Source organism: Ochrobactrum sp. Q0168, from assembly GCF_016427605.1.
Lineage (GTDB): Bacteria > Pseudomonadota > Alphaproteobacteria > Rhizobiales > Rhizobiaceae > Brucella.
Genome location: NZ_JAELXQ010000003.1, coordinates 115344 through 173014 on the forward strand (window position 1 = coordinate 115344; position 57671 = coordinate 173014).

Sequence of the window (57671 nt, forward strand, 5' to 3'; positions counted from 1 at the left end):
GAACGGCAGGTCCTTTGCGCGGGCCGGGTCCATGAAGACCAGCGCTTCCGCGCACCAACAGCCATTCTTGGTGCCGCCGAAGGAAACGATATCGACACCTTGCTTCCATGTCATCTCGGCTGGTGTCAGGCCGAGCGTAACCAGAGCATTGGCAAAACGTGCACCATCCATATGCAACGGCAGACCGGCATCGCGGCAGATTTTGGAAATGGTGGCGATTTGTTGCGGTTGATAGAGCGTACCGACTTCCGTAGCCTGCGTGATGCTGACAGCCATTGGCTGCCCGGCATGGACGAAGGCCGGGTTGAAGCGCATCAGTTCCCGCTTGAGAAGCTCGGGGTCGATACGACCCAGTGCGCCGTCGATCGGATGCAATCGTGCGCCGCCGGTGAAATATTCAGGCGCGCCGCATTCATCCTCGATGACATGCGCTTCGCGGTGCACCAGCGAAACGCCGCCCGGACGGTTGACGCTGGCCAGCGCCAGCGAGTTGGCGGCCGTTCCGGTGCCGACGAAGAAGACGGCCACTTCACGCTCGAACACTTCGTTGAAGCGCTGCTCGACGCGCTTGTCGAGTTCGCTTGCGCCATAGGCGGCGGCAAAACCGGCTGCATGCAGCGAAAGGCTTTCGGCGATTTTCGGATGGGCGCCCGCCCAGTTGTCTGAAGCAAAATGCACGGTTGTCTCCACTCGCAACGATTCCAGTGTGTCAGCGACAGCTGTTGCCGACTTTCTATAACGGGACTTGAGAAAGGCGATAATACCGAAAATGATGAAAAAACGGACGCGGCCTGTCACTTTTCCATGCTTTGGGCGTTGACCTTGAGCCGCGCCAAACTGACGCAATCCGCCTGATACGTAATTAAAAGTCATAATGATGGACACATGCGACATTTTATTACGGAAGCGCCTGAGAAAAATTGCGTTTCCATCTTGTGAGGCAATTTGAATTCTGTCATACGTAATTAGGACAGCAATACTGTCCAATTAAAAGCTGAGGCAGACGGAGAACATGGGTTGAACCCCGCGCCGCCGGTTTCAGAAATGAAAGCGCTGTGCTGGCAGGTCATTGGCCTGACGGTCACCGGCGCTCCGACTGTGACAGGGGAGATTCGAGTGCGCCATTATCTGGCGGGCTGGATGTCGTCTGTCCGAGCCTGATGAGAATAAGGCGCTAAACATCGTTCCTCGCACCGGCTTTGCCCGCTTGGCTCTGCCATTTGCCCGGAACCTCGTCCAACGCCTTGTCGATAAGGCTTTCCATAGAATGAATACACCAGCGAGATGGTTGTCACTATCTCGGTATATACTGATCGCGCGCCTCATGAAGAGGGCCAAACGGAGGGAATGACGATGACGCATTTGACGCCATCTGTATCGAATGTGGTTTCTCACAACGTACAGAACGAAAACGTCAAAGCTGCGACGACCGCTTCCACCCGAACGACGCGAAAAACTAAGGCGGCGGGTGTCCCGCCAGCGCAAGGTCTTTACGATCCGCGCAACGAGCACGATGCGTGCGGCGTTGGCTTCATTGCCCATATGAAGGGCAAGAAGTCGCATGAGGTCGTGGAAAACGGCCTCAAGATGCTGGAAAACCTCACCCACCGCGGCGCCGTGGGCGCTGATCCGCTGATGGGCGACGGCGCAGGCATTCTCGTACAGATTCCAGATCGCTTTTTCCGTGAGGAAATGGCGCGACAGGGCATCGACCTGCCGCAGCCGGGCCATTATGGCGTCGGCTATCTGTTCATGCCGCGCGACGCTGAGCTGCGTGCCCATGCCGAAGAAATCGTCAAGGAAGTGATTGCTGCCGAAGGCCAGCAGTTCATTGGCTTCCGTGAAGTGCCGGTCGATAATTCGTCGCTGTCGAAGGCGCCGGATATTGCCGCGACCGAGCCTTTCCATGTTCAGGTCTTCATTGGTCGCAACCCGATGCTGGAAACCGACGACGAGTTCGAACGTCGCCTGTTCGTGCTGCGCAAGGTCATTTCCAACCGCATCTATCAGGAAAACGATGGCGACGATAACGGCTTCTACGTCGTTTCCATGTCGGCGCGCACGGTCGTCTATAAGGGCATGTTCCTGGCTTATCAGGTGGGCAGCTATTATCAGGATCTGCGCGATCCCCGCTTCGAAAGCGCGGTGGCGCTGGTTCACCAGCGTTTCTCGACCAACACTTTCCCGTCCTGGCGTCTGGCTCACCCCTATCGCATGGTCGCGCATAACGGCGAAATCAACACGCTGCGCGGCAATGTGAACTGGATGGCGGCGCGTCAGGCTTCGGTCGATAGCGAATTGTTCGGTAACGACATTTCCAAGCTCTGGCCAATTTCCTACGAGGGCCAGTCGGATACGGCCTGCTTCGACAATGCGTTGGAGTTCCTGTATCAGGGCGGCTACAGCCTCGCCCATGCCATGATGATGCTGATCCCTGAAGCTTGGTCCGGCAACAAGCTGATGTCGGATGACCGCCGCGCCTTCTACGAATATCATGCGGCCCTGATGGAGCCATGGGACGGCCCTGCTGCCGTGGCCTTCACCGATGGTCGTCAGATCGGCGCGACGCTCGACCGTAACGGCCTGCGTCCGGCCCGCTACATCGTGACCGATGACGATTTCGTCATTCTGGCTTCGGAAGCGGGCGTTCTGCCGGTGGACGAAAAGAAGGTCGTCAAGAAGTGGCGTCTTCAGCCGGGGCGCATGCTGCTCATCGATATGGAAGAAGGCCGCATCGTTTCCGACGACGAAATCAAGTCGCAGATCGCGCAGAAGCATCCCTACAAGCAGTGGCTTGGCAACACGCAGCTCATTCTGGAAGACCTCAACCCGGTCGAACCGCGGGCGCTGCGCAAGGATGTGAGCCTGCTCGACCGCCAGCAAGCCTTCGGCTACAGTCAGGAAGATACCAAGATTCTGATGGCGCCGATGGCCACCACCGGTCAGGAAGCTATCGGTTCGATGGGCACTGATACGCCGATTTCGGCCATGTCCGACAAGTCGAAGTTACTGTTCACCTATTTCAAGCAGAACTTCGCGCAGGTCACCAACCCGCCGATCGATCCGATCCGCGAAGAACTGGTGATGAGCCTTGTTTCCTTCATCGGTCCGCGCCCGAATATTTTCGACCTGATCGGCAATTCACGCCGCAAGCGTCTGGAAGTGCGCCAGCCGATCCTGACCAATGGCGATCTGGAAAAGATCCGCTCCATTGGCCATACGGAAGACCGTTTCGACACCAAAACGCTCGACATCACCTATAATACGGGTGAGGGCGCAGCCGGCATGCATGGCGCCATCGAGCGTCTGTGCGACCGTGCCGAAGCGGCGGTTCATGGCGGCTACAACATCGTTATTCTGTCCGACCGTCAGGTTGGCCCGGACCGGATTCCGATCCCGGCCCTGCTGGCGACGGCTGCCGTGCATCACCATCTGATCCGCAAGGGGCTGCGGACGTCGGTCGGCCTCGTGGTCGAATCGGGTGAGCCGCGCGAAGTGCACCATTTCGCCTGCCTGGCAGGCTATGGGGCGGAGGCGATCAACCCGTATCTCGCCTTCGACACCCTGCTCGACATGCATCGCCGCCGCGAATTTCCGCCGGAAGTTGACGAGTATGAAGTGGTCAAGCGCTACATCAAGTCGATCGGCAAGGGCATTCTCAAGGTCATGTCCAAGATGGGCATCTCGACCTACCAGTCCTATTGCGGCGCGCAGATTTTCGATGCTGTCGGCTTGCAGTCGAGCTTCGTCGACAAGTTCTTCTTCGGCACGGCCACCAGCATCGAAGGTGTTGGCCTGGACGAAATCGCGGAAGAAACCGTGCGCCGTCACACCGATGCATTCGGCAACGACCCGGTTCTGCTGACCGCGCTCGAAGTCGGCGGCGAATATGCCTACCGCATGCGTGGTGAAGCACATCTGTGGTCGCCGGACGCGGTCGCCAAGCTGCAACATGCAGTGCGCACCTCGAACCCGGATACGTTCACTGAATATACGAGCATGCTCGACTCCAAGTCGGCGCAGGCCAAGACCATTCGCGGCCTGTTCGATATTCGCTTTGCCGAAGATCGCGGTCTCAAGCCGGTTTCCATCGATGAGGTTGAACCGGCGGTCGATATCGTCAAGCGCTTCTCGACCGGGGCCATGTCCTTCGGTTCGATCTCCAGAGAGGCGCATACCACGCTGGCGCGGGCGATGAACGCCATTGGCGGCAAGTCGAACACGGGCGAAGGCGGCGAAGAGCCGGATCGGTTCTATCCGCTGCCGGATGGCACGCCGAACCCGGAACGTTCCGCTATCAAGCAGGTTGCATCGGGCCGTTTCGGCGTCACGACCGAATATCTGGTGAACTCCGACCTGATCCAGATCAAGGTTGCGCAGGGTGCAAAGCCCGGCGAAGGCGGCCAGCTGCCGGGTCACAAGGTGGATGCGACCATCGCCAAGACCCGTCACTCGACGCCGGGCGTTGGTCTCATTTCGCCGCCGCCGCACCATGACATCTACTCGATCGAAGATCTGGCGCAGCTGATCTACGACCTGAAGAACGTCAATCCGGCTGCCGATATTTCGGTCAAGCTGGTGTCGGAAGTGGGCGTCGGCACGGTTGCCGCCGGTGTTGCTAAGGCACGCGCCGACCACATTACCGTGTCGGGTTATGACGGCGGCACGGGCGCTTCGCCGCTCACCTCGCTGAAACATGCCGGTAGCCCATGGGAAATCGGCCTTGCCGAAACCCACCAGACACTGGTGCTGAACGGGCTTCGCTCCCGCGTGGCCTTGCAGGTCGATGGTGGTCTGCGGACTGGTCGCGACGTGGTCATCGGCGCGCTGCTGGGGGCCGACGAGTTCGGTTTCTCGACGGCTCCGCTGATTGCTGCTGGCTGCATCATGATGCGCAAGTGCCATCTGAATACCTGTCCGGTCGGCGTGGCGACGCAGGACCCGGTTCTGCGCAAGCGCTTCAAGGGCACGCCGGAACACGTCATCAACTTCTTCTTCTATCTGGCGGAAGAAGTGCGTGCGCTGCTGGCTTCAATGGGCTTCACCAAGCTGGAACAGATCATCGGCGAGACCGAGCTTCTGGAAAAGCAGGCGATGATCGACCATTGGAAGGCCAAGGGTCTCGATTTCAGCCGCATCTTCTACAAGCCTGAGGCTGAGAAGCACGAGATCTACTGGACCGAGCGTCAGCATCATCCGATTGAGGACGTTCTGGACCGCAAGCTGATCGCCGAGGCCATGCCTGCGCTCGAAGAACGCAAGCCGGTCAAGATCGACATCGGCATCAAGAACGTCGACCGTTCTGCTGGTGCTATGCTGTCGGGCGAAGTTGCCAAGCGGTTCCGCCACAAGGGCCTGCCGGATGACACCATCGCCGTCACGCTTCGCGGTACGGCCGGCCAGTCCTTCGGCGCGTTCCTCGCACGCGGCATCTCGTTCGAGCTGATCGGCGATGGCAACGACTATGTCGGCAAGGGTCTCTCGGGTGGCCGCATCGTTATCCGCCCGCCGGAAGATACGCGGATCGTCGCTGAAGATTCCATCATCGTCGGCAATACGGTGCTCTACGGCGCGCTTGAAGGCGAGTGCTATTTCCGCGGCGTTGCAGGCGAGCGTTTCGCCGTCCGTAACTCCGGCGCGGTCACGGTTGTCGAAGGCGTGGGCGATCACGGTTGCGAATATATGACCGGCGGCGTCGTCGTGGTTATCGGTCAGACGGGTCGCAATTTCGCGGCGGGCATGTCGGGCGGTGTCGCCTATGTGCTTGACGAGGAAGGCGATTTCGCCCAGCGCTGCAACATGGCGATGGTCGAGCTGGAGCCGGTTCCGGAAGAAGACGACATCCTCGAAAAGCTGCATCACCATGGCGGTGACCTCATGCATAAGGGCCGTGTGGACGTTTCGGCCAATATGACCCATCATGACGAGGAACGTCTGGTGCAGCTGATCGCCAACCACCTGCATTACACAGGCTCGACACGGGCGAAGGACATTCTCGACAATTGGGAGAGCTATCGTCCCAAATTCGTGAAGGTCATGCCGGTCGAATACCGTCGCGCTCTGGAAGAGATGGAGCGCATGCAGATCGGTGTCGCGGCTGAGTGATCCTGACAAGTGGAGCCCGACCTTCGGGTCGGGCGCCCTTCGCCACATGAAGAGATAACAACGCTCTGACATGCCTGCGCGTTCAAGAATGGCGCGGCGGACAGGGCAACTTCCGGCAAAGCAGATCATGCGCTGGTCTCAGGCCGAGGGGAGTAGAAGAATGGGTAAGGTAACTGGTTTTCTAGAGATCGACCGTCAGGTGGCAAAGTACCAGCCGGCGTCGGATCGTATCCGCCACTTCCGCGAGTTCACCATTCCGATGACGGATGGTGAAGTGCAGAAGCAGGCCGCGCGCTGCATGGATTGCGGCATTCCGTTCTGCCATGGGCCGACGGGCTGCCCGGTGCACAACCAGATCCCGGACTGGAACGATCTGGTCTATAACGACAATTGGGATCAAGCGATCCGCAACCTGCATCTGACCAATAATTTCCCGGAATTCACCGGTCGCGTTTGCCCCGCACCTTGCGAGGAAGCCTGCACGCTGAATCTCGAAGATACACCGGTTGCAATCAAGACGGTCGAGCAGGCGCTGGGTGATAAGGCCTATGAGCTGGGCTATATCGTGCCGCAGCCTGCCGCCAACAAGACCGGCAAGTCGGTCGCGATCATCGGTTCTGGCCCGGCTGGCCTTGCGGCTGCGCAGCAGCTGGCGCGTGCCGGTCACATGGTCGACGTCTATGAGCGCGAAAGCCGCCCCGGCGGACTGCTGCGTTACGGCATTCCGGATTTCAAGATGGAAAAGCACCTCATCGACCGCCGCGTGGCGCAGATGGAAGGTGAGGGCGTGCGGTTCCTGTGTGGCGTGAATATCGGCGTCGACAAGCCGCTCCGTGGTCTTCTCGATACCTATGATGCCGTGCTTTACAGCGGCGGCTCCGAAACTCCGCGCCCGGCTGGCATTCCCGGCGCAGATCTGGAAGGCGTTTTCGACGCCATGCCTTATCTGGTGCAGCAGAACCGCCGCGTGGGTCGCGAAAACATCGAATCCGTCGCATGGGCTTCGGCTCCGATCCTCGCGGGCGGCAAGCATGTCGTCGTGGTTGGCGGCGGCGATACCGCATCGGACTGTGTGGGAACAGCTTTCCGTCAGGGCGCGGTCAATGTCACGCAGCTCGACATTCGCCCGCAGCCGCCGGAAAAGGAAGACAAGCTGAGCGTATGGCCTTATTGGGCGACCAAGATGCGCACCTCTTCCAGCCAGGCTGAGGGCGCTTCGCGTGAATTTCAGGTCGCAACGCTGGAATTCATCGGCGAAGAAGGTCGCCTGACCCATGTGAAGTGCTGTCAGGTCGACGAGAAGCGCAAGCCGATTGCCGGTTCGGAATTCTTCATCAAGGCTGACCTCGCATTCATCGCCATCGGCTTTGCCGGTCCGGGCGAGGACAGCGTGGTCAAGGAATTGGGCGATAAGCTTGATGTGGCAACCGATCGCCGCGGCTCCAAGTCGGTCAAGGCCAATGAGCGCGACTATCGCACGAATGTCGACAAGCTCTATGCCGCGGGCGATGTGCGCCGTGGTCAGTCGCTGGTTGTCTGGGCGATTCGCGAAGGGCGTCAGGCCGCACACGCCATCGATGCTGACCTGATGGGTAGCTCGGTTTTGCCGCGTTAGCCGTGAGTTGTCAGAAGGGTGTCCACTCGGACTGAATCTAAGAAAACTGGGAACAAAAGCCGCATGCAAATGCGGTTTTTGTTAGAGACATAAACGGTTCTAGCTCACACGCTCCCCTCTTTAAATTCCTTGCCAATCTGGTTGGTCGGTGCGATTTTCAGGCCGAGCCTCGATCAGACCCGCGCTCTTATGGTAATGAAGCAGAACGGCAAAAACTCGGTTACGATCAATGGCGAGAGGCGCACTTTTATCGAAGACGGTGACGAGATCAGCCTTTATGCGGAAGCCAGAGAAAATGGTTGTCGCATCGGCTTCGGGCTTGTGTCGGCAAAATCATTCCGGCACAGCAATGATGGCATGCCTGCCGCGGGTCTCTATCTAACCAGCTAAGGCTGCGCTGAGCAAAAGTGCGCCGGTAAGTGCGATAAAGAGGGCGGCGCAGACTTCCACTGCTGCCTTCAGCCTGCCTGACATGGCGTTGCTACCCGCAAAACGCAAAGCAACATTCTTGGCCGTGACGGCGAGCGTGGCGAGCACAGCCACGGTGATAAAAGTCCCGAAGGCCATGGCGAAGACCGAGAGCAGTCCGCCCATCATCAAGCCGTTGAGCAGCGCAAAGGTCAGCACGATCAGCGCGCCGGAACATGGGCGAAGGCCGACCGAGAAAATGGCCGACCAGGCTGTCGTCCAGTTGAAGTCGTCGCCAAGCGTCGATGGATCGGCGATATGCGCATTGCCGCAGGCGGCGCAGACATCGTTGTCGCCAATGAAGACGTGGTCTGCCACCGCCGCCGCCGCTGTGGCGGGCTTGTAATTGAGCTTGACCGTACTGCCGCCCGCCGCCGCGCGCGTCGTCTGCGAAATGCTGCCCTGCCATGCCGGGCCGCTCGCCATGGCGGGTTGCGGTGCGCTCGCAAAAAGTGCTGCTGCGGGGCTCGCTTCGACTGCGCCTGTTTTGGACTTGCGGAACAGAAGCGGCAGCTTGCGGGCCAGAAGCCACAGGCCGAAGAACAGCACCAGCGCAAAGCTCGCAATCTCCATATAGCGGGCGGTCTGGTTCATCGAAATGCCGGTGCCGCGCAGCACCAGCCATGCGAGGCCGACCACGACAATCGCCATGATGGCCTGCAGCAGCGACGAGATGAAGGACAGGAAAATACCGCGCCGCAGCGCCGTTTCGTTGGCGATCATATAGGACGAGATTACCGCCTTGCCGTGGCCGGGACCGGCAGCATGGAATATGCCATAGATGAATGAAAGGCCGATGAGAATGGAAGCCTGCCACGGGTCTTCGCGCATGGCTTTCAGCGCGGTGGTCATGGCCAGATAGAACGAGCGCTGCTGTTCATTCATCCAGAGAATGATATGCGCAAACGGTCCGGTTGGCTTCATGGCCACTTCATTTGCACCGATGCCCAGAGACGATTGCGCTAGCGCCTGCGCAGCAATGATCATGAGGCAAGAGGTAAGTATGAGCGTGGCCGTTCTCTTCATCGGCAAGTCTATCCTTTCGCTGCGCAGTCGATTTCAAGGCGGGTGGCAAAAATCTTCGACATATTGGTGCCTGCCGGATCGTTGAAGAAGGCTTCGGTCAGCGTTGCCTGATTTTGCGCGATAGCCTGATCGGGATCGGGGCGCACCACGGTCGATTTGCAACCCTTGGGCAATCCTTTGACGACCAGATCCTTGTCGCTTACGTAATCGATCGCGGTATAGAATGTCGGGTCATAGACGCCGAAACTCACCTTATGGCCGGGTTGCAGCTTGAGCGGCTTGGCGGGCTTGCTGGTGAAGACGATAAGCAGGCGGTTCTCGGTGAAGTCGGCGGCAAGATCGTTTGGCCTTACCATCGCGACGTCCTTGCCGTCTTCCAGAACGGTCTGGAAATATTTGAATTCAGCAATGGATTCATTGATGACGTGGCCGAGGTCGATCAACTCTTTCTGGTCGAGCTTGAGATCGCCATTCTTGTCGAATTCCATCAGCACGGTGGAGGAAAACACATCGTCGAAGCGCCAGACATGGGCGAGCTGTTGAACCGTGCCGTCCGGCGCGATGGTGAGTTCCAGACGCGCTTCGGCAAAGACATGCGGGTGAGCAAGCGCCACCGTCGGCACAAAACAGACAGCCAAAAGTGCTGTTGCCGTGGTACGGGCGAAGTGTGCTTTAAACCGTGATGACGAAGCCTGCATATCGTCTTTCCGTGAGAATTATCTAATGCTCAAAGTCGAAGACGGCGAAAGTGGGACGCTGACCCAAAACGCCTATAGTTTTATGAAGTCTGAGCCTTTGTGGAAGCAGACTGTTCGCGGTCCTTGAACCATTGGGTCAGAAAATCCACGAGCGCGCGGATTTTCGCCGGCAGATAGCGGCGATGCGGATAGACCGCGTAAATGCCGCCATCCCTGACGATGAACTCATCGAGACAGGCGACCAGCCTGCCGCGCTCGATTTCCTCTTCTGCAATGAAGACCGGCAGCATGCTGAAGCCAAGGCCCGCCAGTGCCGCATTCTTGGTGGCGACCGGGCTGTTGACCTCGATGGGACCATTGACCGGCACAGTCATCATCGATCCGTCCGTGTTGCGGAAGTGCCAGTTGTTGCGTGAGCGGGCGTTGGTGTCGATGATGCAGGGGCGTTCGGTCAGATCTTCCGGGCGTTCGGGCTTGCCGACGCGGGCAATCAATTCCGGCGCGCCGCACAGGATGGAATGGAAGGGCGACAGCCTCTTTGCAATGAGGGAGGAGTCCTGCAAACGCGTGATGCGGATGGCGAGGTCGAAACCTTCCTCGACCAAATCCACGAAACGGTCGTCCAGCCGCACGTCGAGCACGATTTCCGGATGGGCGAGGCAGAAATCGATCAGCGACTGGCCAATTACCGCATCGGCAAAGGTGCGCGGCGCGGACAGTTTTATTCGCCCGCGCGCGTCAGAGCTGGTTTCGCTGACGGCATCCTGAAGCGCGTCGATCTCGCGGATGATTTCCACGGCGCGGTGATAATAGGTGTGCCCCGCCTCGGTCAGCGAGAACTGGCGGGTGGTGCGGTTGAGGAGGCGCGCGCCCAGCTCGTCTTCCAGCTCGCGCACATATTTGGACAGAAGCGCCTTGGAACGCCCGATTTTTCGCGCTGCGGCGGAAAATCCTTCCGCCTCCACCACGTCGATAAAGGCGCGCATACGTGTCAGCGTGTCCATCTGGTCTAGCCCCCCGTTTCAAGAATGGTTTTGCCAAGCGCGATCAACGCCCGATCGCTGCCCCGTGGTCCGATGAGAGAAATGCCGAAAGGTGCGCCGTGTACTTCGCCCAGCGGCCCAAGTGGTAACGTGATCTGCGGCAGGCCCGAAAGCCCTGCGAGACAGAGGAGGCGCAGTGCCTGTTCACGATAGGCCTGCAAGGCCTCGAAAGGTTCGTCGGCGAGCGGTGCCGCTCCCGGTACGGTGGGCAAAGCGAGCACCGCATGATCGCCGATGATCGCCTCAAGCTCCTGCGTGAAACGCGCCCGACGTGTCCGCTGCTGCGCCACGATATCGGGTGTCATCTGGGATCCATAGGTAAAGCGATCAATGACGCCCGGGCCGAGATTGCGTTCGCCTGACGATATCCATGCGCCGTGGCTCGCCCATGCCTCGGCACCTTGTATCTGCCGAAAAGCGAGATAAAGCTCGTCGATGGACAAGGTCGGCTGGCTTGCCGCCTTCAGGCCGGAGAAATGCGGACGGATCGCCCCGAACATTGCGCGATAGGCGTCGGTCTCGTCCTGTCCGAACAGAAGCTGCTCCAGCACCGGCATATAGAGCAATTGGGTCAGCTGAAACGACTGGCTGTCTTCGCCGAGCAGGACCGCGCCCACTTTTTCATAAAGCACGATGTCGCGGGCAAACCAGCCAACCGTATCAAACGATGGCGCCAGCGGCATGAGGCCTTCAAGGGGGATGCGGCCATGGGTGGTGCGCAGGCCGACAAGGCCGCAGAAGCTAGCAGGCGCGCGGATGGAGCCGCCCGTATCGGAGCCGAGCGCAATATCCGCGATCCCGGCGGCGACCGCTGCCGCCGAACCGGATGACGATCCGCCGGTCACGCGATCCGGCGCGGCAGGATTGATCGGGTGAGGATAATGCGCGTTTTGCCCCATCAGCGAAAAGGCAAGCTCGTCCGTCTGTGCCTTGCCGATCACCGAGGCACCGGCTCCGAGCAGTTTTTCGACCACGGGCGCGGATTTTTCAGTAGGGACTGATTCGGCCAGAATCTGCGGATTGCCGCATCCGGTGACCATTCCTGCCACATCATAGATGTCCTTGACCGCCAGCCGCTCGCCGAAAAGCGGGCCATTTTCCGCGTGGGGAAGGGGATTTTGGGGTTTCGCGATGATCGCATTGAAGGGATCGAAGCTGGTCATTGTTCACCGCTAGATGCAGAAATCTGCCATTATGCTGAATAGAAAGTGAAAATTTCCGGTGGAATGTTTCACTATTGCTGAACAATGGCAAGCACGCAGAGCCGCTGAAACAGCGGAAAAATAAATTCGTTTCGACAAAGATTTGTCATTGAATGGTCACGGCTTTGCGCTTATATCGCCCTTGCCCAAAGTCGCACGTGCCTGTGGGTGTCCGCCGATCCTCGAATGGTGAGGAATTCGGTACGGTACCTGGACCTAACCGCTCCAGTCGATCTGTTGGCCAACCGCCAGATCGAGGACATCTTGAAGCAACGACGGTGCGGGCCTTTCTAGTGTCTTTCGGCTGTCCAAAAGCCGAAATTACTGAAGAGGCACACCTTCATTGCCGGTAGTGCGGATGCGGTTCTCCAATTCCAATCCAAGGCAGACAAAGCGGAATAACGCGGATCTAGCGTTGTTCCAACGCCGCATGTTCTTTCGTGTGATATCAGCGCCTCCAAAGGCTGACTTCGCGGCGAGGGTCTCATGCACCTTTGTCTCTTAGAGAACTTTCATTCCCATAAGACAGGAATGGTCCTCTAAGTATTTGTTTTTATGTGCAGTTTGCAGAAGAGGCAGCAACTTTTCGCAATTGTGCACCAAAAACGGCCCGGTTAGGGTCGCCGCAGGAGAACGACCATGGCTACACAGCGCATCATTGATTTCCTCAACACCCGTCGCCCGGACGGTCCCTGCCTCGTCGTCGATACGGATGTTGTCCGCGAGAACTATCAGAGCTTCGAGAAGGCATTGCCCTATTCCCGCATCTTCTATGCGGTGAAGGCCAATCCTGCGCCGGAAATCCTGCGCCTGCTCGCTTCGCTCGGTTCTTGTTTCGATACGGCTTCGGTTGCCGAAATCGAAATGGCGCTGGAAGCCGGTGCAACGCCGAACCGTATCTCCTACGGAAACACCATCAAGAAGGAGCGCGATATTGCGCGCGCCTTCGAGCTGGGCATCCGTCTCTTTGCGGTCGATTGCGTGGAAGAAGTCGAGAAGGTCGCGCGCGCCGCTCCCGGCAGCCGCGTCTTCTGCCGCGTGCTGACCGACGGTGAAGGTGCGGAATGGCCGCTGTCGCGCAAGTTCGGCTGCGTGCCTGCCATGGCCGTGGACGTGCTGCGCCATGCCAAGGTGTTCGGTCTCGACGCTTATGGCGTATCGTTCCATGTCGGCTCGCAGCAGACGGACCTCTCCGCCTGGGACCGCGCGCTTGGCGATGCGGCATCGGTGTTCCGCACCCTTGCCGATGAAGGTATCGTGCTGCGCATGGTCAATATGGGCGGCGGTTTCCCGACCCGTTACCTCAAGGACGTGCCGACCGCTCAGGCTTACGGCATGGCGATCTTCGACGCGCTGTCCAAGCATTTCGGCAACCGCATCCCGGAAACCATCATCGAACCGGGCCGCGGCATGGTCGGCAATGCAGGCGTGATCAAGACCGAAGTGGTTCTGGTCTCCCGCAAGGCGGACAACGACAATGTGCGCTGGGTCTATCTCGACATTGGCAAGTTCGGCGGTCTCGCTGAAACCATGGACGAGGCGATCCGCTATCAGATCGTGACCCCGCATGACGGCAGCGAAACCGAGCCTTGCGTGCTGGCCGGCCCGACCTGCGACAGTGCGGATGTTCTTTACGAAAAGACGCCGTATCCGCTGCCGATCTCGCTGACCATCGGGGACGAAATCCTCATCGAAGGGACGGGCGCCTACACCACCACCTATTCGGCGGTGGCGTTCAACGGCTTCGAACCGCTCCGATCCTACGTCATCTGATCTTTCAGGTTTAACCCTGAGGATCCTCTCAATCTGTCTGGTGCCGCAAGGCACTGGACAGGGTGTGCTGCTGCCGCTTTGCGGGGATAGATGTGATGAATGCAATTCTCGATTTTCAGGACAATGATGCCGCTGGCTTCGTGCCGGGCTTTGTCCCCGTTGCTGCGCCTGCTTTTGCGATAGCGGGCGAGACGGTAGAGCATGTGCTGGCGCGTGAGGCGCTGCTCGACCGCGCCATGGGTGAAGGCCGTCGCAGAAAGTCTTCGGAAAAGCTGCGTCGCGGTCGTCTTCCCGCCGCAGGGCTGGCCTTTGCTGCCGAAAGCGCTGATGGCGCTCTCGCTGGCACCGTTCGCCTGTGGAATGTGCAGGCTGGCATCGATGGCTTCGGCTTTCCGGTTGCCGCGCTGCTGCTGGGGCCGCTGGCCGTCGATCCGTCGGCTACCGGTTGCGGTATCGGTTCGGCCCTGATGCGTCATGCGATTGCCGAGGCCAGAGCGCTTGGTCATGGCGCGATCCTGCTGGTGGGTGACCCGGAATATTACGAGCGTTTCGGCTTCACGGCGGAAAAGACCGGCGAACTGGCCATGCCCGGCCCTTATGAGAAGCGTCGTTTTCTGGCGCTGGAATTGAAGCCCGGTCATCTCGACGGCGCGCACGGCGTTCTGCGCGCGAGTGGCCGCAAGGTGCCGCGCGTCGCCTGACTTCACCTTGAAAGGCGCAGCAGCCGTCCGAAGTTGCGGACGGCTGTGATGGCAAGCCCCGCCAGCAAACCGGCGATCAATCCTGCAATCACCACGAGCTTGCGCGATGTGCCTGAAGGATCGAGCGGCGGGCGCGCTTCCGAAAGCACACGGATATTGACCGTGTTGAGGCCTTCCTGTTCGCCGGTTTCGCGCGAGCGCAGGAGGAATGCCTCATAGACGGAGCGGCGAGCCGCCGCTTCGCGTTCCAGTTCGCGCAGCTTGACCAGATCGCCATTATTGTTGGCCTGTTGCGATTTCAACTGCGCCAGCCGGGCCGACAATTCCTTTTCCTGCTGAACCGAACGCTCAACCTCGACCTGAAGCGAGGAACGCACGCGGCGCAGTTCGGCGTCGATATCGCCGAGGATCGCGCCTGCCTGCGATTGCGCCTGGATCAGTTGCGGATGGCGGGGCCCAAGCTGCGAGGACATGCCGTTCGCGGCCTGTCTTGCCTGCGCATATTGCGCGCGCAAGGTGGTCAGCGTGTTGGATCGCAACTCTTCCGGCAATGTACCGGCCACCACATTGTCCGACGTCGCGCTGTTCATCACCTGCGTGCGGGCCTGCAATCGCATCGTCTCGGCCCGTTGGTTGGAAAGCTGCTGGTTGAGGTAGCTGAGATCGCTGTCGCTGATCAGCTTGCCGTCGACATCCACGAGATCGTGCGCGGCGCGGAAATCGGCTGCCGCCGTTTCCGCCTGCTCGACGCTTGCGCGCAGACTGGCAAGCCGGGTCGACAGTTCTTCCGATGTGCGACGGGTCGCATCGGATTGCATCGAGACAAGCTCGTTTTGAAACACCGTGCTGATCGTATTGGCCAAGGAAGCCGATTTTTGCGGGTCGCGGGTCTTGACCGAAATCGAATAGATGAAGGTCTTGGCATCGCGGTCGATCTTCATCGCCTTGTAAAGATTGTAGAGAACCCGCGTTTCCAACGCCTGACCGTCGCTCGTCTTCTTGGCTGACAGCATGTCGCGGATCTGCGCGAAGAAACCCGCCACGCCGGTCGGCACCAGCGTTCCGTTGAATTCGGGATCTTCGGTCAGCTTGGTCTGGTCGATCACTTTCAAAAGCACGCTGCTGGAACCGACAATGCGCGCCTGACTTTCCGCCACCGCCAGCGAAGCGTCAGTCGGCAACTGGCCGGGCGTCAGCTCGGTGCCAACGGTTTTGATGTTGCGCGGGTCGACCAGAACATCGGTCGTCGCGACATACATGGTCGGCACGGAAAGCGCGATCAGCACACCGGCGATGCCGCCAAGAACGGTCGTGATGAGCAGAAGCCTGCGCGATCCCTTGATCACGTCGATTGCCGCATAAGGGTCGATCAGCGGACGCCAGCTATTGTCATCGGCGTGATCCATATCCGGCGTTTTTGCCGTGCGATCTGTGGAGGCAAGCGCTTCCGCCAATGGTTGCGCAGTTTCGGGCATCGGTTGAGGCGAGAGCTGGTCCTCGACCAGTTCCTGCTTGCGCCGCTCGCGCGCGACGAGCTTGCGGTCTAGCTCGGTCTCGATAGCTGCAAGGCGTTCCTGCAAGGCTTCGAGTTCTTCCTCGGTCAGCCGCTCCGGGTTGAGGTCGTGCGTGCGGGTGAAATCCTCACGCTCCTCTTTCGAAGCGGGGGGAGTCCATGGGGGCGTATGGGGAGGGGTCGGAGCGTTCGGCGTCCGGCTTACGGCAGCGGGCGCGTCGGAGAATGAGAGAAGGGGTTTCCCGCTCTCCTCTTTATGACGCTTATCATCGCTGCTCATTGCCTGAAATATCCGAACTCTGAAAACCCGTTTGGGTTGAGACTGTAAGTCCCTACGGGAAAAAAATGGTTAATGTTATTGCAATTCTCCCGATGGAAAATGCAACCGGTTAACCATTCAATATTGTACGCTTGGTTTTGCGCTGGCTTTTCGCTTCGGCCCGTGAAACATGCCAGATTGTGAGCGATGCGGCGAAGACAAAGGCTCGTTGGTGATAGCGAAAGCATTTCAAAAAATGGATCGCCTGAAATCTGGTCTCAAGTCCGGCCTGTTCAGGGATTATCTGTCGCTCGTCTCCGGTTCGGTCGGGCGGCTTGTGGTTTCGCTGGTCTATTTCATCGCGCTCGCCAACACGCTGCCGACCGGCGATTTCGGCATTTTCGCAACCGCATCGGGCACCGGCGTCATGCTGTCGCGCATCGTTTCGCTGGGCTTTACCTCGCCGCTTTATCGCATCGCCACCGTCAAGCCGCATCTGCTCGGCACCTATAGCGGCGGTTATCTTATGGCGGTGGTGGCATCGCTGCCGCTCTTCGCCATCTGCTCATGGCTGGTCTATCTGGTGTTCTTCAGCCGGGATATCACGCTTCTGCCCTTCGCCGTCATCATCGTGGCGGAAGCCCTGTTCTGGCGCTCGGCGGAGGTCATCATCATTGTCAATAACGGCCTCAACCGGTTCGGTATTTCCGCAAGCCTCGTCATTTTCGGCACGGTCACACGGGCAGTTGCAGCGGTGCTGTTCACCTGGATGGCGGCGGTGCACGATGTCGCCCACTGGGCATGGTGGTATCTTGCCGCCAATTCGATAGCGCTTGCCGTGTCGATCTGTTTTTATCCGCGACGGAAAATCCGTTTCCGGCCAAAACTCTATATGCGCCGCATCGCCGACTCGGTTGCGGTCGCCGGGGCGGAACTGCTTTTCTATGTGCAAAGCGAGCTGGACAAGTTGCTGGTGCTGAGTGTCGGCGGGCCGCAAATTGCCGGGCTTTATGCCATCGTCATGCGGCTCGTTGATCTGACGGCGCTGCCGGTGCGTTCCTTCAACATGATGCTGGTGCAAAAATTGATGCGCAAGCCGGACATGCTGTCGAGCCTGCGTCTGCGAGCCGGACTGGAAGCGGCGGTGTTTGCCGTTTCAACGGGCGGGCTTGCGGCGCTCGCGATCTTCCTCTGGGTGTTTCCCAATGCGCTCGGCGCCAATGTCGCGGCGATTGTCAGCCTGCTACCGCTGGTGTTGCTGGTGCCGGGGTTCCGCAACCTGATCGAATACCAGACCGAGCTTCTCTATGCGCGCGGTCAGTCGGGCCTGCGGACGCTCAGCCTCGTTATCATGACGGCCGCCAAGGCTTTGTTTGTCTGGCTGCTGCTGCGCCATTCCGTTGGCAGCAATGACTGGATCGCGGGCCTCAATCTTGTCTTCGGCGCGCTTTATATCCTGTCGCTGGTTTTCACCTATGCGAGCCTGCGGCTGCCCGCCAAACGCATTTAAGTTCAGCCGCTGGTGATGCGGCGAATATCGTCGGCTGAAAGCCCCAGAAACGACTGCATGCAAATGGCAACCTGATAGGGTTCCATTTCGGTAATGAAAGCGCGGAATTCCGCTTCGGTCGGCGGCGGCTCGAACCACATCACCCGGCACAGATCATGCGTGTCGGTAAAGTGACCGGCCCCGTTCAGCACATCTTCCACATAGCGGCCATAGATGAAACATTCCGAGAAACGGCGGTTCATCCCGATGCCCGCCACCCAGTGGCGTCCGGTCTGCTGTTCGATGCGCTCGCACATGGAAAGCATCGTGTCGCGCCGCCAGGCGATCAACTGGCCGACATAGTCATTGAGCGAGGTTTTCGTCTCGGGAATGCCGAGAATTTTTGCCGCATTGGCCGACCAGAACGGATGCTCCGTCCATTTCGGATCGGCCAGCGCATTGGGCCGCACGAAGAGGCGCAGCCGCTCGCCATGCCACAGGCTGTCGCAATCGAATGGACGCAGGAAAATCGTGTCGGAATCCATGTAGAGAAAGCTGTCTTCCTCCAGCACTTGCGCCACCGCGATGCGGCGCAATTGCTGCACATGCCAGCCGCGCAGCGGTTTTGTTTTGGTCGAGAGCCAGATGCGGCGCTTGCCGAACGATGTCGGGTCGGGAAACACGCGCAGCCATGACGGCAAAAGTTCGCGCTCGTCGATAATGACGCGGCGCGGCCCGGCCAGCTGCCGGAACAGCGCAACATCGCGCGGTTCGACCAGGATATAGTGATTGGTGAAGCCGCTGACATGGCGGTCCACGGTCTCGCACAGCAATTTGCAGCGCTCGAAATCCTTGTGATAGCTTGCCGTGATCAGTGCCGTCTTCATCGCTTGTCCTGCCTGAAATATCGCGAAACTGCGTGCTGCATGACCCGCCACAGGAAAAGCGGATTGCCGACAAGATAGCGCCCAGCCAGCCGGCCCGGCTCGCGCATCAGCCGGTAGGCCCATTCAAGGCGCATGTCACGCACCCATTGCGGCGCACGTTCGGTTGCGCCCGCCTGAAAATCGAACAAGGCGCCAACCGCACACGCCATGGTGCAATGCGCTGCCGTGATATGGGTGCGAATGAACAATTCCTGCAACGGCACGCCCATGGCGACCAACAGGATATCCGGCCTGTCACCCGCAAGTCGGTCGAGGATTACGGGCATCTGGCCGGATGCGAAAAACCCATCCGCATAGACCCGAAAGTCATGCTGCGGCGCGCGGGCGCGAAAAGCCTCGGCAGCCTGTTCGGGAATGCCAGGCCGCCCGCCGATCAGCCCGACGCGCAGGGGCCGCTTGATATGGCCAAGAAGGCGCGGCACGAAATCCGTTCCATTGAGATTGGCGGGGAATTTTTGCCCCTAGGCGATCTTTCTTGCAATATCGACGCCGACACCATCGGGCAGCACGAGAAAATTCTGCAAGGCCTGCCTATAGGTCGCATCCGCATGGGCAACATTGGCGCAATGGGCGTTGAGCCACGCCACGCGCTGGAATTGTCCGTCTGTGAGCGCTTGGTCGAAAAAATCGAGTGCTTCGTCCCAGTTGAAACCGGTGACCTCGACGCCGAGAATATTGCGGGAGTGAGCGGGGTTTTGTTGCGGCATCACTGCGCTCCGACCGCACGCTTTGGCGCGAGACGCAGCGCATCCAGCCCGCGTGAAAGCGCCTGATCCATGCCGTCGATCTGGGAGCGGGTAAACGCCTTGCCGTCAAGCATCTGACGCTCGCCCGCGCGGGCTTGGGCAACACGCGTCTTGATCGCCGCTGCAAATGCCGCTGGCGTGTCGGCAAGGGTGCAGTTTTCAGGAATGCGCGCGATGCCGCGCAAGGAATGCGCGGTAGCAACACTCGGCATTCCAAGCTCGAAGGTTTCGATGGTCTTGAGCTGTACGCCGGTGCCAGCGCGGCTGATCAGCGGCACGACGGCGCAACTTTCAACGAAGGCGGTAGCGTCCGGTACTTTGCCGACGAAATTCACGCCCGACCATGCGGCAATCAGATCGGCAGGCGTGCTGCCGGCAATCGCAATGGATATATCCGCAGGCAGCAAAGGCCTCACTTCTTTGAGGAACCATTCAAGGCCAATCCGGTTCGGGTGCCACGTCCAGGTGCCGATCAAGGCGAGGTCATAGGCGATATCGCGTTTGGCCGATCTGCGCCCGGCTGGCATGACCAGCGGGAAGGTTGCGGCTTTTGTCTGCGACAGGCCCAGCGCTGGCGCATCATCCTCGGCGAAGGTGAAGACGAAATTCGCATTGTCGCAGAGCCGCTTTTCCAGCCGCTTAAGAATGCGGGCTTCGCGGGCGAACAGAAGCTTCTGGATGATGCCCCTGGCGTCGTCGGCATTTTCGCGCGCCGAACGGTGTTCCACATTATGGGCGACAAAAAGCGATGGCTTGTCGCGAAATACCGTTTCGAACGCGCCCGGCAGGGCAACACCATTCAGCACATAGGCGTCGAAATCGCCGCAAGCCGCAATGGCTTCATGCAGTTTCATCGGCGGAATGACCCGCAGCTTGGCGGAGGAAACCGTCAGCCCGGTCAGGAAGGATTTGACCACCCAGCCGATTTTCTGCGCGCTGCTTGCGCCTTCGGTGCGCACTTCCACTTCGCCCAGCACGACGACATCACGGTCGGTTGCGGCCTTGCGCCCCGGCCATGTGAAGCCGATGACCGTGACATGTGCACCAGCCCGGCGCAGCCCGTTAATGACGGCGGCATTGGCGACTTCATATCCAGTCGAAGCATCTTCGTGGGGTACGAGGGATGTCACGAAGACAAGACGCAACGGTTGCAATTCGACTCCTGCGGATATGCCGTATTTCTTATTCCCTGATTCTTAGCCGCGCGGTGTAAATGATCCTTAAACGCTCGGCTGGTAATAAGGGCTTGAAAACAATTTGTTGAATCGGATGGAGCGCTGTTTTTCAGTAGAACCGCACCGATTTAAGAATTGATGTGGCATAGAGAAGTTTACGTGTCAAAAATAGGGCATTTCCGGCAAAAGTGCCAATTGGTTTTGCATTGGGAAATAGGGCGGCGGTTGAAAATATAATGGACAACAGGACGCCGAAGCTTCCCGATCATATTCAAGTCATTGCTGAAACTCCCCATTTGGATTTTGCAAGTGTCGAGGTGGTGGTGACGCTGCCGACATTTCGCCGCCCCGAACATCTCCTGCGCACGTTGGAAAGCGTGAAGGCGCAGGTGACCGGACGGCAATTCGCGATCATCGTGGTGGAAAACGAGGCGGAGGAACGAGCGGGTGCGGCGGTCGCAGCACCACTTTTCGCGGCTGGAACCTATCGCGGTCTGGTGATCGTGGAAACGCAGCGCGGCAATTGCAATGCCTATAATGCCGCCTGGCTGACAGCGCTTGGCTATTTCCCGAATATGAAACATGTGCTGGTGATCGATGATGACGAACTGGCCGACCCGTCATGGCTGGAAAACATGATGGCGGCGGCAGAACGCTATGGCGTCGATCTGGTGGGCGGTCCGCAGGTACCGGTTTTCGACCGGCCGGGTTCGGAGGCCTGGGCGCGGCATCCGGTGTTCCTGCCGACATATCAGCAGAGCGGACCGGTGCCAACACTTTATTCATCGGGCAATCTGGCCGTGGCCCGGCCTGTGCTGGAAGCGGCGGGTTTTCCGTTTCTCGATCCGATGTTCAACTTCACCGGCGGCGGCGATTCTGATTTCATCAGCCGTTCCGTCGCCAAGGGTTTCAAGACGGGCTGGTGCGCGGAAGCCCCGGTGCGCGAAACCGTCCCGGCGCGGCGGCTGGAAGGCGACTGGATCCGCGCACGCGGTTTGCGCAATGGCATGATTTCCACCATGATGGAGCGGCGCAAGCGCAAGGACGAACCGTTCAGTGCAGCGCGGGTCTTTCTCAAGAGCGCGCTTCTGCTGGGCTTCTCGCCGTTCAAGGCGGTCTACAAGGCGGTTCAGGCGCGATGGGTTTCCGTCGGCGCCTATTATATCCATGTCGGATTGGGCCGGGTCATGGCGCATTTTGGATATGAGAATGAGCAGTATCGCAACCCCGACAAAAACTGACGACCGCGCCCCCAGCGCTGTTGCAGCCGGGGTTGCGGGGGCGCACCGTGCGCAGATGCGGAAGGTAGCGCTCGCTGCCGCCATGATCATCATGTGCATTTTGATGATCTCGTTTCGTCCTTTCATGGCCGAGCCGGAAACCGATGGCGGTGGCGGCGGCGATATTATCAACCAGCTCGGTTTCAGCCTTCTGGGTGTCACGGCCATGCTGGCGCTTGCCACACTGGCCGACCCGCGAAAGGTAGCGCGGATTGTCGGCTTCGGCTGGTCGCTGATGTTTCTCCTGCTATTCGCGTCGCTGATGCAGAGCATCTATCCGGCTGTGGTCATTCGTGGCGCCATTTTCACGATGATCGGCGTTTGCTGTGTCGTTGCGGTGCTTGCTCTGCCGCAGGACGGTGAAGGCTATGCCCGGCTTTTGATGACGGTCGCCTCCGTCGTGCTGGTCATTTCCTACGCCGGTGTGGTGCTGTTGCCATCGCTTGGTACACATGGGGCAGACCCGATCGAACCGCAGAATTCCTATCTCTGGCGCGGTGTCTTCAGTCACAAGAATGTGGCCGGGCCGGTCATGGCGGCTTTCGCCTTTTCAGGGCTTTATCTCTGGCGACGCGGCTGGCGCACAAGCGGCCTGCTGATCGGCCTGTCGGCCTTGTTCTTCGTCGCGCAAACCGGCTCGAAAACCACCATGGCGCTGGTGCCGATGGCCATGTTGCTGGTGATGGTGCCGGGTGCATTCGGCCTGCGGTTTCTGACCGTTGCGGCGATCTTTTCCATTCAGTTCATGTTCGCGTTCCTCACTTTCGGGACAGTGCTGTTCGAGCCGATCCGCACTTTTGTCGAGAGCCTCGGCGTTGACGCCACTTTCACGGGCCGCGTGTCGATCTGGCAATTTGCGATCGAAAATCTGCCGGGGCGATTATGGACCGGCTACGGCTATGAAAGCTTCTGGAAATCACCCATCGCGCTGGAAGCAGCGAGGCCCTATTATCTCGGCTGGGACGTGCGCAACATGGTCCACGCCCATAATGGCTATCTCGATCTAGTCATCGCCATGGGCATTCCGGGGCTGATCTGCGGCGTGGCGGTGATCATCGTGATGCCACTGGTCAATTACATGCGGTGCAGACCGCAGCGCGAAAACCTGCTTCTTGCCGATTACTTCCTGATGATCGTGTTCTTCTGCACGTTGAACGCGATGATGGAGAGTTTCTTCTTCCGACGTGTTGATCCGGTCTGGCTGACCACCCTGTTCGGGATTTTCGGGCTGCGTCTGACATCCAGAATCAGCATACCGAAAAGGCTGGATTGATAATGCGTGCCGTCCCTATCGGAGATTATTCATGAATATTGCGATTGTCGGCACGGGTTTCGTTGCCGATTATTACATGACCACGTTGCGCAATTACCCCGAGCTTGTGCTGCGTGGCGTTTATGATCGGTCACCGGAAAGGCTGAAGGCTTTTGCTGCGCATTATGGTGCAAAGGCCTATGATAGTTTCGACGCCATTCTGGCAGACCCGGACGTGCAGATTGTGATCAATTTGACGACGCCGGAAAGCCATTACGAGATTTCGCGGGCGGTATTGGCGGCGGGCAAGCATGTCTATTCCGAAAAGCCGCTTGCCATGAGTTTCGATGAGGCCAAAGCGCTGGTCGAATTTGCCGCCAGTCGCGGCCTGACATTGGCCGCAGCGCCTGCCAATGGTCTCAGCGATGCGCAGAAGCTGGTTTCGTCCACAATCGACGCTGTTGGCACGCCGCGCCTCGTCTATGCGCAGATGGAAGACGGTCCTGTCTTTCGCGACAAATGGTCGACATGGCGCTCGCAGTCCGGCGCGGTCTGGCCCGGCCTGCACGAATTTGAAATCGGCTGCACACTCGAACATGCAGGCTATGCGCTGTCATGGCTGGTTTCGCTGTTCGGTCCGGTGGAAAGCGTCACGGCCTTCTCTGCGATCACTTTTCCCGACAAGGGGCCGGGCACGGAGCATCTTCAGATGGCTCCCGATTTTTCGGTCGGTTGCCTGCGTTTCAAATCGGGCCTCGTGGCGCGGCTGACATCGGGTCTCGCCATGCCGCGCGACCGGAGCCTGACGGTGGTGGGCGATAAAGGCTCGATCAGCGTCGACGATCTGTGGGACAACCGCTCCGCCGTGCGTCTCGAAAAGGCGGATGAAAGGACGCGGTTTTGGGCGCGGCTCTTCATCATTCTGGAAGTGCGGATCGGCAAATTCCTGGCGTGGAAGCCCGTCGCGGGCAAGAAACTGCCCTATCCCAAGGGCGGCAAATCCGCTTTGCCTGCTTATCCGTCGCAGATCGATTTTGCGCGTGGGATCGCCGATCAGGCGCGAGCCATCGAAACGGGCGAGACGGCATTCTTTTCCGGTGATGTGGCGCTGCACATCACCGAAATTGCATTGGCGCTCAACAATGCTGGCGACAGAGCGGTGCCGTACAGGATGAAGAGCAGTTTCTAATCCCTCGATACGATCCGATGGAGAATGTCCGCTACGGCTGTACTGTCCGCCAGCGGCATCACGGGGCTTGAAATCGCACCGTTCCGCACGGCATCGCGCACGGCAATTGCCTGAAACTGAAGCCCGTTGCCGGAAAAGGTGTGGTTTTCGATTTTGCGACCCGGCAGCGGCAGTCGGTTGATGATCTTGCCGATCAGGCCGGAGCCTTTCCCCGGACCGAAAGGCGAGTTCAAAGCGCCAGCGGAATAGACGGTCAGGCGCTGGGCTTTTAGAAAAGGCCCGTGCAACAACAGCGCGCCCCTGGTTCCCGTGATCAGCATGCGGTTGTCGCCATCCCGGTCGAAGCCGCAGGAAAGCCGGGCTTCCGCGCCGGGCCAGAACAGTTCGATCTCCGTGCGCAGATCGACGCCATTGTCCGCGCGTTTGCAGCGGCCCTGCGAGCGCTCCGGCTGACCCAGAAAGAACAGCGCCAGCGAGACCGGATAGACGCCGAGGTCGAAGGCCGCCCCGCCGCCAAGTTCGGGATCGAAGAAGCGGCTCTGTCGATCATAGGCGCGAAGATAGGAGAGGTCTGCCTCGATGCGCGTGACTTTGCCGATAGTGCCGGTCTCAATGTGGCGCTTCGCTGCCTGTATGGCGGGAAGAAACCTTGACCACATCGCCTCCATCACGAAAGTCCCACTGATTTCGCTGGCTGCCGAAAGACGCCCCGCGCCAGCGGCATCAAGCGCCAGCGGTTTCTCGGTCAGGCAGGGCTTGCCTGCGGCAATGACCTGCAAGGTCTGCGCGACATGCATGGCGCTGGGCGTTGCGATATAGACCGCATCGATATCCGGGTCTGCAAGGAATGTACCGACCGTGTTGAAGGTCTTGGCGGTGCCGATACGGTTGCCGAAAGCTTCCGCCGCTTCCAGCGTACGCGAACAGACGGCGGAAACGCCCATACCTTCAACGGCGGCTATATCGGCTGCAAAGGCGCCGGCAATGGCGCCCGTTCCCCATATCCCCCAGCGAAACTCGCCCGTCGCATTTTTTCGTTGCAATCTGCGCCTCGTCCTGCCTGCGTTCACATAAATGTCTTATAACCTATGATAGCAGGCCAGAAGGGTTTTCCTTTTGAGAAAGGCTTTCCTGAACAGTAATTTGGCTACTCAACAACAGATGGCCGGAACAACAGATGGGATGAGGATCATGGGTGGTGGATTTGTCGTGGCCGTTGCACGCGATGGCGAACATCGCTTTTCCAAGCAGTCCGTACCGGAAATCCATATCCTAACCGGACTTGGTGTCGAGGGCGATGCGCATCAGGGCACAACGGTGAAACACCGCTCACGCGTGAAGGTGGACCCGACCCAGCCCAATCTGCGGCAGGTGCATCTCATTCAGGCTGAACTTTTCGACGAACTGGCGGAAAAAGGCTTTCACATTGCCCCTGCCGATCTTGGCGAGAATGTTACCACGCGCGGCGTCGATTTGCTGGGTTTGCCGAGAGACGCTTTGCTTAAAATCGGCAAGGATGTGGTGTTGCAGGTGACGGGCTTGCGCAATCCGTGCCCGCAGATCGAAAACTTCCAGAAGGGCCTTCTTTCGGCAGTGCTCGACAAGACGCCGGATGGCGAAGTGATCCGCAAAACCGGCGTCATGACCATCGTTATCGCTGGCGGGCATGTGCGCGCCTATGATCCGATCGAGGTCGAACTGCCACCTTTGCCTCACGTGAGACTCGAGCGAGTTTAGGTGACGCCTGCGGCAATCGCGGCATCGGAGAGCCTCGACATTGCTTTTCATATAGCGTAGTGGGACCGCTCCGGCATGCGGCGTGCCGCCCATGGCGATGCAGATTTTTTGAGTCCCGCATGATACCGTCCCTGATCAGGAAACAGCCCCTCAACGGCCTCACACTCGAACTCTCGCAACACTTGGCCCAGGCGGGCTTTCAAGGTGAAGTGGAAATCGGTGACAGCTCGCGTACCGTCTATTCCACCGACAATTCCATCTATCAGGTGGAACCGACCGGCATCGTGTTTCCCAAGGGAACCGACGATCTGAAAATCCTTGCAACGGTTCTGGAACAGCCTGCATTTCGTGACGTGGTGATTTCGCCGCGCGGCGGCGGCACCGGCACCAATGGCCAGTCGCTCACGTCTGGCATCGTGGTCGACTGCTCGCGCCATATGAACCGCATTCTGGAAATCGATACGGAACGGCGCGTGGCCCGTGTCCAGTCGGGCGTGGTGAAGGACCAGCTCAACAAGGCATTGAAGCCTTATGGCCTGTTCTTCGCGCCGGAGCTTTCCACCTCCAACCGCGCCACCATTGGTGGCATGGTCAGCACGGATGCCTGCGGGCAGGGGTCGTGTCTTTATGGCAAGACCAGCAATCACATTCTGGGGCTCAATGTCGTCCTGACCAATGGCGAAGAATTGTGGTCCCGCCCGCTCGACGGGCCAGCGCTGGCAGAAGCCAAGGCGAAGCCCGGCCGTGTGGGTGAGATCTATCGCGCCGTCGAACGCATAGCGACCGAGAAGCGGGCGCTGATCGACGAGATTTTCCCCAATCTCAACCGCTATATGACGGGCTATGATCTGAAGCATCTGTGGCGCGAGGATGGTCGTTTCGACCTCAACGCCATTTTATGCGGATCGGAAGGCACGCTGGCCATGATCGCGGAGATCGAGGTCAATCTCCTGCCGATCCCGGCGCATGCGCTGCTGATCAATATCCGCTACGACAGTTTCAACACGGCGCTGGAACACGCGCGCGCGCTGGTCGCGCTGAAGGTCGCCTCTGTCGAAACCATCGACGAAAAGGTGCTGGGTCTCGCCAAGAAGGATATTGTCTGGCCCGGCATTGCGCGCTTCTTCCCGGATGATGCCGGTAGTCCCACCAATGGCATCAATATTGTCGAGCTGGTAGCCGACAGCGCGGACGAGCTGGAGAGCAAGTTCCGCGAGGTGACCGCAGCGCTCGATGCGGATCAGGCCGATGGTGGCAAGCCTTACACCATTGCGCGCGATCCCAACGACATCGAGGCGATCTGGACCATGCGCAAGCGCTCGGTCGGTCTGCTTGGCAATGTCGACGGGCCGGTGCGTCCGGTGCCTTTTGTCGAGGATACGGCGGTGCCGCCGGAAAATCTTGCCGCCTATATTCGCGAGTTCCGGGCGCTTCTGGACGGTGAAGGCTTGAGCTACGGCATGTTCGGCCATGTCGATGCAGGTGTGCTGCATGTGCGCCCGGCGCTTGATCTGACACGGACCGATCACGAGCCGCTAGTGCGCAAGATCAGTGATGGCGTGGTTGCGCTGACGCGCAAATATGGCGGCGTGTTGTGGGGCGAACACGGCAAGGGTGTGCGTTCGGAATATGTGCCCGAATTCTTCGGTGCGCTTTATCCGAGCCTGCAGGAAATCAAGGGTCTGTTCGACCCGCGCAACCGGCTCAATCCCGGCAAGATCGCAACGCCGTCTTCGCAGGCGTTGTTGAAGATCGATGAAGTGCCGCTGCGTGGCCAGTTCGACCGGATCATCGGTCTGGAAATCCGCGAGGCTTTCGACAACGCCGCCTATTGCAACGGCAATGGCGCCTGTTTCGATTTCGACGATGCCAGCCTGATGTGCCCGTCCTACAAGGCAACACGGGACCGTCGTTATTCACCGAAAGGCCGCGCTTCGCTGATGCGCGAATGGCTGCGACTGATGGCGGAGAGCGGAAAAGACCCGCGCAAGGAAGCCGGACAGGCCCGCAGCGCCGGTGCGCTCCGCACGCTGCCTGCGCGTCTGTGGAACTCGATCAACCCCGCCAATCGCAACGATTTCTCGCATGAAGTGCGCGAAGCGATGGATAGCTGCCTCGCCTGCAAGGCCTGCGCCGGGCAATGTCCGGTCAAGGTCAGCGTTCCGGCGTTCCGGGCCAAGTTCCTTGAAATCTATTATGGACGCTATGCCCGCCCGATCAAGGATATGATGGTGGCGAGCATCGAGAACACGCTGCCTTTGTTCGCGGGGCTGAAGCCCGCTTACAATGCATGGGTGGGGTCAGGTCTGGGCAAGGCGCTGATGCGTCGGGCCGGGCTGACGGCCTTGCCGGAAATGCCCGCTCTGTCGCTGACACGGGAAGCGCGGCGCATGGGCGTGGCTATCGCAACGCCAGAGCGGATGCGCAAACTTTCGGATGCCCAGCGGCAACAGGCGGTGGTGTTTGTTCTCGATGCCTTCACGGCTCATTTCGATCCGGCTGTCGGGCTGGCCGCTCTGCAACTCGCCCGCAAGATGGGCTTCACGCCCTATCTCGCAGCACCCAACCAGAACGGCAAGGCTCTGCATGTTCACGGCTATCTCGGCGCTTTCGAGAAAACCGCGGCGAAATCCATCTGCTATCTCAATGAACTGGCGGAGATCGGCATCGCGCTGGTCGGTCTAGACCCTTCCATGACATTGACCTATCGCAGCGAATATAAGGCTGTCGAAGCGGCGCGGATCAAGGCGCAGGTCAATCTGGTGCAGGAATGGCTGGACGCCAATCGCGACCGCCTGCGCGGGCTGGGCAATGCGGCGCAGGAAAAGCGTCTGCGTCTGCTCGGGCACTGCACCGAGCGCAGCAATGTTCCATCATCGATGAAACAATGGAAATCCGTGTTCCAGCAGATCGGCGTAGAGCTGGATGTGCCGGAAACAGGCTGTTGCGGCATGGCGGGCACGTTTGGCCACGAGGTCCGCAATCGTCCGATTTCGGAAAAGCTGTACGCTGCGAGCTGGAGCGGCATTCTCGCATCGTCCGGTGAGGAGGATATCGTCATGGCAACCGGTTATTCTTGCCGCTCGCAGGTGAAGGCGATTGAAAGTCGGTCCATCCGGCATCCTGTTCAGATACTCAATGAAATGGTCATGCCCGTCGGCGCGTAGTTTTAAGTTTCCTTGATCGCAATCAAGGAAAACCTGAAACAGCGGGACTAGATTTCCGATTGCGGGCTGCTTTGCTCGCATGTTTGGGCGCTTTCGGCCTGTCCGGGTGGATAGCCGCAGCGCTCGCGATGGAGATCGAGATGAAAATGCGTATGACCGCGTTGGGACTTGCCGCCGGTGTCATGGGCCTGCTTGCTGCGCCCGCTTTTGCTGAGAATATTGAAGTTCACATGCTGAACAGGGGCGCTGAAGGCGTCATGGTGTTCGAACCGGCCTATATCAAGGCAAAGCCGGGCGACACGATAACCTTCATCTCGGTGGACAAGGGACATTATGTCGAGTCGGTCAAGGATATGCTCCCGGCAGGCGTTGCCCCGTTCAAAAGCAAGATGAACGAAAACTACGTGCTGACCGTCACAGAGCCCGGCGCCTATCTCGTCAAATGCACGCCGCACTTCGCCATGGGCATGGTTGCGGTGATTGCAGTTGGCGACAATCCGGCCAATCTCGATCAGATCGTCGCCGCAAAGAAGCCGAAGATCGTCCAGACCCGGCTGGAGAAAGTCATCGCCAGCGTGAAATGACGGGCGAGGCCCCCTGCCAAACCGCCAATGAACTCTACCGAAAACTGCGCGATCTGCTCCCGCAGTTTTCACGTGATTGACATTTAATCAAACGATTGATTAAATCTGATTATGAAAAAACCTCGCAATATCGGTGCCGACACCAACCCCGCCCCAAGCGAGCCGTTGCCATCCAGCGACCAGACGCGCATGGCGCTGATCCATGCGGCATTGCAGCTGTTCGGGTCGAAAGGTTTCGACGCCACCTCGACACGCGAGATCGCGGCTTTCGCCAAAGCGAATATCGGTTCCATCGCCTATCATTTCGGGGGCAAGGAGGGGCTGCGGCTTGCCGCCGCCGACTATATTGTCGAGACGATACAGGGCGTTGCCGGTCAGGCGCTCGGCCATTATGGAGCAATCGGCGTGCCTGCGACGACGAAGGAAGCCGCGCGCCAGCAGCTGGGCTTCGCGCTGGAGCGGATGGTTCAGTTCATTGTCGCGCAACCGGCGTCCGGCGAAATCGTTCAGTTTCTGTTGCGCGAACTGGCGCATCCGACCGCGGCGCTCGACCGCATCTATTCCGGCGTTTTCGAGCCGACCCACAAGCGGCTTTGCGCCGTGTGGGAGGCGGCGACGGGCGAGCCGGCGGAAAGCGAGCAGACGCGGCTCACCGTTTTCACGCTGCTTGGGCAGGTCGTCTATTTCCGGATCGGACAGGAGGCGGTGAAGCGGCGCATGGGCTGGGCGGCTTTCGGTCCCGATGAAGCCAGGGCGGTCGCGGCTGTGGCGCGGCAAAATCTGTTTGCCATTCTTGCTACCCGTGATGAACAGCACAACAAGGGCGAAGTGCAATGAGCCTTCTCTGTATCGTTCCTTTCGCGTCCTATCTGTTTGCGGCATGCAGCAGCCAGCCGCTGGCCGTCGGCTATGTCGAAGGCGAGTTCGTGCAGCTCGCCCCGCTGGAAGTTGCGCAGGTGCAAGCCGTCATGGTGAAGCGCGGCGACCGTGTGGAACCAGACAAGCCGATTGCGCTCACGGAAGAGACGGATGCGAAGATCGCCGTTGCGCAGGCAGAAGCCGCATTGGCGCAGGCCGAGGCAAAGCTTGCCGATTTGCAGGTTGGCAAGCGCCCGGATGAAATTGCGGTCCTGGAAGCGTCGGTGCGTACCGCCAATGCGCAGGCCGATGATGCGCGGCGCACGCTGTTGCGCACGCAGGACCTGACAAAGCGCGGCGTGATGACACAGGCCCAGCTGGACGACGCTAAAACCAGTGTGGAAGTGGCGGAGGCCGCCATCAATCAGAGCATGGCCAATCTGGCTGTGGGGCGCTTGCCCGCCCGCCCTGAAGAAATCAAGGCCGCCGAAAACGCGGTCAAGAGCGCCGCCGCGCAGCTCGATTCCGCACGCTGGCATCTGACCAAGCGCACCATCGTCGCGCCCGCTGCGGGGCGGATCACCGATGTCATTCGCAATCCGGGCGATACTGCCGGTCCAACCGCGCCGGTGCTGACGATGTTGCCGGACGGTGCGGTGAAGCTGAAAGTTTACATTCCAGAAGCGAAGTTCTCCTCCGTGCAGCTGGGCGACCTTCTGTCGGTTCGTTGCGACGGCTGCGCGACCGACCTCAAGGCGAAGGTGAGCTATGTGTCGCCCGACCCCGAATTCACTCCGCCGGTGATCTATTCGCTCGAAACACGCCAGAAGCTTGTCTATCTCGTCGAGGCGCATCCGGTCGATCCGGATTCGCCGCTCCAGCCGGGCCAGATCGTCGATGTCGATCTGGCCGCCCGGTAAACGGAGGCGACTATGTCGAACGCCATCGATGTCAAAGGTCTGGTGAAGCGGTTTGGCGACGCAACCGTCGTCGACCATGTCAGCATGTCGGTGGCGGAAGGCGAGATTGTCGGCTTTCTGGGGCCGAATGGTTCCGGCAAGACCACGACCATCCGCATGATGTGCGGCCTGCTGACCCCCGACGAAGGCGAGGGGCAGGTGCTGGGTTTTGACCTGCGCACGGAAGGGCTGAAGATCAAGCGCGAGGTCGGTTACATGACGCAGCGCTTCTCCTTCTACGAAGACCTGACCATCGCCGAAAATCTTGAATTCGTGGCGCGGCTTTATCGGTTGAAGCCGGTGCGGGACCATGTGGCGCGTACGCTGGAAGAGCTTGGGCTGACATCGCGCGGCAATCAGCTGGCCGGAACGCTTTCCGGCGGCTGGAAACAACGGCTCGCACTTGCCGCCTGCATCATGCACAAGCCGAAGCTCTTGCTGCTGGATGAGCCGACCGCCGGTGTCGACCCCAAGGCGCGCCGCGATTTCTGGGACGAGATCCACCGCCTTGCCGATGGCGGCCTGACGGTTCTGGTTTCAACCCATTACATGGATGAGGCCGAGCGCTGCCACCGCATCAGCTATATTTCCTATGGCAAGCTTCTGGCGACGGGAACGGTCAAGGATGTGATCGCCGAGGCGGGACTGACGACTTTCATCGTCAGCGGCCAGCGGTTGGGCGATGTAGCGCGCGAACTGGAGAACGAGCCGGGCGTTCAGCAGGTGGCGCCATTCGGGGCGACACTGCATGTTGTCGGCTCCGACCGGGCCGAGCTTGAAACGGCGCTCGACAAGATCAGGCATCGAGACGGGATTACCGTCGAGGCGGGCGAAACCAGCCTTGAGGATGTCTTCATCCAGTTCATGGCCAATGCACAGGACAATATGTCGAAAGCGGGAATCGACGGAAGCAGCAAGGCCGGGAGCAGTAAGGCATGACCGGCAGCTGGTTCTCATTCGAGCGTCTTGGCGCGATGCTAATGAAGGAATTCATCCAGATGCGGCGCGACCGCATCACCTTCGCCATGATGCTCGTGGTGCCGCTGATGCAGCTTTTACTGTTCGGCTTTGCCATCAACAACGACCCGAAAAGCCTGCCGAGCGCCGTGGTCGTCACAAGTCACGACCATTACACCCGGGCGATGATTTCGGCGCTGGAAACCACCGGCTATTACCGCTTCGATCATGTGGTTCAAAGCGCCGCCGAAGCCGAAGCGCTGATTGCCAACGGCACGGTCTCCTTTGTCGTCACCATCCCGTCAGACTTTGCGCGACGGGTGGATGCGGGCGATGCACCGCAAATTCTCATCGAGGCCGATGCGACCGACCCTTCTGTGGCAAGCGGGGCAATTTCGACGCTGAGCACTGTGGCCAGTCAGGCGCTGTTGCGCGAGCAGGGCAAACAGGCCGAAGCGACGGAGGCCGCCCGCAGCCAGCTACAGGTGATCGTGCATCGTCGGTACAACCCGGAAGGCGTGTCGCAATATAATATCGTGCCCGGCTTGCTCGGTGTCATCCTGCAAATGACCATGGTGATGATGACGGCCATGGCGCTGACCCGTGAAACCGAGCGCGGCACCATGGAAAACCTGCTGGCCATGCCTGCCACGCCTGCCGAGATCATGCTGGGCAAGGTGCTGCCGTTTCTTGCTGTGGGGGCGGTGCAGGTGGTGGTCGTGCTGGTTGCGGCAAAGCTTCTGTTCAGCGTGCCGTTCGTCGGATCGCTGGCGCTGCTTCTGGCTTGCGTGCTGATCTTCGTTTTGTCGCTGGTGTTGCTCGGCTATACGATTTCGACCGCTTCGCGGACGCAGATGCAGGCCATGCAGCTGACCTTCTTCTTTTTCCTGCCGTCGCTGATGCTGTCGGGTTTCATGTTTCCGTTCAGGGGTATGCCCGACTGGGCGCAGACCTTGGGCGAGATTTTCCCGCTCACGCATTTCCTGCGTATCGTGCGCGCCGTCATGCTGAAAGGCGCAACCCTTGCCGATATTGCCGGCGAGGTGAATGCACTGATCCTGTTTGTTGTTCTTTTTGCCACGATGGCTCTGTTGCGCTTCCGGCGCACGCTCGATTGATCAGGCGTGCGCCGGGGCAAGTTTTATCAGCATGCCGAAGGGGCAAGTGCCACCTTCGGGCGGCGTGACAGCGTGAACAGCAGACCAGCCGCTGCCAGAAGGCCACCGGCCACCGGGATGGCCGCATAGCCGTAGCCCGCGCTCAGCACCGCGCCGCCCAGAGCAGCGCCCACGGCATTGCCGAGGTTGAATGCGCCGATATTGATCGACGAAGCCAGTCCCGGTGCTTCCGCTGCAGCCTGCATCACGCGCATCTGAACCGGCGGCACGATGGCGAATGCCGCAGCACCCCAGGCCAGCAGGCTGATGAGCGCGCCGACATGGCTGTTGAGGGCGAGCGGCAGCACAAAGCTGACGATGGCGAGGAGACCGAGGAAGATTCGCGTTGCGCCATTGAGCGACCAGTCGGCCAGACGACCACCCAGCGCATTGCCGATGGTGAAGCCCACGCCGATCATGACGAGCGCCAGCGTCACGAAACCTTCCGAAGCGCCGGTGCGATCAGCCAGAACGGCGGCAACATAGGTGTAGAGCGTGAACATCGCACCTGCGCCCATCACGGTTGTCGCCAGCGACTTCAACACGGTTGGACGTATCAGAACGCCCAGCTCCTGACGGATATTGGGCATCTTGCCCGCTTCACCGCGCGGCAGCGAAAGCCACAGGGCGGCAATGGCGACGAGGCCGAGAACCGCAGTTCCGGCAAATGACATGCGCCAGCCGATCTGCTGCCCGATCCAGGTTGCTGCCGGGACGCCGCCAATATTGGCAATGGTCAGACCCATGAACATGGTCGCAACCGCGCTCGCCCGCTTTTCCGGCGGCACGACGCTTGCTGCAACGATGGAGCCGAGACCGAAGAACGCGCCGTGGTTGAGGCTCGTCACCAGACGTGCGGCCAGCAGCGTCCAGTAATCCGGTGCGAAGGCCGACAGAATGTTGCCGATGGTGAAGATCGCCATCAGCAGCATCAGCGCGGTGCGCTTGCCGAAACGCCCAAAGGCCAAAGTCATGATTGGCGCGCCCACCATCACGCCGATGGCATAGGCGCTGACCAGCAGGCCTGCGGTCGGGATCGATACATTCACACCGTCGGCGATGACGGGCAGCAGGCCCATTGGCGCAAATTCGGTTGTGCCGATGCCGAAGGCACCGATTGCGAGCGCAAGAAGCGGCCAGTTGAAACCGGCCGCCTTGGTTGCGCTGTCTTGAGCGTTTGAAGCACTCATAGCGGAATCTCCGTGTTACTTGTCCCAGACAGGCGCCAGCTCGGGAGGGCTGACCAGACGTCCGTCGGGACGGGCGAGCTTTGCAATCGCTGCCATGTCTTCAGAATTGAGTTCAAAGTCGAACAGATCGAAGTTTTCCGCGACACGTCCCGGCTTGGCGGTCTTCGAAAGCGCGATGAAACCGCGTTCGATGAGCCAGCGCAGCGCAACCTGTGCGGCGGTCTTGCCGTATTTTGCACCAATGGCCTGCAAAGCCGGATCGCGCGGAACCGCGCCATCGGCCATGCCGAAATAGGCGGTGATGGCAACGCCAGCTTCCTTGGCGGCAGCAGTAATCGCGTTCTGGTCGAGATAAGGGTGAACCTCGATCTGGTTGGTCACGATTGGCGCAGGGCTGCGTTCAATCGATTCTTTCATCTGCGCGATATTCTGGTTGCTGACGCCGATAAAGCGCGTCTTGCCTGAAGCCTGAACCGCATTCAGCAAGTCGACCTGTTCAGCAATCGATACTTTGTGGGCTGGCCAGTGCAGAAGCAGCAGATCGACCTGATCGACTTGCAGCTTGTCGAGGCTTTCGGTCACGGACGAGGTGAACTTCTCTTCGCTATAATTATCGACCCAGACCTTGGTGGTCAGGAACAGATCGTCGCGACGCGCGCCAGCCTTCTGCAAGGCTTGGCCAAGGGCTGCTTCGTTCTGATAGATTTGAGCGGTATCGAAATGGCGGAAACCTGCTTCCAGTGCGGCTGGAATGACAGCTTCCACTTCGGCGTCCGACATGCGGAAAACGCCGAAACCGAGCGCGGGAATGGCCGCGCCATGTGCGTTGACGATCTTCATGGTAACTCCTGTTGGCTGGCTGGAGGCGTTTCGCGCGGGGAGCACACGAAGCTTGGGAGGCAGACGCTTCCAGTCAGGCATCTTGCAGAATCCTGTGATGCCCCAAGAAATAGGCTCAACATTCCCACTTGAAAATGCATTTGCGTTCCACATTATCTATGAAACGATTTCACAGATGGGGTCATGAATGGACAATCGCGCCGGTGAGATGCAGGTGTTCCTGCGGGTCGTGGAGGCGGGCAGCTTTTCCGAGGCTGCGCGCCTTTTGCGCATGAACCCGTCCACGATCAGCAAGCTGATTTCCCGCATCGAGACGCGGCTTGGCGTGCGGCTTCTGGAACGGTCGTCGCGCCGCCTTTCGCTGACCGCTGAGGGCCGCATTTATTATGAGCGCAGCCAGGGGCTGCTGCACGACTTCGACGAGATCGAGCGCGAACTGTCGCAAGGTTCGGCCAGCACCGGCGGCACGGTGCGTATCAGCACGTCTGTTGCGCTGGGCACACTGGGGCTGGAGCCGGTGCTGCCGGAATTTCTCGGCGCCTATCCGAATATTGTGGTGGACCTGTCGCTCAATGACGAGATTGTCGACCTCTATCGCGACCGGACCGATGTGGCGTTTCGCACCGGCAAGCTTGCAAATTCCAGCATGATGATGCGCAAGATCGGTCTGGCGCGGCGCAAGATCGTGGCGGCCCCCGCCTATCTGGAGCGCTGCGGTACGCCGCGCTCGGTTGACGATCTGGCCGAGCATAATTGCATCGGCTTCAACTTTCGCCGCGTTGCGCCGGTCTGGCCGCTCAAGGAAAGTGGTCGCATTGTCGACCGCGCCGTCTATGGATCGTTGCTCGCCAATAATGGTGAAACGGTGCGCCGCATGGCTGTCGCCGGGGTGGGACTGGCCCGCATCGCACATTACCATGCGCGCGACGATATAGCTGCCGGACGGCTGGTCGAGGTACTGGCGGATGTCATCGAAAGCGATGAGGAAGAGGTGAATGCCGTGTTCCTCGGCGGCGCGCGGCTGCCCCAGCGCGTGAAGGTTTTTCTGGATTTCGCAGTGCCGCGCTTGCAGGCATTTCTCGCCCTGTGACGCGGCGGTCACGCCGAATCATGTTGCATATTTGCTTCTAAGCGTCCGTTTTCCGCATAAAACGGCGCTTTCCCATAAAATTTAGCACATCCAATAGCTGAACGATTTCAGGTTCTTGAGATGGCGTGCCCGGCTTTTCAAGAATACGTGCTCTCGTTTTGTATTGACTGTTAACATTGCGTTAACCACAGTTTGTTGCAATGTGTTACACAGAGTTACAATCGGTGAACTGGAAGCGAGGTGCGGATTGAAAGGAGTACGGCAGATAGAACGACAGTCCCGGCAGGCAAGCCTGCACCAAGGGGACAAGTCTGCCGTGGCCAGCATGACCTCGTTCTGGGGCTTGATGCGCGCCTATTGGGTGTCCGACCGCTGGAAAGAAGCCTGGGCGCTCACCGCCGCGATTTTTCTTCTGACGGCTTTCGTCAGCAAGACGACGGTCTGGGTGGCGGAAGCCTCCGGCCATCTGATGAACTCCATCGTCAATGTGAACACGGCACCGGTTCAAAACCCGCTGATTGCGATTTCCACCAATGCCGGTGTCCTGATCCTGCTGATGCTGGCCAAGGATGGGATGCTGGTCGGCTCGCGCCATTTCCTCTCCACCACTTTGCATCGCAAGTGGCGCAAGTGGCTGAACGACCAGTTCTCCGCAGCGCTTCTCAATAGCAGGCACACGCATTTCCATTTGCAACAGGGCCGAGGCAAGGACCAGATCGACAATGTCGATCAGCGCCTGCAGGAATCCATCAAGGGCATGACAGGCGGGGCCATCGGCCTCGTAATGGGCATTGTCGGCGTCGTTCTGTCGGCCTTCTTCATCGGCCAGAAGCTCATTGAAATGTCGACGGATGTGGAAGGGCTGGAAGTCCTCGGCTCCTATGGCAGCGCGGTTCTCGCCTTCGCCGCCATCCTGATTTACGTGCCGCTTGGCACATTCGTCGCCATTAAGATCGGTCGCCGTCTGGAGCGCCTCAACCTCGGCATTCAGCAGGCGGAAGGTTCCTATCGTGGCGAGTGGACGACCCTTCTGCGTCGCAGTTTCCAGATTTCCGCCTCCAATGGCGAGGCCGTCCAGCGTTCGGTGAATGAACGTCTCTACAAGGATGTCGACGGCACGTGGAACAAGCTCAATCGTTTTGACGCGGCCTATCTGGCTTTCTCGCAGGCCTATGGCTTCCTGTCCAACCGCATCGTCGCCTATATTCCGGGTCTCCTGCCCTATATGAGCGGATCGGTGAGCTTCCGTAATTATGTCACGGGTGCGGAACTGGTTGCCGCCATGATCAATGATTGCTCGTGGTTCATTCAGGTTATGCCTGCAATCGCCAATCTGCGCGCCAATGCAAACCGCGTGACCGGGCTGGCTCAGGCTATGGAAAATGTGCAGGACCCGACGGAATTCTATGCGCGCTCGGGCGTCAATCGCTTTGCTTTCGCCCGTCAGCATCCGCGCTTCGGCCTGTCTGTCCGCAACCTCACACTGATGCAGGGGCCGGACAGCGAGGCGCCGTTCCTGCGCTCCGGCGTGATCAATATCCGTGCTGGCGACTGGGTCTTTATGCGCGGTGAATCGGGCTCGGGCAAAACCTCTTTCGTCAAGGCGCTGAACGGGCTCTGGCCCTATGGCACCGGCGATATCATCTATCCGCTGAATGCGACCTCGCTCTATGCGACGCAGGATGCGAAGTTTCCGTCCGTATCGCTGAAGCAGCTTGTCAGCCTGCCGGGCGATGCCGAAAGTTTTGGCGATCTTGCCGTGGCAGCCGTCCTGCATGAAGCGGGTCTCGGCGAATTCATCGAACGGATGAACGACAGCGATGCCGGTGGCGCGCCCTGGGATATGGTTCTGTCCGGCGGGCAGAAGCAGAAGATCGTGCTGGCGCGCATTCTCCTGCACAAGCCTTCGATCATCTTCCTCGACGAAGCCACAGGCGCTCTCGATCCAGCTGCAAAGGCACGCTTCCATACAGCCCTGAAGACCCGCTGCCCCGATGCCATCGTCATCAGTATCATGCATGAGGAAAAGCTGCCGCTGCTCGAAAACGGCGCGCAGGTCTATTCCCATGTGCTGGATATCCGCAATGGCTATGTCTCGCTGCGTCCGGTCCATTTCGATCTTCCGGGTACTGCCAATGCCCCGCTCATCGCGGCTGAATAATCGCTGTCTATAACGCAGGGTTGTAAAAGTCCAAATTTGGACTATATTCCATTCTGGATGAATGGAGACAATCATGGCTCGTGGCAATGTGGCAATAAAGACAGGGATTGAAAAAGGACCGGATGTTCTCGATCCGCGCCGTTTCAGCCCATTGTCGCGCAAGCGGTTGAGCGCGCCCGGTCTGCGCACCTTTCTGGCCATTGCCGATCTCTGGGGGCTGGACGAGCAGCAGCGCCTGCTGGTGCTGGGTCTTCCGTCGCGCTCGACCTATTATAACTGGGTCAAGGCCGTGCGCGAGCATCGCGATATCACGCTGGATGTCGATGTGCTAACGCGCCTGTCCGCCGTGCTGGGCATCCATCAGGCGCTGGGCGTTCTCTATGCGGATGAGATGGCGGGCGTGCGCTGGCTGAAGACGCCCAATCGCGCAACGGTGTTTGGCGGTCATGCGCCGCTGAGGCTGGTGACAGGTGGCACACAGGACGGATTGCTGACCGTGCGGCGGTTTCTCGATGCGGCGCGTGGCGGCCACTTCATGGAACCAAACGAAATCGACAGCGCGTTCACGCCTTATCGCGATTCCGACGTGGTGTTTTCGTGAGGCGCAATCCCGCGCCGCAACCAAGCTACCGGCTTATTCCGTCGCGTTTTCCGCCGGTCGGACTTTTCGACACGGTGGCGACCGCTGCCGATCTGGAAGCGGTGATGGAACTGGCGGGCTGGACCAATGACCGGCTTCTGGTCGAGCGCCTGCAAAGGCTGCCGCATGAGGAATGGGTGTTCGGCAGGCCGAATTCCAGCGTGGTCATGGCGACATTCCTGCATGTCGCGCCCGGCGGCATGCGGTTCAACGGGCCAGAGCTTGGCGCGTGGTATGCCGCCGCCAGCCTCACCACTTCCGTGGTGGAAATCGCGCATCATATGCGCCGCGAGGCGGTCGCCACGGGGCAGGCAACACTTTCCCGAACATTCCGCGTCTATAGCGCGCGGCTTGAAGGCGATTTCGTTGATATATGCGGCGAACAGGCGGCGAGGCCGGAAGTCTACGCATCCGACCATTATGGCGCATCGCAGCAATTCGGTGAGGACATGCGCGCTGCCGGAGAAACCGGCATCCTGTTCGACAGCCTGCGTCATGAGGGCGGCATCAACATCGCCGCTTTTCGCCCAAACCGCATTCTCGATGTGGTGCAGGGCGACCACTACGATGTGACGGTTGAAGCGTCATCGCAGAAAATTCAGGCGAAGAAGCTGTCTGGATAAGGCAGTTGTTACACCGCCCATTCCACATCGGTGGTGAAAGCGATGGTGAGCCAGCGGTCCGGGCTTTCCTCGCCCAGCGCATTACCGATTTCATCGCGCAAGGCGTCCCATTCTTCCAGACGCCGGGGCGGCAGGTTGGGCGGGACGATGAAGTAAAGTTCGATCTGCTTGCCGCGACCGACTTTCGCAACATAAGCGCGATAGGACACGAAGCCATGGCGCTTCACAAAGTCCTGCGCCACGCTGTCGACATGCTGTTTGAGATCGGCGGGCGTGACCAGAAAAATATCGGCCAGCGCCTGTTTGATCGTGCCGATGGGCATCGGGATAATGACGAGACACACCACAGCCAGCACTGTCGGGTCGATATAGGGCGCAATCCATCCAAGCGCTGTGCCCTCCAGAAGATAGCCGATCAGAAAGGCGACCAACAGCGCGGCGGTAATGCCGCCCGACATGATCCAGGCCTTGGCGTCCAGCGCCACGAAATCCGATTTGAGTTTGCGATTGGCGCGCATTTCGAACCAGGCCATGCCGAGGCAGGCAATCAATGCCACCACGGCATAGAAAATGGCATAGGTGAATTCGAGATGGCGCCCGCCCTGCATGATGATGGCGATCGCATTGATGAGCGCATAGATTGCAACGCCGGTCAGCATGATGCCGTTGAGGCCCAGTACCATCGGCTCCAGATGCCAGAAACCCATGGTGAAACGTTCACGCAGTTTGCGGTTGGTCCGCTCCGGCAAGGCGGAAAGCGCGATCAGCCGCGATACGATGAGCGCCAGCCCGCTCATGGCCGCATCGGCCAGCATATAGACACCGTCGAATACAATAGAGAATGAACCGGACAAAAGACCGAATACGACGCCGAAACCGGCGACAAGGAGAGTAACACCTATCGAGACTTGAAGGACAGTTTGTTCACGGCGCAATTTTTACTCCAAAACTAAACATCAAATCGGCGGTAAGGCAGGGAGGTTCGTTCGACATTTTATTCGCGAAGCACAGGATGGAAAATATATACATAGAATGTATGAAACCGGCAAATTCGGGATGTTTTTATTGAAGAATCCTCTAACATGAAACTTATCGCTTCGGCTTCCTGAAGCTTTCTGCGCGCTATAGTTCGCAAATGAAAAGAAGGGGTGTGTCTTGTCGATACGAATTGGCCAAAAATACGGGCACCTCATTCATGGATGGAACTGCGCTTGTCACAGCCCTCAGGCCTTGCAACTGATGGCGCGGATGGAAAAGAAGCTGTCGCGCCGCAATTTGCTCAAGGCTGCAGCAGCCACGCTCACCGTCTCGGCCTTGGGCCTAACCGGCACGGCGATGGCGCAGACCAAAGCCCCGACAAAGCCGGTCCTCCTGACCAATGTAAAGATTTTCGACGGCACGGGCGCAAAGCTCATTGAAGGCCAGAATGTTCTGGTGGAAGGCAATTTCATCAAGGCGCTGGTCGGCGCGCAGGAAACGGTCGCAGACGCGGACGTGATCGATTGCGGCGGCCGCACGCTTATGCCGGGCATGATCGAAGCGCACTGGCACTCCATTCTTGCTGGAATTTCGCAGCTGGCGGCCATGACGGCTGATATTCCCTATGTGCATCTGGTCGCCGCGCAGGAAGCGGAACGCACGGTGCTACGCGGCTTTACCACGGTGCGCGATGTCGGCGGGCCGTCTTTCGCGCTCAAGCGCGTCATCGATGAGGGCGGCGTTATTGGCCCGCGCATTTACCCCTCAGGCGCGATGATCTCACAAACTTCCGGTCATGGTGATTTTCGCATGCGCACCGATCTGCCGCGAAGCGCACAAAGCGATCTGAGCGTGGCGGAACGGGCAGGCATATCGGCCATTGCCGACGGTGAAGCGGAAGTGCTGCGCCGCGTGCGCGAGCAGTTGATGCTCGGGGCAAGCCAGATCAAGATCATGGGCGGCGGCGGTGTTTCTTCGTCTTACGACCCGATCGACGGCATCCAGTTTACCGAAGCCGAGACGAAGGCGGCTGTTGCAGCGGCCTCCGACTGGGGCACCTATGTCTGCATCCATACCTACACATCCGCCGGCATTCAGCGGGCGCTCAATTGCGGTGTGAAATCCATCGAGCATGGCCAGCTTGCCGATGAGGAAACCGTCAAGCGCATGGCCGATGCCGATGCGTGGTGGAGCATCCAGCCGTTTCTCGCCGACGAAGACGCCAATCCGAAATCCGACCCGGTGCAGCGCCAGCAACAGCAGCAGATTTCCGACGGTACTGTGCGGGCCGTCGAGCTTGGCCGGAAGTACAAGGTCAAGATGGCGCTCGGGACCGATATTCTGTTCAACCCCAAGGGCACGGCGACGCAGGGCAAGCAGCTCGCGAAATTCGCGCGCTGGTATGACAACGCGGAAGTGCTGCGCATGTTGACCAGCGGCAATGCTGATCTGGTCGCGCTTTCAGGGCCACGCAATCCTTATCCGGCTAAGCTTGGCCGCATTGAAGCGGGGGCCTATGCGGATATACTGGTGCTGGATGGCAATCCGCTCGATGATATCTCATTGATTGCCGATCCGGACCGCACCATAAAGCTCATCATGAAGGATGGGCGCATTCACAAAAACACGCTTTCGGCCTGAGGGGGCGCATTTTGAAGAGACTCGGTCACTATGCTGTTGCCATTGTCCTGTCCCTTTGCGCAGAGGCCGCCAGTGCTGCCGATGCGGTTACGGTTCCGCCGGAGGTGCCATCCGTCGTGGAAAGCCAGCGCTGGGCCTTGCAAATCACGCCCTATGTCTGGGCTGCGGGTCTCAAGGGCGATATTTCGCCTTTCCAGCGCGCACCGACCATCGGCATCGAAAAGTCCTTTTCCGATGTGTTGAGCGATCTCAATTTCAGCGGCTTCGTCAATGTCTGGGGCCGCTACGACCGTTTCGTCGTCTCGGGCGACATGATGTATGTCGACACCACGGAAAGCCATGCTTATGGCAACCTGCCGCCGCTGCCGATTGCTATTCCATCGGGCACGGTCGTCAAGGGCGATGTGGACAGCAAGCAGTTCATGGCCACGTTGCAGGCCGGTTATCGCGTTGTCGACACACCGAAATTCACGCTCGATGCGCTGGGCGGCATTCGCTTCTGGCACATTTCCAACGATGTGACGGTGAGTGCGCTCGGCCTGACTCGGAGTTATGGCGAAAGCTTCAACTGGGTCGATCCGGTTGTAGGTACGCGGGCGCTCCTGCGCCTGACGGACAAGCTTTCCTTGCAGGCGCAGGCAGATATTGGCGGCTTTGGTGCAGGGTCTGAATTGACCTGGTCGGTCCTTGGTACGGTCAATTATGTGCTCACCGATCACCTGTCGGTTTCGGCAGGTTATAAGGCGCTGCATGTTGATTACGACCGCGACGGCTATGTGTTCGATTCACGCCTCAACGGGCCCGTTCTGGGCGTGACCTATCGATTTTGATCGACAGATATCGAGGCCGGAATGCTCCGGCCTCGATATGCGCATTGATCGCCGGTCTAGCTTTGGCTGCGCCGTCCCCCTTTCATCACCAGATAGGCGAGGGCGAGGAACACGAACCAGAATGGCGTGACCTTCAGCGCTGCCGCGGTGTCTGGTTCCTGCGCCAGCGCCCACAGAATGAAGGCGAAGAAGGCGAAGACCATGACAACAGCGGCACGTCCGCCCGGCATTTTGAACGTGGACTTTTCATGCAGATCAGGGCGCTTGCGGCGATATTGCAGATAAGACGCCAGAATGATCGACCAGATGAAGATGAAGAGCAGGGCCGAGATCGTCGTGACAATCGTGAAGGCTTCGATGATGCTCTGGCCCGCATAAAGCAGAACCACGCCTGCCAGCAGGAAGATGCACGAGAAGAACAGCGCGTTGACCGGCACCTTGCGGTTGTTCAACTTGCCGAGCGCCTTTGGCGCCAGCTTCGAAGTGGCAAGGCCATAGATCATGCGCGAGGTGGAGTAGATGCCGGAATTCGCACTCGACGTTGCCGAGGTGAGCACGACGAAATTGACCACATGCGCGGCAATTCCGAGACCGGCCAGCGAGAACATGGCAACGAACGGGCTGGAGCTTGGATCGACCTGATCCCACGGGATCACGGTGATGATCACAAACAGCGCGCCGAGATAGAACAGCACCACGCGGATCGGGATCGAGTTGATTGCCTTCGGCAGATTGCGCACCGGGTCCTTGGTTTCGGCGGCGGCGGTGCCGACCAGTTCGATGCCGACAAAGGCGAAGACCGCGATCTGGAAACCGGCGACAAAACCGAGGAAACCGTTGGGGAAGAACCCGCCGTGGTTCCACAAATGCGCAACCGATGCCTGGCTGCCATTCGGCAGGGTAAAGCCGGTTGCAAGCATATAAACGCCCGCAACGATCAGCCCGACGATGGCGACGATTTTGATCAGTGCGAACCAGAATTCGATTTCACCAAAATTGCGCACGGTTGGCAAATTGAGCGCCAGAAGCGTGAAGATCAGCCCGAGTGCGGGTATCCAGAGCGCGAGTTCCGGAAACCAGAACGAGACGTAACCCGATACGGCCACCACGTCCGCCACGCCCGTCACGATCCAGCAGAGCCAGTAGGTCCAGCCGGTGAAGAACTGCGCCCATGGGCCGAGATAGTCGCCCGCGAAATCCGCGAAGGAACGATATTCGAGGTTGGAGAGCAGAATTTCGCCAAGCGCGCGCATCACGAAGAACAGCATGAAGCCGATTACAGCATAGACGAGCAGGATGGAAGGGCCAGCGAGCGAAATCGTCTTGCCCGAACCCATGAAAAGGCCGGTGCCAATCGCGCCGCCAATGGCGATCAGTTGCAGATGTCTGTTGGAAAGATTGCGCGCAAGGTGAGTTTCCTCCTCCCGATCGGAATCGACAGAAGGTTTGGATGCAATGTTCATTCAAACGCCTCTTTTTATCAGGCGGATGCCGGTTAATCGCATCCGCGATTGGCCGCCGGATCAGGCGAACAGTGTTTTTTGATAAACGATGAGAACGGTGATGGGAACAGCGCGGAATATAATAATTAGACTAATAACCGACGAGAAAACCGCTAATCGTAGCGCTAATATAGAATGATATATCCAGCAGTTGCCTATCAGTTAGGGATTTGCGCTTGGGCGCGGCCATGAGAAATCGTCGACGCGACCGGGTGCGGGTCTCTTCTCGGCTGGCACCGGACGCGGATTTTGCGGACGCACCCCAAGATTGCCGCCGAGCAAAACGCCGCTCTCGTCCTTGTTGATGTCGCGCAGGCTGACGGGCGCGATCCGGTCAACCGGCTTGGATGGGTCTTGTGCTCCGGCAGCCGGGAGGGGTTGGCCCTCCTCCTTGCCGCCACCAAGATAGGCGCGCAGCGGCTTTTCCGCATAGAAGGCCAGCTTGCGCTTGCCCGCTGAAGTGATGTTGATGCCGTCATTGCCGCGCAGGCGCGCCGTCTGGCCGTTAATGTCAAAGCCGGTCTGGGTGAAGTTGCCCTCCTCATCGATGAAACCGTCCCAGACATCGGCAAACTTCCCGCCTGCCTTTTCTGTGGTGTTGCGGTAGATTTCATTCAGCGCCAGCATATCCTGTGACATGCCTTTCGGACGGAAGGGGGGCTGCCCGACCCAAACCAGCGGATAGTGGCGCTCATTGATCGCTTTAACAAACCGGTCTACGCGTTTTTGATATTCCGCAGTCCATTCCGGCGAACGCGCGGCGAGGCTGGCGCCGTTGGTCGTGATCGCCTGCCGGTCGTTGGAACCAATCATCACGACAACTGCAGCGGGTTTCTCCTCGTCCAGTATCTTGGCGATATTTTCGGGCCAGTTGAAATGGTCCTCGCGCACGAAACCCGACGACCCGTTGATACGGCTCGCAACCGTCAGATTCGGGTCGGACGCGAAGGCAACCTCAAGGCCTTCGGCCAGCCCGCTGCCAATGAAATCACCCACGACCAAAACCTTTTTTGCGTCCGGGCTTTTCTCGACGAGAGGCACTGCAGGCGCTGCTACTTCCGGAGCTGGTTTTCGGGCCACGGGGGAGGTCGTCTTGGGCGCGCGCTTGGGTTTTGGTCGGCTTTGCCGGGGCTGAGGTTGTTCATATTGGCGCTGGGGCTGCCGCGAACCGAACAGCAGGTCGAAAAGCGTGCGTGGCCGTTCCTGCGCTGACGCAGTGACCAAACCGGACAGCAGCAGCGCCAGCGCTGCCAGCATGACAGCAACTGCTTTCAAAAGGTCGCCTGCAATCCGAGGTTTGCGCATCAATTCCGCTTTCGTTGCAAAGCCACAGTAACCCGGCCCGCCGCAAAAAGAAAATGGAGCGCGCTTCATGGGAAACGCGCTCCGATAAATCGGCCTGTTGTCTTAACGATGGCGCAGGACAGACAGTACTTCCTTGCTGGGATGTCCATCCGGCTGCAAACCGTTGCGCTGCTGGAACGCTTCGATGGCTTTGCGGGAGGTAGAGCCGATCTTGCCGTCGATATTGCCGTCATAATAGCCAAGCGCCTTGAGATGCGTTTGCAATTCCTGACGTTCGTTCATGGTAATCGGCGTAAAGGGACGGTTCCAGTCCTGACGCAGCCCCTGATAACCGCTGATGCGGTCGGCGAGGAGACCTACAGCCAGCGCATATTTGTCGGCATTGTTATAGCGCTTGATGACGAAGAAGTTCTTGGTCATCAGGAATGCCGGTCCCTGACGCCCATCCGGCACCTTCAGCGTGACCATTTCGCTTGGATCGGGGAATGCCCGTCCATTGGCGCGTACAACGCCGCGCTTTTGCCATTCGGCGACACTCAACGAGCCGGACGGGAATTTCCCGCCTGCCGGAAGCACCACTTCATAACCCCATGTCCGGCCCGGCTGCCAACCATTGCGATGGAGGAGGTTGGCAGCGGTGCCAAGCGCATCGGGAATCGAATTCCAGATGTCGCGCTTGCCGTTGCCATCCATATCGACCGCGTAGGCCTGATAGCTGGTCGGGATGAACTGCGTGTGGCCAAGGGCGCCTGCCCACGAACCGGAAAGATGCCCGCGATCAATATCGCCGGTCTGGAGGATTTTCATCGCGGCGATCAACTGAGTGCGGCCGTATTTGGCGCGCTTTGGATCGGCATAAGCCAGCGTTGCGAGAGAACGAACCGCATCCCGCATCACGTCGTCGCGCTTGAGAATCTCGCCGTAATTGCTTTCCATCGACCAGATCGCCAGCAGAATATTCCGATCAACCGAAAAGCGCTGTTCGATGCGTTGCAGCCACGGGCCCCATTTGCGTGCCATGCTCTGGCCGACGCCAGTGGAATCCTCGTTCACGCGATTGTCGATGTAATTCCAGACAGGCTCGGTGAATTCCGGCTGATAACGGGCCTTCTCCAGCACGACAGGATCAGGCGCGTCGACACCGCGAAATGCGCGGTCGAAGGTTGACGGCGAAACGCCGGCATTGATGGCAACCGGACGGAAACTCGCCACCCACTGGCGAAACTTGGCGTCGGCAAAGGCCGAACCGGTCGAAAGGGCGGACGCCAGTACCGCAATGGCAACCGTCGCGGTTGCCTTGAGCTTCAGCGTCTGTCCCAGTGTGAATGGAAATCGCAGCATTCTGTGTTTCCCTTCTGCAATCTTCATGCCGGAACGTCTTTCCTTCCGGCGCGTTTCTTAAGAATGTCGATCCCGCTCGGTTCAGATTGCATGCGCTTACTAATACCATCCACTGTTGCAATTTGGCAGTGTAAAATTGGGCATCGACCAGTTGAACGTTCAGATTATAGTCTGTCGGTTAGCATTTGGTTTACCATGGGCGCGTTGAGGCAAAATTTGCCAAAAAATTGGAGAAATTTTTGAATCAAGCAACATTAAGAATGGTTCATTTAATGTGATGGTATGGTCCATGTAATTTCGTCGTTCTTTAATGAAATAGCCTTATTTGAAATCCAGTTGCTTCAATGCTTTGATAGCAAGATTGCATTAGTGAAAATCGAGGAGACGAATGAGTTCGATCCGCAAAATCCGCAAGGCCGTTTTCCCCGTTGCCGGTCTCGGCACCCGATTCCTTCCAGCCACCAAGTCGATCCCCAAGGAAATGCTGACGGTCGTTGACAAGCCCGTCATCCAGTATGTGGTCGATGAGGCGCGTGAGGCCGGCATCGAACATCTGATTTTCGTCACCGGACGCAACAAGGCGGTCATCGAAGATTATTTTGATGCGCAGGTCGAGTTGTATGCCACGCTTGCCGAACGCGGCAAGAAGGCCGAACTCGATCATCTTCAGGATTTGCAGCCGCAGCCGGGCACGACGAGCTTTACCCGCCAGCAGGTTCCGCTTGGCCTTGGTCACGCGGTCTGGTGTGCACGTGAGCTGGTCGGCGACGAGCCGTTCGCGCTTCTGCTGCCGGACATGGTGATGCAGTCGAAGAAGGGCTGCCTGGCCGAAATGGTCGAACTTTACGAAAAGACCGGCGGCAATGTCATCGCGGTGCAGGAATGCGACCCGGAAGAGGCGCATAAATACGGTATCGTCGGCAAGGGCAATGCAATCGGCTCCGGTTTCGAGATTACCCAGATGGTCGAAAAGCCCGCCAAGGGCACCGCACCGTCCAATCTCTACATCAACGGTCGCTATATTCTGCAGCCGGAAATCTTCGAGCTTCTCAGCAAGCAGGAAAAGGGCGCTGGCAACGAAATCCAGCTCACCGACGCGATGCTGAAGCTGGCCGATGCGCAGAAATTCTACGGCTTCGACTATCAGGGCCGCACCTTCGACTGCGGTTCCAAGGCCGGCTTTATCGAAGCCAATGTCGCCTTTGCGCTGTGGCGCAAAGATATCCGCCCGTCGGTGGAAGTTTCGATCAGCGAATTGCTGGAAACGATCAAGCCTGCCTGAGAGCGTTGGCTGAAAATTGAAAACCGCCTTCAGTCATGAAGGCGGTTTTTTGCATCCAGATTTTTAGCGCTGTACTTTCACGCCGAGATAAATGCTGTTGGAGTTATACTCGCGGGTTGAAACCTGACTGGTCAGGAATTCGTGACGCAAGCGCGCGTCAAGTCCTACAAAGCGGTTGATCCAGTAAGTCGCGCCGATCTGCGCGCCCAGCGTATAATCCGTGCCCGTGCCGTCCTTATTCGCACGGATGAGCGCGTCGAGCCTGCCATTGAGGCTGAGATCTGACCGGATGCGATGCGTGACGTCGAGGCTCGCAAATTGCAGCAGCGATCCCGCAACGCCCGGCGTGGTGGACATATCCACGGTGGTCTGTGAATAGAGCCGCACATCGGTGCCGCGCAACGGCGACCAGTTGAGCGCGGCATTGATTGACGGTCCGCTGACCGCGCCAAGCCGGTCGTCGTCGCTGGTGGCGCGCATATAGCCTGCGGCGAACTCGCCGTTCAGCTTTTCGCCCATATCGACCATAAGGCCGCCCCGCAGCGCGAATTGCGAGCCGCTGCGCTCATAGCCGTTGCTATCCACTCGTTCGTCGAAAATGCGCTTGCCGAGTTCCACTTCGGCAAATGGCTTGAGAGCCTGCGACATGGAAAAACCGCCGCGCAGCGTGATGCTGGCGTAGGTGTTGTCACGGTCCTTCTGGCTGACATTGCCGCCGGAGGGCAGTTCAGCATCGCCATACATATCATGTTCGACGCGACCGGTGGCGCGCCCGAACACAAGCCCCGTATCGTGCTCGACGCCGAGGCTGCCATTGAAGGTGTGCACGAGCGGACGCTTCAACGCGTCGACGACGCCATTTGGATTGGAGGCGCTTTCACGCCGCAGCCGGTAACCCGCGCCGGTATTGATCTTTGTCTGATCCGTGAGATCGAGGCGCAGATTGCCCTGAATGTCGATCTGCGGTTCGTTCACATCCTGACCGGAAATGGATTTGCTCAGCGTGCCCGATGCATCGAGCGTCGCCTGATGCCGCGCCCACTCAGATTGCGCATTGAGGCGCAGCGTGGTTTCCGATAGCACGGCACTGGAGCCGGACGCGCTATTGTCGCCGTTCGATGTCGCGCGAATGCCCTGTTCCAGCGAAGGGCGCAGAACGAAAGATCCGGCGCGCATCCCAACGGGCGCAAAGGGGTCTGCTTCCTGTGCCGGACCACGCCCCTGTTCGGGTGACTGGCGCATGTTTTCGCGCTGTACGCGTCCGCTATCGCTGTCCGCTTCGTCTCTGATCGCGCCAACCCGCATGGCGTCGAGCGGTTGCTCCTCGAGCGCAACCGCCGGAGCTGACTGGGGCTGGGCATCGGGCGCAACCGCATTGTCCTGTATTGGCGCATAGAATGCGTCAGAACCGTCATCGCTTCCCGCGGTGCGATCAGAACGGCCGGGCGCTGCCAACCCCCGCGTGGCGAGCGTATCCGGCGAAGAGGCGGAAAGCACGTCTTCTGGAACGCTGCCGCGCAGATAGGCATCCTGGGCATGCGAGAGGGAAGGGACCATTGCCATCGTGACACTCGCCAGAAACAGGCTTCTCAGCCTGCGGGCAATGGGCGTCGAACCGCCGGATAGAGGCATGGCAAATGGCATATGTGATTTCAAACCGTTGCAACGTGGTGGATGAACGGTAAAGGCACATGGTTAATTCTTGGTTGCCATCGTCGGTGTTGCGCAGCGCAAACAATTATTTATCGGCAATAAAAGCTTGGACAAGGGACGGGGAAGGAGCTAACGATTTCGGCCATGGAAAAGCTCGATCAGACCCAGATTTCGACGGGTGCGGAAGCGGCCATCGCTTCGGCGCTCCGGACCGTCCGAACCGAAAACGAAGGCCTCGCCGCGCTCGAAGAAGTGCTTGGCAATGGCTTATCCGGCCCCTTCACAGACGCCGTGAAGCAGATCATTGCTGCCAAGGGGCGTCTCGTCGTCACCGGCGTCGGCAAGAGCGGCCATATCGGTGCAAAGCTTGCCGCCACTTTTGCCTCGACGGGAACAGCAGCTTTTTTCGTGCATTCGGCGGAAGCCAATCACGGCGATCTTGGCATGATCGGACGTGATGATGTGATTCTGGCGATTTCCTGGTCTGGGGAAACGGCAGAGCTGAAGGGCGTCGTCAATTATTCGCAGCGCTTCCGTATTCCGCTGATTGCAATCACCTCGCGCGATGATTCAGCGCTCGGTCGCGCCGCCACTGTCGTGCTCCAGCTGCCCAAGGCAACGGAAGCCTGTCCTCATGGTCTGGCGCCTACGACATCGACCATGCTGCAGCTTGCTATCGGCGATGCGCTGGCGATCGCGCTTCTGGAAGCACGCGGTTTTACGCCCAGCGATTTCAAGACCTTCCATCCCGGTGGTTCGCTGGGCGCGAGTCTGATCCATATCCGCGATATCATGCATCGCGACGACCGCATTCCGCTGGTCCAGGCTGGAACGGCCATGCCAGCTGCGATGAAAGTTCTGGCGCAAAAGAGTTTCGGTTGCGTAGTCGTGGTCGATGAGAGTGGCGAACTGGCCGGTATCGTGACGGATGGCGATATTTCGCGCAATCTGCATCGCAATCTGGCGGAACTGGCGGTCGATGACATCATGACGCGCAAACCAAAGACGGTCGACCAGAACATGCTGGCGACGGCCGCCCTCAATACGATCAACGAAAACCACATCGGCGCATTGATCGTGGTCGAGAATAATCGCCCGGTCGGTCTCGTGCACTTCCACGATCTGCTGCGGATTGGGGCCGTTTAAGAGGGCAGTAAGGCAATATGGCAGTAGGGCAATAGGTATAAATTAGGGCGTAACATACTGCCCTATTCCCCTACTGCCTTACTGCCCTAAACAGCCACCTCTATCTCCAGTGTCACCGCATCGAAGGCCACGACGCGAACTTCGGTTCCTGCGGGCAGGTCAGGCCCTTTCACACGCCATGTCGTATCGTTGATGCGAATGCGTCCGCGCCCATTGATAATGGGCTCGGTCAGCGTCGTGCGCTGGCCAACCAGCTGTTCCCCGCGCCGGTTGAGCAGAGGTTCGTCCTGATTGTCACTCTTCGAGCCGAAGAAACGGCGGCCCGCTAGTGCAAAAACGATCGCCAGCACAAGAAAGACAACCAGTTGGAACTGCCAGCCGAAGCCTGTGGTCGATGACAGGAGGAACGCTATCCCCCCCGTCACCAGTGCGGCCAGGCCGAACCAGATGAAGAAAATGCCGGGCGCCAGAATTTCCAGAATAAGCAGGACCAGCCCAAGAACCAGCCAGCTATATATGCCAAGTTCGGACAGAAATTCGAGAATCATGGCGCTCCGTCCTTGCTTTAGCTGCGGCTGGTCGGGGGAACGCTGCGCGGACGCGACAGGCCCGGCGATGGCGGTGTCGGATCAACTGGCTTGGGGCCATCGCCGAACACTTCCCGCGCGATGGCGCCTATGCCGCCGAGCGAACCGATGAGCGAACTTGCCTCCAATGGCATCAGCACGACCTTCTGGTTCTTGGCGCTGGCGATGTTGCTCAGCGCTTCTGTATATTTCTGGGCAACGAAGTAATTGAGCGCCTGCACATTGCCGTTGGCAACGGCATCCGAGACCAGCGTGGTGGCCTTGGCTTCCGCTTCGGCCAGACGCTCGCGGGCTTCCGCTTCGCGCTTGGCGGCTTCCAGCTTGCCCTCGGCTTCAAGAATTTGCGACTGCTTCTGGCCCTCGGCGCGCAGAATCTGCGCATTGCGGTCGCCCTCGGCTTCCAGAACCTGTGCGCGCTTGTCGCGCTCCGCCTTCATCTGGCGGGCCATCGAGGTGACGATATCTTCCGGCGGATTGATATCCTTGATCTCAACGCGGGTCATCTTGATGCCCCAAGGATGGGCGGCATCATCCACGACACGCAGCAGGCGATCATTGATCGCATCGCGGTTGGAGAGCAGTTCGTCGAGATCCATCGAGCCCATGACCGTGCGGATATTGGTCATGGTGAGATTGAGGATCGCATATTGCAGGTTGGCGACCTGATAAGCAGCCTGCGCGGCGTTCAGCACCTGATAGAAGGCAACGCCGTCAACGCCGACAATGGCGTTGTCGCGGGTGATGACTTCCTGTGTCGGGACATCCAGCACCTGCTCCATCATGTTGAGGCGCGCGCCGATGCGGTCGAAAAACGGGACAATCAGATTGAGGCCCGGATTGAGCGTGCGCGTATAGCGGCCGAAACGTTCCACCGTATAATTGAAACCTTGCGGCACCGTCTTGATGCCGGCGAAGAGCGTCGCCAAAACCAGCGCAGCCAGAATGAGCAGCGTGATGTCGAAACCTGTCATTGTCTAACCCTCGTAATATGGCAGTAGGGCAATAAGGCAGTAGGGCAGTAGGTTGGAAATTACCACAGTTCAGACATACTGCCTTACTCACTTACTGCCCTATTGCCCTAAATCCATCCCATCAATTCGCGTCGCACCATCGTTTCGATGACCTTCATGCCGTCTTCGCTGTCGTTGAGGCAAGGGATGTGACTGAAATTTTCGCCGCCGTTTTCATGGAAAAGGTGGGCAGCTTCGTTGCCGATCTCGTCAACCGTTTCCAGACAGTCGACGACAAATCCCGGATTGAGAACCGCCACGGATTTGACGCCCTGTTTCGCCAGATTTTCCACGGTTTCGTCTGTGTAGGGCTGGAGCCATTCCTCCGGTCCGAAACGGGACTGGAAGGTGGAGCGGAACTGGTTTTCGTCCATACCGAGACGGATGCGCAGAAGGCGCGAGGTTTCCAGGCACTGCTCGCGATAGGGGTCGCCCTTGTCGGAATAGCTTTTCGGGATGCCGTGATAGGAAGCGAGGATTACTTCCGGCTTGAAGGAAAGAGTCGCGAGATGGCTTTCGATGGAGCGTGCCAGCGCTTCAATATAGACCGGTTCCGTCTCGTAAGACGGAATAGTGCGGCTTGCAGGCATGAAACGCTTTTTCATCAGCGCTTCGAAAAACTTGTCGTTCACCGTCGCGGTCGTGGTGGCCGAATATTGCGGGTAGAGCGGGAACACGACGATACGCTCGCAGCCCTGTTGCAACAGGCGATCAGTCACGCTTTCAATGGATGGCTGGCCATAGCGCATCGCCCAGTCCACGACGACATTGGGAATGTCCGCGAGCGCGGTGCCAAGCTTTTCCCCTTGCGCGCGGGTATAGGTCCGCAGCGGCGATTCATTCTTCTCGCGGTTCCATATACGGTCATAGAGCTTGCCGGAACGCTTGGGGCGCGTGTTGAGCACGATGCCATAGAGAATCGGATACCAGAACAGGCGCGACCATTCGATCACGCGGCGGTCGGACAGAAATTCTGCAAGATAGCGCCGCATCGGGGCGTAACTCGTCCCGTCCGGCGTTCCCAGATTGACCAGCAGAACCCCGACTTTGGGCAGTTTGGCTTGCGCGGGCTGATCTGGATTCTGGTGCACAGTGTCCATCTTACTCATGAGCCGACTCCTATCCCGCTGGAAAATAGAGCATTTTCCAGCAAAAGTTTGAAACGGTTTTACGCGGGAAACGCGCAGTAAGCAAAGGCCAGAAAAAGCAATAAATTACAATCCTGACAATTGCAGACAACAAAAAATTCAAGCGGCGCGAGCATAGCCCGCGCCGCTTGAAGGGGAATGGATAATATGTTTCGCTTTAGCTGGTTGCGCGGCGGGTCAGCGAGAAGCGCGAGCCTGCCGAAGAGGTGCAGTTGAGCTGGTTTTGCGAAACCAGTGCGCAATTGACCTTGGACGACGTGCCGCGCACGATTGAGCGCATATCGATTTCAACGAGCTGCGGCGACTGATAGCGATAATTGCCCTCCGCCAGTCGTTCGTTGGTGTCGGTGGTGCGGGTTTCGAAAATGCCGCCATTGAACGACGACACAATGCCGTTCGGATCGACCCAGCTGCCTTCGATGCCGCTTGGTGCGCGGGAGACAGTTGGGACATTGCCGCCGACCGGTCCGGTCGTTTCGCAAGCCGCCAGCACAAGCGACATGACGGCGAGTGGGGCAACGATGCGGAAGCTTTTCATGTCCATTCTCTCTCCAATGGGGATAATGACTTGTGATGAATCGAAATTTACACGAAAACAAGTCCCCAATGTGAGGATTGGCCGCCGGATCTGTTAATTTATTGGTAATGATGCAAAATCGCCGCGCAGATGACGGCTTTATGCCGTGAATATCAGCCCGAAAGATATAAGCATCAGCAGGATAAGCAGACCCGCCGACCATTTTAGCGCACGACTGATAAGGGCGATGCGGGAGCGATTGTTCTTGACGGTACGACGTGCTGCGAGGGACTTGGCGGTCTGGTAGAGCGCCAGATAAACAACCATTGAGACAAGTCCCATTGTCCATCCCGCCTGCACAAGCAGGCTCGGATGCCCCGGCACCCCCAGAATCCACGGCAGGACCAGCAGGCCGCAGAGCAGGGCCACGAGATCGGGAAAGCGGTCTGCCGCTATGCGCCTTAATTGACCGTACATGTCTGGAAAATCACATCAGTTTCGTTCGGATGCGCTGAGGCGCAAAGGCCCGGTCGATGCCGGGCCTTGCTTGTTTCATCACCGCACCAGAACGTTGCGGAACTGCCATGGGTCCTTGGTGTCGAGGTCTTCCTCGAACAGATGCCCGCGACCTTCAAGCGGCGTCCAGTCGGTGTAATAGCCTTTCACGGGACCAAGATACTGCATCTGGACTTCAAGGCAGCGGCGGTAGTCGATTTCGTCGGTTTCGACGATGCCGCTTGTCGGGTTTTCCAGCGCCCAGACCATGCCAGCCAGAACGGCGGAAGAAACTTGCAGGCCGGTTGCATTCTGATAGGGCGCAAGCTCGCGCGCTTCCTCGACGGTCAGCTGCGAGCCGTACCAGTAGGCGTTCTTGTCATGACCGTAGAGCAGGACGCCCAGTTCGTCCGAACCGTCGAGAATTTCTGCCTCCTCCAGCACATGCTGGACGGGCTGGGCCTTGCCGCCCGCACCGAACATTTCGTCCAGCGAGAGAATGGCGTCATTGCTTGGATGATAGGCATAATGGCAGGTCGGACGGTAATCGAGCTTGCCCTTCTTGTCCCGCACGGTGAAGTAATCGGAGATCGAGATTGCTTCGTTATGGGTGACGAGCAGGCCGAATTGCGCGCCGAGCGTCGGGCACCAGGTGCGGATGCGCGTATTGGCGCCGGGCTGTTCGAGGAAAATCGCCGCCTTCGTGCCTTTCTTCTGCTTGCGTGCATTTTTTGGCTTCCACTTTTCGTGGCTGCCCCAGCCGAGTTCGGCAGGCTGCAGGCCTTCCGAGATGAAACCTTCGACGGACCAGGTATTCCAGAACGTGTTGAAGGGTTTTGGTTCCTTGGCGCGCTGCGTGTCACGTTCGGCGATGTGCACGCCCTTCACGCCAGCCTTTTTCATCAGCTTGGCCCAGCCCTGGCGGTCATCGGTCGCCGGTTCGGTGAAATCGAGCTTGAGTTCCGTCGCCAGATCGACAAGCGCTTTCTTGACGAACCACGACACCATGCCCGGATTGGCACCGCAGCACGAAACTGCTGTGGGGCCGCCGGGATTCTTGCGCTTTTCAGCCAAAAGGGTTTCGCGCAGCGCATAATTGGTGCGGGCGGCATTATCCACCTTGGCGTCGAAATAAAAGCCAAGCCAAGGTTCCACAACAGTATCGATATAAAGCGCGCCGTTCTGGCGGCTATAGCGCATCAGATCGACTGATCCGGTATCGACTGACAGATTGACGACAAAGGCCTGCCCTTCCGCACCTTTAAGGAACGGGTCCAGCACTTCTGCGTAATTGTCCTTGGTAATCGCCTGCTTGACGAAACGAATGCCCTTGTCGTCGAGGATCTTGCGGTTTTTCTCGCGCGGGTCGATCACGACCATCCGCGATTTGTCGAATTTGAAATGGCGTTCTATCAGCGGCAGGGTACCGCGCCCGATCGACCCAAAGCCGATCATGATTACGGGGCCGGTGATCTCGCTATAGACTTGCCATTTCGCTTTCGCCATTTTCTTCCTCTGTGTGAGCCGCAGAAATTGCGGCGTTTTGCTTTGTTACCGTTCGACGGCAGCTTTGAAACCGCAACGATAGCACAACTTCATACAAAGAAAGAAACGTCACACCCCTATGACATGCAGACGTGTTTAACGCATTTTAGGAATTGGGCTTTGAATCTACAGCTCAATCAGCTTCGCGCGGATCATGCCGCGCAGCGAATTGCCGACCAGAATATTGCGCGCGTTTTTGAGGTCATCGACGGACACTATCCCCTCCGCGACCACACTGTTGTTCAAA

The 57671-nt window shown here is 58.9% G+C and carries 47 protein-coding genes and 1 pseudogene (2 of these 48 cut by a window edge); 24 read left to right on the top strand and 24 right to left on the bottom strand.

The window, feature by feature from the left end:
- On the bottom strand, window positions 1-678 hold the 5' portion of the coding sequence (locus tag JAU75_RS08660) for a low specificity L-threonine aldolase (RefSeq protein WP_199056119.1). It extends 372 nt beyond the left edge of the window; only the first 678 of its 1050 coding nucleotides appear in the window; its start codon is at window positions 676-678; the stop codon falls past the left edge of the window.
- Window positions 679-1353: 675 nt separating this feature from the next.
- Between JAU75_RS08660 and gltB the strand changes: the two genes are divergently transcribed.
- From gltB to JAU75_RS08675, 3 genes are all read left to right on the top strand, one after another.
- The gene (gene gltB / locus JAU75_RS08665) at window positions 1354-6105 is read left to right on the top strand and encodes a glutamate synthase large subunit (RefSeq protein WP_199056120.1); all 4752 of its coding nucleotides are present in this window, start codon (window positions 1354-1356) and stop codon (window positions 6103-6105) included.
- Window positions 6106-6265: 160 nt separating this feature from the next.
- A complete protein-coding gene (locus JAU75_RS08670) occupies window positions 6266-7720 on the top strand; it encodes a glutamate synthase subunit beta (RefSeq protein WP_199056121.1) in 1455 nt (484 codons plus the stop codon).
- A gap of 189 nt (window positions 7721-7909) precedes the next feature.
- On the top strand, window positions 7910-8110 hold the full coding sequence (locus JAU75_RS08675) for a hypothetical protein (RefSeq protein ID WP_199056122.1): 201 nt from the start codon (window positions 7910-7912) through the stop codon (window positions 8108-8110).
- Here JAU75_RS08675 and JAU75_RS08680 read toward each other — a convergent pair.
- The 4 genes from JAU75_RS08680 to JAU75_RS08695 form a co-directional block, all read right to left on the bottom strand.
- A complete protein-coding gene (locus tag JAU75_RS08680; protein ID WP_199056123.1) occupies window positions 8099-9214 on the bottom strand; it encodes a nickel/cobalt transporter in 1116 nt (371 codons plus the stop codon). The two genes, JAU75_RS08675 and JAU75_RS08680, sit on opposite strands and share 12 nt — an antisense overlap.
- An 8-nt stretch (window positions 9215-9222) precedes the next feature.
- On the bottom strand, window positions 9223-9912 hold the full coding sequence (locus JAU75_RS08685) for a DUF1007 family protein (RefSeq protein WP_199056124.1): 690 nt from the start codon (window positions 9910-9912) through the stop codon (window positions 9223-9225).
- 80 nt (window positions 9913-9992) lie between these two features.
- Entirely contained in the window at window positions 9993-10916 is a 924-nt protein-coding gene (locus tag JAU75_RS08690; protein ID WP_199056125.1) for a LysR family transcriptional regulator, read from the bottom strand.
- A 5-nt stretch (window positions 10917-10921) separates the two neighbouring features.
- Entirely contained in the window at window positions 10922-12118 is a 1197-nt protein-coding gene (locus JAU75_RS08695; protein WP_199056126.1) for an amidase, read from the bottom strand.
- A gap of 678 nt (window positions 12119-12796) precedes the next feature.
- On the opposite strand from JAU75_RS08695, the gene odc2 reads away from it, so the two are divergent.
- Window positions 12797-13930: an ornithine/lysine decarboxylase gene (gene odc2, locus JAU75_RS08700; RefSeq protein ID WP_199056127.1), complete on the top strand. Its 1134-nt coding sequence runs from the start codon at window positions 12797-12799 to the stop codon at window positions 13928-13930.
- Window positions 13931-14025: 95 nt separating this feature from the next.
- The gene (locus JAU75_RS08705) at window positions 14026-14631 is read left to right on the top strand and encodes a GNAT family N-acetyltransferase (RefSeq protein WP_199056128.1); all 606 of its coding nucleotides are present in this window, start codon (window positions 14026-14028) and stop codon (window positions 14629-14631) included.
- A gap of 2 nt (window positions 14632-14633) precedes the next feature.
- Here the strand turns inward: JAU75_RS08705 and JAU75_RS08710 are convergent, their stop codons facing one another.
- Complete coding sequence (locus JAU75_RS08710) at window positions 14634-16424, bottom strand: GumC family protein (protein ID WP_199056129.1); 1791 nt, start codon at window positions 16422-16424, stop codon at window positions 14634-14636.
- 211 nt (window positions 16425-16635) lie between these two features.
- Here JAU75_RS08710 and JAU75_RS08715 point away from each other — a divergent pair, with 211 nt between their 5' ends.
- Window positions 16636-17913, top strand: coding sequence for a lipopolysaccharide biosynthesis protein (locus JAU75_RS08715; RefSeq protein WP_199056130.1), 1278 nt, complete (start codon window positions 16636-16638; stop codon window positions 17911-17913).
- Window positions 17914-17915: 2 nt separating this feature from the next.
- On the opposite strand, the gene JAU75_RS08720 is transcribed toward JAU75_RS08715, so the two are convergent.
- From JAU75_RS08720 to JAU75_RS08730, 3 genes and pseudogenes are all read right to left on the bottom strand, one after another.
- Window positions 17916-18779, bottom strand: coding sequence for a DUF6492 family protein (locus tag JAU75_RS08720; RefSeq protein ID WP_199056131.1), 864 nt, complete (start codon window positions 18777-18779; stop codon window positions 17916-17918).
- Window positions 18776-19546, bottom strand: a pseudogene (locus JAU75_RS08725) (WecB/TagA/CpsF family glycosyltransferase). The gene JAU75_RS08720 and the pseudogene JAU75_RS08725 overlap by 4 nt, the downstream one beginning before the upstream one ends.
- Window positions 19546-20739 carry a glycosyltransferase family 4 protein gene (locus JAU75_RS08730; protein WP_199056132.1) on the bottom strand — a complete coding sequence of 398 codons (1194 nt, stop codon included), beginning with the start codon at window positions 20737-20739 and terminating at the stop codon, window positions 19546-19548. Before JAU75_RS08730 ends, JAU75_RS08725 begins: the two are co-directional and overlap by 1 nt.
- A gap of 257 nt (window positions 20740-20996) precedes the next feature.
- Between JAU75_RS08730 and JAU75_RS08735 the strand changes: the two genes are divergently transcribed.
- Genes JAU75_RS08735 through JAU75_RS08745 form a run of 3 tightly spaced genes read left to right on the top strand, consistent with a single transcriptional unit; the run spans window position 20997 to window position 24481 of the window.
- Window positions 20997-22001 carry a glycosyltransferase gene (locus JAU75_RS08735; protein WP_199056133.1) on the top strand — a complete coding sequence of 335 codons (1005 nt, stop codon included), beginning with the start codon at window positions 20997-20999 and terminating at the stop codon, window positions 21999-22001.
- Window positions 21970-23313 carry an O-antigen ligase gene (locus JAU75_RS08740; protein WP_199056134.1) on the top strand — a complete coding sequence of 448 codons (1344 nt, stop codon included), beginning with the start codon at window positions 21970-21972 and terminating at the stop codon, window positions 23311-23313. Before JAU75_RS08735 ends, JAU75_RS08740 begins: the two co-directional genes overlap by 32 nt.
- A gap of 31 nt (window positions 23314-23344) precedes the next feature.
- Window positions 23345-24481: a Gfo/Idh/MocA family protein gene (locus JAU75_RS08745; RefSeq protein WP_199056135.1), complete on the top strand. Its 1137-nt coding sequence runs from the start codon at window positions 23345-23347 to the stop codon at window positions 24479-24481.
- Here the strand turns inward: JAU75_RS08745 and JAU75_RS08750 are convergent.
- Window positions 24478-25524, bottom strand: coding sequence for a Gfo/Idh/MocA family protein (locus tag JAU75_RS08750; protein ID WP_199056136.1), 1047 nt, complete (start codon window positions 25522-25524; stop codon window positions 24478-24480). The two genes, JAU75_RS08745 and JAU75_RS08750, sit on opposite strands and share 4 nt — an antisense overlap.
- Window positions 25525-25672: 148 nt before the next feature.
- Here JAU75_RS08750 and JAU75_RS08755 point away from each other — a divergent pair, with 148 nt between their 5' ends.
- The 7 genes from JAU75_RS08755 to JAU75_RS08785 all read left to right on the top strand — a co-directional run bounded on the left by JAU75_RS08755 (window position 25673) and on the right by JAU75_RS08785 (window position 33861).
- Window positions 25673-26218: an MOSC domain-containing protein gene (locus tag JAU75_RS08755; protein ID WP_199056137.1), complete on the top strand. Its 546-nt coding sequence runs from the start codon at window positions 25673-25675 to the stop codon at window positions 26216-26218.
- A 119-nt stretch (window positions 26219-26337) separates the two neighbouring features.
- A complete protein-coding gene (locus JAU75_RS08760; protein ID WP_199056138.1) occupies window positions 26338-29385 on the top strand; it encodes an FAD-binding and (Fe-S)-binding domain-containing protein in 3048 nt (1015 codons plus the stop codon).
- A 146-nt stretch (window positions 29386-29531) separates the two neighbouring features.
- A complete protein-coding gene (locus JAU75_RS08765) occupies window positions 29532-29969 on the top strand; it encodes a pseudoazurin (protein WP_199056311.1) in 438 nt (145 codons plus the stop codon).
- 111 nt (window positions 29970-30080) lie between these two features.
- Window positions 30081-30806 carry a DUF1956 domain-containing protein gene (locus JAU75_RS08770; protein ID WP_199056139.1) on the top strand — a complete coding sequence of 242 codons (726 nt, stop codon included), beginning with the start codon at window positions 30081-30083 and terminating at the stop codon, window positions 30804-30806.
- Complete coding sequence (locus JAU75_RS08775) at window positions 30803-31747, top strand: HlyD family efflux transporter periplasmic adaptor subunit (RefSeq protein WP_199056140.1); 945 nt, start codon at window positions 30803-30805, stop codon at window positions 31745-31747. The genes JAU75_RS08770 and JAU75_RS08775 overlap by 4 nt, the downstream gene beginning before the upstream one ends.
- A gap of 12 nt (window positions 31748-31759) precedes the next feature.
- Entirely contained in the window at window positions 31760-32725 is a 966-nt protein-coding gene (locus tag JAU75_RS08780; protein WP_199056141.1) for an ABC transporter ATP-binding protein, read from the top strand.
- Window positions 32722-33861, top strand: coding sequence for an ABC transporter permease (locus tag JAU75_RS08785; protein WP_199056142.1), 1140 nt, complete (start codon window positions 32722-32724; stop codon window positions 33859-33861). The genes JAU75_RS08780 and JAU75_RS08785 overlap by 4 nt, the downstream gene beginning before the upstream one ends.
- Window positions 33862-33887: 26 nt before the next feature.
- Here the strand turns inward: JAU75_RS08785 and JAU75_RS08790 are convergent, their stop codons facing one another.
- Together JAU75_RS08790 and JAU75_RS08795 are read right to left on the bottom strand one after the other, a co-directional pair.
- Entirely contained in the window at window positions 33888-35090 is a 1203-nt protein-coding gene (locus JAU75_RS08790) for an MFS transporter (RefSeq protein ID WP_199056143.1), read from the bottom strand.
- A gap of 15 nt (window positions 35091-35105) precedes the next feature.
- Window positions 35106-35930: an aldo/keto reductase gene (locus tag JAU75_RS08795; RefSeq protein WP_199056144.1), complete on the bottom strand. Its 825-nt coding sequence runs from the start codon at window positions 35928-35930 to the stop codon at window positions 35106-35108.
- A 187-nt stretch (window positions 35931-36117) separates the two neighbouring features.
- Between JAU75_RS08795 and JAU75_RS08800 the strand changes: the two genes are divergently transcribed.
- The 4 genes from JAU75_RS08800 to JAU75_RS08815 all read left to right on the top strand — a co-directional run bounded on the left by JAU75_RS08800 (window position 36118) and on the right by JAU75_RS08815 (window position 40444).
- A complete protein-coding gene (locus JAU75_RS08800; RefSeq protein WP_199056145.1) occupies window positions 36118-37020 on the top strand; it encodes a LysR family transcriptional regulator in 903 nt (300 codons plus the stop codon).
- 316 nt (window positions 37021-37336) lie between these two features.
- The gene (locus JAU75_RS08805) at window positions 37337-39181 is read left to right on the top strand and encodes an ABC transporter ATP-binding protein/permease (protein ID WP_199056146.1); all 1845 of its coding nucleotides are present in this window, start codon (window positions 37337-37339) and stop codon (window positions 39179-39181) included.
- 73 nt (window positions 39182-39254) lie between these two features.
- Window positions 39255-39782, top strand: a complete 528-nt coding sequence (locus JAU75_RS08810; RefSeq protein WP_247880426.1) for an MbcA/ParS/Xre antitoxin family protein — start codon at window positions 39255-39257, stop codon at window positions 39780-39782.
- Window positions 39779-40444, top strand: coding sequence for an RES family NAD+ phosphorylase (locus JAU75_RS08815; RefSeq protein ID WP_199056148.1), 666 nt, complete (start codon window positions 39779-39781; stop codon window positions 40442-40444). Before JAU75_RS08810 ends, JAU75_RS08815 begins: the two co-directional genes overlap by 4 nt.
- A gap of 8 nt (window positions 40445-40452) precedes the next feature.
- On the opposite strand, the gene JAU75_RS08820 is transcribed toward JAU75_RS08815, so the two are convergent.
- Window positions 40453-41379, bottom strand: a complete 927-nt coding sequence (locus JAU75_RS08820) for a cation transporter (protein WP_199056149.1) — start codon at window positions 41377-41379, stop codon at window positions 40453-40455.
- Between the two features lie 313 nt (window positions 41380-41692).
- On the opposite strand from JAU75_RS08820, the gene JAU75_RS08825 reads away from it, so the two are divergent.
- Window positions 41693-43063, top strand: a complete 1371-nt coding sequence (locus JAU75_RS08825) for an amidohydrolase family protein (RefSeq protein ID WP_247880427.1) — start codon at window positions 41693-41695, stop codon at window positions 43061-43063.
- 47 nt (window positions 43064-43110) lie between these two features.
- A complete protein-coding gene (locus JAU75_RS08830) occupies window positions 43111-43893 on the top strand; it encodes a hypothetical protein (RefSeq protein WP_199056313.1) in 783 nt (260 codons plus the stop codon).
- A gap of 56 nt (window positions 43894-43949) precedes the next feature.
- Here JAU75_RS08830 and JAU75_RS08835 read toward each other — a convergent pair whose 3' ends face one another.
- From JAU75_RS08835 to JAU75_RS08845, 3 genes are all read right to left on the bottom strand, one after another.
- On the bottom strand, window positions 43950-45356 hold the full coding sequence (locus tag JAU75_RS08835; RefSeq protein ID WP_199056150.1) for an amino acid permease: 1407 nt from the start codon (window positions 45354-45356) through the stop codon (window positions 43950-43952).
- A 201-nt stretch (window positions 45357-45557) separates the two neighbouring features.
- Window positions 45558-46700: a DUF459 domain-containing protein gene (locus tag JAU75_RS08840; RefSeq protein ID WP_199056314.1), complete on the bottom strand. Its 1143-nt coding sequence runs from the start codon at window positions 46698-46700 to the stop codon at window positions 45558-45560.
- A gap of 102 nt (window positions 46701-46802) precedes the next feature.
- Window positions 46803-48041, bottom strand: a complete 1239-nt coding sequence (locus tag JAU75_RS08845; protein WP_199056151.1) for a lytic murein transglycosylase — start codon at window positions 48039-48041, stop codon at window positions 46803-46805.
- Window positions 48042-48429: 388 nt separating this feature from the next.
- On the opposite strand from JAU75_RS08845, the gene galU reads away from it, so the two are divergent.
- Window positions 48430-49323 (top strand): UTP--glucose-1-phosphate uridylyltransferase GalU, encoded by an 894-nt coding sequence (gene galU, locus JAU75_RS08850; protein ID WP_078339237.1) that lies wholly within the window; start codon window positions 48430-48432, stop codon window positions 49321-49323.
- Between the two features lie 63 nt (window positions 49324-49386).
- On the opposite strand, the gene JAU75_RS08855 is transcribed toward galU, so the two are convergent.
- Window positions 49387-50967 carry an outer membrane beta-barrel protein gene (locus tag JAU75_RS08855; protein WP_199056152.1) on the bottom strand — a complete coding sequence of 527 codons (1581 nt, stop codon included), beginning with the start codon at window positions 50965-50967 and terminating at the stop codon, window positions 49387-49389.
- A 153-nt stretch (window positions 50968-51120) separates the two neighbouring features.
- Here JAU75_RS08855 and JAU75_RS08860 point away from each other — a divergent pair, with 153 nt between their 5' ends.
- Window positions 51121-52122 carry a KpsF/GutQ family sugar-phosphate isomerase gene (locus tag JAU75_RS08860; protein ID WP_199056153.1) on the top strand — a complete coding sequence of 334 codons (1002 nt, stop codon included), beginning with the start codon at window positions 51121-51123 and terminating at the stop codon, window positions 52120-52122.
- 86 nt (window positions 52123-52208) lie between these two features.
- Here the strand turns inward: JAU75_RS08860 and JAU75_RS08865 are convergent, their stop codons facing one another.
- The 7 genes from JAU75_RS08865 to JAU75_RS08895 form a co-directional block, all read right to left on the bottom strand.
- The gene (locus JAU75_RS08865) at window positions 52209-52670 is read right to left on the bottom strand and encodes an NfeD family protein (protein WP_199056154.1); all 462 of its coding nucleotides are present in this window, start codon (window positions 52668-52670) and stop codon (window positions 52209-52211) included.
- A 17-nt stretch (window positions 52671-52687) separates the two neighbouring features.
- Window positions 52688-53680: an SPFH domain-containing protein gene (locus JAU75_RS08870; protein WP_199056155.1), complete on the bottom strand. Its 993-nt coding sequence runs from the start codon at window positions 53678-53680 to the stop codon at window positions 52688-52690.
- A 107-nt stretch (window positions 53681-53787) separates the two neighbouring features.
- Window positions 53788-54828 (bottom strand): ferrochelatase, encoded by a 1041-nt coding sequence (gene hemH, locus JAU75_RS08875; protein WP_247880428.1) that lies wholly within the window; start codon window positions 54826-54828, stop codon window positions 53788-53790.
- A gap of 196 nt (window positions 54829-55024) precedes the next feature.
- The gene (gene omp10, locus JAU75_RS08880; RefSeq protein ID WP_199056316.1) at window positions 55025-55405 is read right to left on the bottom strand and encodes an outer membrane lipoprotein Omp10; all 381 of its coding nucleotides are present in this window, start codon (window positions 55403-55405) and stop codon (window positions 55025-55027) included.
- A 138-nt stretch (window positions 55406-55543) separates the two neighbouring features.
- Window positions 55544-55861 carry a hypothetical protein gene (locus tag JAU75_RS08885; protein WP_199056156.1) on the bottom strand — a complete coding sequence of 106 codons (318 nt, stop codon included), beginning with the start codon at window positions 55859-55861 and terminating at the stop codon, window positions 55544-55546.
- Between the two features lie 78 nt (window positions 55862-55939).
- Entirely contained in the window at window positions 55940-57385 is a 1446-nt protein-coding gene (locus JAU75_RS08890; RefSeq protein ID WP_199056157.1) for a homospermidine synthase, read from the bottom strand.
- 165 nt (window positions 57386-57550) lie between these two features.
- Window positions 57551-57671 carry the final stretch of an aminotransferase class IV family protein gene (locus JAU75_RS08895; protein WP_199056158.1) on the bottom strand. 560 nt of this gene lie beyond the right edge of the window, so the window shows 121 of its 681 coding nt (coding positions 561-681); its start codon lies off the right edge, out of view; its stop codon occupies window positions 57551-57553.

Coding starts and splice junctions, on each gene's coding strand:
- JAU75_RS08695 (WP_199056126.1), bottom strand. CDS start 12,118: ATGACCAGCTTCGATCCCTTCAATGCGATCATCGCGAAACCCCAAAAT.
- omp10 (WP_199056316.1), bottom strand. CDS start 55,405: ATGAAAAGCTTCCGCATCGTTGCCCCACTCGCCGTCATGTCGCTTGTG.
- JAU75_RS08705 (WP_199056128.1), top strand. CDS start 14,026: ATGAATGCAATTCTCGATTTTCAGGACAATGATGCCGCTGGCTTCGTG.
- JAU75_RS08795 (WP_199056144.1), bottom strand. CDS start 35,930: ATGAAGATCGTCAACGCACATGGCGCGGCCATTCCCGCGCTCGGTTTC.
- JAU75_RS08775 (WP_199056140.1), top strand. CDS start 30,803: ATGAGCCTTCTCTGTATCGTTCCTTTCGCGTCCTATCTGTTTGCGGCA.
- JAU75_RS08710 (WP_199056129.1), bottom strand. CDS start 16,424: ATGAGCAGCGATGATAAGCGTCATAAAGAGGAGAGCGGGAAACCCCTT.
- JAU75_RS08860 (WP_199056153.1), top strand. CDS start 51,121: ATGGAAAAGCTCGATCAGACCCAGATTTCGACGGGTGCGGAAGCGGCC.
- odc2 (WP_199056127.1), top strand. CDS start 12,797: ATGGCTACACAGCGCATCATTGATTTCCTCAACACCCGTCGCCCGGAC.
- JAU75_RS08825 (WP_247880427.1), top strand. CDS start 41,693: ATGGAAAAGAAGCTGTCGCGCCGCAATTTGCTCAAGGCTGCAGCAGCC.
- hemH (WP_247880428.1), bottom strand. CDS start 54,828: ATGAGTAAGATGGACACTGTGCACCAGAATCCAGATCAGCCCGCGCAA.
- JAU75_RS08845 (WP_199056151.1), bottom strand. CDS start 48,041: ATGCTGCGATTTCCATTCACACTGGGACAGACGCTGAAGCTCAAGGCA.
- JAU75_RS08890 (WP_199056157.1), bottom strand. CDS start 57,385: ATGGCGAAAGCGAAATGGCAAGTCTATAGCGAGATCACCGGCCCCGTA.
- JAU75_RS08800 (WP_199056145.1), top strand. CDS start 36,118: ATGGACAATCGCGCCGGTGAGATGCAGGTGTTCCTGCGGGTCGTGGAG.
- JAU75_RS08735 (WP_199056133.1), top strand. CDS start 20,997: ATGGACAACAGGACGCCGAAGCTTCCCGATCATATTCAAGTCATTGCT.
- JAU75_RS08790 (WP_199056143.1), bottom strand. CDS start 35,090: ATGAGTGCTTCAAACGCTCAAGACAGCGCAACCAAGGCGGCCGGTTTC.
- JAU75_RS08720 (WP_199056131.1), bottom strand. CDS start 18,779: ATGAAGACGGCACTGATCACGGCAAGCTATCACAAGGATTTCGAGCGC.
- JAU75_RS08855 (WP_199056152.1), bottom strand. CDS start 50,967: ATGCCATTTGCCATGCCTCTATCCGGCGGTTCGACGCCCATTGCCCGC.
- JAU75_RS08755 (WP_199056137.1), top strand. CDS start 25,673: ATGGGTGGTGGATTTGTCGTGGCCGTTGCACGCGATGGCGAACATCGC.
- JAU75_RS08685 (WP_199056124.1), bottom strand. CDS start 9,912: ATGCAGGCTTCGTCATCACGGTTTAAAGCACACTTCGCCCGTACCACG.
- JAU75_RS08810 (WP_247880426.1), top strand. CDS start 39,255: ATGGCTCGTGGCAATGTGGCAATAAAGACAGGGATTGAAAAAGGACCG.
- JAU75_RS08885 (WP_199056156.1), bottom strand. CDS start 55,861: ATGTACGGTCAATTAAGGCGCATAGCGGCAGACCGCTTTCCCGATCTC.
- JAU75_RS08760 (WP_199056138.1), top strand. CDS start 26,338: ATGATACCGTCCCTGATCAGGAAACAGCCCCTCAACGGCCTCACACTC.
- JAU75_RS08670 (WP_199056121.1), top strand. CDS start 6,266: ATGGGTAAGGTAACTGGTTTTCTAGAGATCGACCGTCAGGTGGCAAAG.
- JAU75_RS08675 (WP_199056122.1), top strand. CDS start 7,910: ATGGTAATGAAGCAGAACGGCAAAAACTCGGTTACGATCAATGGCGAG.
- galU (WP_078339237.1), top strand. CDS start 48,430: ATGAGTTCGATCCGCAAAATCCGCAAGGCCGTTTTCCCCGTTGCCGGT.
- JAU75_RS08870 (WP_199056155.1), bottom strand. CDS start 53,680: ATGACAGGTTTCGACATCACGCTGCTCATTCTGGCTGCGCTGGTTTTG.
- JAU75_RS08780 (WP_199056141.1), top strand. CDS start 31,760: ATGTCGAACGCCATCGATGTCAAAGGTCTGGTGAAGCGGTTTGGCGAC.
- gltB (WP_199056120.1), top strand. CDS start 1,354: ATGACGCATTTGACGCCATCTGTATCGAATGTGGTTTCTCACAACGTA.
- JAU75_RS08690 (WP_199056125.1), bottom strand. CDS start 10,916: ATGGACACGCTGACACGTATGCGCGCCTTTATCGACGTGGTGGAGGCG.
- JAU75_RS08865 (WP_199056154.1), bottom strand. CDS start 52,670: ATGATTCTCGAATTTCTGTCCGAACTTGGCATATATAGCTGGCTGGTT.
- JAU75_RS08835 (WP_199056150.1), bottom strand. CDS start 45,356: ATGAACATTGCATCCAAACCTTCTGTCGATTCCGATCGGGAGGAGGAA.
- JAU75_RS08680 (WP_199056123.1), bottom strand. CDS start 9,214: ATGAAGAGAACGGCCACGCTCATACTTACCTCTTGCCTCATGATCATT.
- JAU75_RS08785 (WP_199056142.1), top strand. CDS start 32,722: ATGACCGGCAGCTGGTTCTCATTCGAGCGTCTTGGCGCGATGCTAATG.
- JAU75_RS08770 (WP_199056139.1), top strand. CDS start 30,081: ATGAAAAAACCTCGCAATATCGGTGCCGACACCAACCCCGCCCCAAGC.
- JAU75_RS08740 (WP_199056134.1), top strand. CDS start 21,970: ATGAGCAGTATCGCAACCCCGACAAAAACTGACGACCGCGCCCCCAGC.
- JAU75_RS08840 (WP_199056314.1), bottom strand. CDS start 46,700: ATGCGCAAACCTCGGATTGCAGGCGACCTTTTGAAAGCAGTTGCTGTC.
- JAU75_RS08745 (WP_199056135.1), top strand. CDS start 23,345: ATGAATATTGCGATTGTCGGCACGGGTTTCGTTGCCGATTATTACATG.
- JAU75_RS08765 (WP_199056311.1), top strand. CDS start 29,532: ATGCGTATGACCGCGTTGGGACTTGCCGCCGGTGTCATGGGCCTGCTT.